Genomic DNA, 56,245 nt, shown 5'->3' with positions numbered 1-56,245 from the left:
GCCTGCGGTGCGGCGGCGTGCGGGCCGGCGTACGGCGTGGCCTGCGGTGCGGCGGTGTGCGGCGCGGGCTGGGGCCAGGCCGGCTGCGGGTACGCGGGCTGGCCGTACCCGGACCCGGTCGCGCCGGGCCACTGCGGCGCGGGCGGGGCCATCACCGTGGGCGGCACCGGCGGGTGCACCGGGCCTGCCGAGGAGGGTGCCGGAACGGCAGCCGGGGCCGGACCGGCAGCCGGGGCCGGACCGGGTGTGGGTGTCGGGAACTGGCCGGGTGCCGACGCGGGTGCCGGGGCCGGGACGGGGGCCGGCGCGGCGGCCGGAGTACCGGCGGTGGTGGCTGCCTGCGTGGTGGCTGCCTGCGTGGTTGCGGGTGGCGGCGGGCTCGTCGGTGCGGCCGAGGGGGACGGGACCTGGGCGGCTTCGGGTGGCGCGGTGGTCGCCTGCGAGGTGCGGACGGCCCGCAGCTCCTCCCCCACCGCTTCCAGCCGGCGGCCGAGGATGCCGAGCTCGTCGGCCAGCTTCGTCAGGGGGTCCCGTCGGGTCATGCGACCAGGGTGGTCGGGATCGGCCGCGCCCGGATCCGTACCTCTACTCAGAGGCCAGTACCGAACAGGTCACGGCGGCTGAATCGAAACACTTGACAATGCCCCCCGTGTAACCGATTAACTGACCCCTGTAATCGATACCACGTGACCGAGGAGGTGCGCAGCGTGACCACGATCAAGGACGTCGCGCAGCACGCCGGCGTCTCGACCGCGACCGTGTCCCGCGTCCTCAACGGCCACGCCGCGCCCACCGAGGAGACCCGGACCCGCGTCCTCGCCGCCGTGGAGGAGCTGGGCTACCGGCCCAACGCCCTGGCCCGCAGCCTGCGCACCACCTCGACCACCACCCTCGGCCTGGTGATCAGCGACCTGGTGAACCCGTTCTTCGCCGAGATCGCCCGCGCGGTCGAGGAGGAGGCCCGCGCGCACGGCTACTGCGTGATCGTGGCCAACGCCGACGAGTCCGCCGACCAGCAGGCCACCTACGTGCGCACGCTGCTCGACCGCCGGGTGGACGGCCTGCTGGTGTGCCCCGCGACCGACGACCCGTCGTGGATCGCCGAGGTCGAGGCCCGCGACGTGCCGCTGGTCCTGCTCGACCGCACGGTGCCCGGCGCGGGCTGCCCTGTGGTCCGCGCGGACGGCGCGCAAGCGCTCGCGGACCTCGCCGACGCGCTGCGCACCGCCGGCCACCGCCGGGTCGGCGTGATCGCCGGCCCCGCCGACACCAGCACCGGCCGCGAGCGCCTGGAGCAGTTCGCGCGCGGCGGCCTGGAGCTGGTGGTCGTGCACGGCGACTTCCGCCGGGAGAGCGGGTCGCGCGCCGCCGCCGAGCTGGCCGGCCTGCCCGACCGGCCGACCGCCCTGGTCGCCATGGACAACCTGATGGGCCTCGGTGCCCTCGAAGAGCTGCGCCGGCGCGGCCTGAAGGTGCCGGCGGACGTCGGCCTCGCCGTCTACGACGACCAGCCGTGGTTCCCGCTGCTCGACCCGCCGATCACGGTCGTCGCCCAGCCGACGGTGGAGATGGGCCGCGCGGCGGCGCGCAGCCTGCTCGCGCTGATCGCGGGCGAGCAGCCGGCGGACGTCCAGCTCAGCGCGCGCCTGGTGCTGCGCGGCTCCTGCGGGGAGGCGACCGGTGCTGCTTAGCGCGCGCGACATCGGCAAGAGCTTCGCCGGCGTGCGGGCGCTGGACGGCGTGGACTTCGACGTCCGGGCCGGCGAGGTGCACGTCCTGCTGGGCGAGAACGGCGCGGGCAAGTCGACGCTGGTCAAGATCCTCGCCGGCGTCCACACCCCGGACCGGGGAACGGTCCACCGGGCCCCCGGCACGCGGCTCGCGGTGATCCACCAGGAGTTGGCGCTGGTCCCCGGGCTCTCCGTCGCGGAGAACCTGTTCCTGGGCCGCCCGCCCCGCCGGTTCGGCATCGTCGACCGGGCGCGGATGCGGCACGACGCGCTGCGGCTGCTGGAGCGGGTCGGCCTCGCCGTGCACCCCGACACCCCGGTCGGCGACCTCGGCATCGCCCAGCGGCAGATGGTGGAGATCGCCCGCGCCCTCGACCTGGACGCCCAGGTGCTGGTGCTGGACGAGCCCACCGCCGTGCTCACCGACACCGAGACCGACCGGCTGCTGGGCATCATGGCCGGCCTGCGCGAGCAGGGCGTCGGCCTGGTGTTCATCACCCACCACCTGGACGAGATCCGGCGGATTGCCGACCGGGTCACCGTCCTGCGCGACGGACGGGGCGTCGGCACGCTCCCGCGCGGCGCGTCCGTCGACCGGATGATCGAGCTGATGGTGGGCCGGACCATCGCCGAGCAGTACCCGCGCCGCCGCCGGCCGCCCGGCGAGGTGCTGCTGGAGGTCGAGGGCCTGACCCGCGCCGGCGCCTTCCACGACGTGTCGTTCCGGGTCCGCGCGGGCGAGGTGGTCGGCATCGCCGGCCTGGTCGGCGCGGGGCGGACCGAGGTGGTGCGCGCGGCGTTCGGCGTCGACCCCTACGACTCCGGCCGGGTCGAGGTCGCCGGCCGCGCGCTGCCCGCCCACGACGTGCGCGCCGCGCTGCGGGCCGGCCTCGGGCTGGTCCCCGAGGACCGCAAGGGGCAGGGGCTGGTGCTGACCTCGACGGTCGGCGACAACCTCGGCCTGGTCACCCTGCGCACCACCGCGCGCTCCGGCCTGGTCGACCGGGCCGGCCAGCGCCGGCGGGCCCGGGACGTGGCGCAGGCGCTGCGGGTGAGGACCTCCGGGCTGGACCAGCCGGTGCGCGAGCTGTCCGGCGGCAACCAGCAGAAGGTCGTCATCGGCAAGTGGCTGATGGCCGACCCGCAGGTGCTCGGCTCGACGAGCCGACGCGCGGCGTGGACGTCGGCGCGAAGGTCGAGATCTACGAGCTGGTCAACCGGATGACCGACGCCGGCCGCGCCGTGCTGCTGGTCTCCTCCGACCTGCCCGAGGTGATCGGCATGAGCGACCGGGTCGTGGTGATGGCGCACGGCCGCGTCGCGGGCGAGCTGCCCGGTGGGACGACCCAGGACAAGGTGATGGCGTTGGCGGTTCAGGAGTTCCCGGCATGAGTTCCACACTGGACGGTCGCACCGCACCCTCGGTGCGCAGGGCGTTGGCGGACAACGGCGCGCTCGCGGGCCTGCTGGTGCTGGTGGTCGCGTTGTCGATCACCGCGCCGTCGTTCCTGAGCACGCAGAACCTGCTCAACGTCGGCGTGCAGGCGGCGGTGGTCGCGGTGCTGGCGTTCGGCTCGACGTTCGTCATCGTCTCCGGCGGCATCGACCTGTCGGTGGGCAGCGTGGCCGCCCTGTCGGCGATGGTCGGCGCGTGGTCGTCGGCCGAGGCCGGCCTGCCCGGACCGCTCGCGCTGCTGCTCGGCCTGCTCACCGGCGTGGTCGCGGGCCTGGTCAACGGGGCGCTGGTCGCCTACGGGAAGCTGCCCGCGTTCATCGCCACGCTCGTCATGCTCAGCGTCGCCCGGGGCCTGACCCTCGTGGTGTCCCAGGGCAGCCCGACCACCACCCCCGACGTGGTGAGCTTCCTCGGCTCGAACCTCACGCCGCTCCTGCCGGTGCCGCTGCTGGTGATGCTGGTGTTCTTCGGCATCACCGGGTTCGTGCTGGCCCGCACGTACCCCGGCCGCGCGATGTACGCCATCGGCGGCAACGAGGAGGCCGCGCGGCTGTCCGGCATCGACGTGCGCCGGCAGAAGCTCGTCGTCTACGCGCTGTCCGGGCTGTTCGCCGCCGTCGCCGGGATGCTGCTGGCCGGCCGGCTGTCCTCGGCCGGCCCCCAGGCCGCCGCGGGCTACGAGCTGGACGCGATCGCGGCCGTGGTGATCGGCGGCGCGTCGCTGTCCGGCGGCGTCGGCCGGGCCACCGGCACGCTGGTCGGCGCGCTCGTCCTGGCCGTGCTCCGCAACGGCCTCAACCAGTTGCAGGTGTCCCCGTTCTGGCAGCAGGTCGTGATCGGCTCGGTGATCGCGCTGGCCGTGCTGCTGGACACCCTTCGCCGCCGTACCCGGTGAACCCGATGAGAGGAAACCGAAAGATGAAGCTCCGCGGTGTCGCCGCGCTGTCCGCGCTCGCACTCGCGCTGACCGCGTGCGGTTCCGGGACGCAGGCCGGCGGTGGTGGTGGCGACATCACCATCGGGCTGGCCGTGTCGACCCTGGACAACCCGTACTTCGTCGCCCTCAAGCAGGGCGCGGAGAAGGCCGCCGCCGAACTGGGCGTGAAGCTGACCGTGGTGGACGCGCAGAACGACGCCACCAACCAGGTCAACCAGGTGCAGACGTTCACCACCCAGGGCGTGCAGGCGATCATCATCAACCCGGTCGACTCCAAGCAGGCCGGCCCGGCCGCCAAGGCCGCCGAGAACGCCACCATCCCGCTGGTCTCGGTGGACCGGTCGGTGGACGACGGCAAGGTCGTCTCCGAGGTCGCGTCGGACAACGTGCAGGGCGGCACGCTCGCCGCGATCGAGCTCGGCCGCGCGACCACCGGCGAGGTCGTGCACCTCCAGGGCATCCCCGGTGCGTCCGCGTCGCGCGACCGGGGCCGGGGCTTCGAGCAGGGCCTCAACTCCGGCGGCATCAAGGTCGTCGCCAGCCAGCCCGCCGACTTCAACCGCGCCAAGGGCCTGGACGTGATGACCAACCTGGTGCAGGCCAACCCCGGCATCAAGGGCGTCTTCGCGGACAACGACGAGATGGCGCTCGGCGCGATCAAGGCGCTCGGCGACCGCGCCGGCAGGGACGTCCAGGTGGTCGGCTTCGACGGCACGCCGGACGGCCTCCAGGCGATCGCGGACGGCACCCTGGCCGCCACCATCGCGCAGCAGCCCGAGGTGCTCGGCCGCAAGGCCGTCGAGCAGGCGGTGAAGGCGGCGAAGAAGGAAGCCGTCCAGGAGGTGGTGGACGTCGAGGTCAAGGTCGTGACCAAGCAGAACCTGGCCGAGTTCAAGAAGTAGCCGCTCCCGGGACCGGCGGCGCCCACCCGGCCGGTGTGGTGGGGTGGGCGGCGGGTCCGGCAGTGGTGGTGTCCGAGACGGCTGCGGTGCGTGCGCCGTAGCTGCTCGGCGGTGGTTCGGGACGACTGCGGCGCTCGTGCGGTGTCGCGGTCCGGGAGTGGCGGAGGTCGGGAAGTGGCGGTTCTGGTGCTGGGCTCGGCCAACGCGGACCTCGTCGTCCCGGTGCCCCGCCGCCCCGGTGGCGGCGAGACGGTGCTCGGCGGCGACACCGCCGTGCTGCCCGGCGGCAAGGGGGCCAACACGGCCGCCGCCGCCGGGCGGCTGGGGTGCGACGTCGCGCTGGTCGGCGCGGTGGGGCCGGACCAGTACGGGGACCTGCTCCGGCGGTCCCTGGCCGACGCGGGCGTGCGGACCGACCTGGTGCGCACCTCGGACCGGCCGACCGGGCTGGCCTACATCACCGTGACGCCGGACGGCGAGAACTCGATCGTCGTCGCGCCCGGCGCGAACTCGGACGTGTCGGAGTCCGACGTGGACGCCCTGTCGTGGGACGGCGTGGCGGTGCTGGTGTGCTCGCTGGAAGTCCCGCTGGCGACCGTGGTGCGCGGGATCTCGGCAGCGGCCTCTCGTGGGGCGAGGCCGGTGCTGAACCTGTCCCCGGTCACCGAGGTCCCGGCGGCCACCCTCGCGCTGCTCGACCCGCTGATCGTCAACGAGCACGAGGCGCTGGAGCTGGCCGACTCGTTCGAGGGCCTGCTCGACCTCGGCCCGCGCTCGGTCGTGGTCACCCTGGGCGCGCGCGGCGCAGCCGTGGTGACCGCGTCCGGCGTGGTCGAGGTGCCCGCGCCGGCCGTGACGCCGGTCGACACCACGGGCGCGGGCGACGCGTTCGCGGGCGCGCTGGCGGCCGGCCTGGCGGCGGGTGACGACCTGGTCGACGCCGCCCGGTACGCGGCGCGGGTGGCGGCAACGTCGGTGACCGGGCACGGTGCCCAGCCGTCCTACCCGCGCCCGCACGAGGTGCTGGCGTGAAGCGGGCAGGCATCCTGCACGCCGGGTTGAACGCCGAGCTGGCCCGGCTCGGCCACACCGACGAGGTGGTGGTGGCGGACTGCGGCCTGCCGATCCTGCCCGGCCCGACCGTGGTGGACCTGGCGTTCACCTTCGGCGTGCCGACGTTCCTCCAGGTGCTCGACGGCGTGCTGGACGAGCTGGTCGTGGAGCGCGCGCTGGTCGCGGACGAGCTGGACGAGCGCAACCCGGCGTGCGCGGCGGCCCTGGCCGACCGGCTGCCGCTGATCGACCACGTCGACCACGACGGGTTCAAGGAGCGGGTGGCCGGCGCGCGGCTGGTGATCCGGACGGGCGAGGCCACGCCGTACGCGAACGTCCTGCTGAGGTGCGGCGTCCCGTTCTGACCCCGCCTCCGCGCCCGACCCGTCCCGGTTCGCACTCCGGCGGCCCGCTCGGGCCGCCGTTCCCGGGCTCCGCGTCGCCGGCGCCGGTCGTGGAACTCTGCCGCTTTCCTGCCGGTCGGATCACGGGTGGGTTTCCTGCGGTCGCGGAGTGGCCGGAAGTGGCGTTGGCTGTTCACGTCCCGTCGACCCGGAGGGTATGGTCTAGACCATGTCGAGCGCGCGGCTGAGCGGTGTCGGTGTCAGTTCCGGACGGGCTTCCGGGCCCGTGGTGCTCGTGGCCGAACCGCTGGGCGAACCCCCGTCCACACCCGCGCCCGACGACGTGGCGGCCGAGGCCGCCCGCATCCGGCCGGCCGCCGACCTGGTCGCCGAGCGGCTCTACGCCCGCGCCGGTCAGGTGACCGGCGACGCGAAGGCCGTGCTGGAGACCACCGCCGCGATGGCCGCCGACCCGGCGCTGCTGTCGCAGGCCGAGAAGCTCGTGACCGACGAGTCGCTGCCCGCCGCGCGCGCCGTGCACCAGGCCGCCGCCGGCTTCATCACCGCCCTGGAGGCCGCCGGCGGCTATATGGCCGAACGCGCCCGCGACGTGCAGGACGTGCGCGACCGGCTGGTCGCCGAACTGCTCGGCGTGCCCGCGCCCGGCGTGCCCGAGCTGTCCGCCCCGAGCGTCCTGGTGGCCCGCGACCTCGCGCCCGCCGACACCGCCGGCCTCGACCCGGCCAAGGTGCTGGCCCTGGTCACCGAGGAGGGCGGTCCCACCTCGCACACCGCGATCCTGGCCCGCTCGCTGGGCATCCCCGCCGTGGTCGCCTGTCGCGGCGTGCTCGCGCTCGACGCCGCCGGGCTGTCGGTGGACGGCGACACGGGCGTCGTCCAGGAGTCCGACGGCACGGTCGTCGCGGCGCAGGGCGGCGAGAAGGCCGAGTGGAACGGCGTCGGCGCGCTGCGCGACGGGTACCGGGTCAAGGTGCTCGGCAACGTCGGCTCGCCGGGCGACGCCGAGTCGGCCGCCGCCGCCGGAGCGGAGGGCGTCGGCCTGTTCCGCACCGAGTTCTGCTTCCTGTCCTCGACCGCCGAACCGACCGTGCAGGAGCAGCGCAAGGCGTACGCGGCGGTGCTCGCGCCGTTCGCCGGCAAGCCGGTCGTGGTGCGGACCCTCGACGCGGGCGCGGACAAGCCGCTGGCCTTCCTGGAGCCCGACCCCGAGCCGAACCCGGCGCTGGGCGTGCGCGGCCTGCGGGTCGCCTTCGACCGGCCCGAGGTGCTGGACCGGCAGTTGGAGGCCATCGCGCTGGCCGCCGGGGACAGCGGCGCGGACGTGTCCGTGATGGCCCCGATGGTCGCCACCGCCGCCGAGGCCGCCTGGTTCGTGGAGCGCGCCCGCGAGGCGGGCATCCAGCGGGCCGGCGTGATGATCGAGATCCCGGCCGCCGCGCTGGCCGCGCGGGAGATCCTGGCCGTGGTCGACTTCGTGTCGCTGGGCACCAACGACCTCGCCCAGTACGTGTTCGCCGCCGACCGCCAGGTGGGCGCGGTCGCCGCGCTCAACGACCCGTGGCAGCCCGCGCTGCTCCGGCTGGTCAAGCTGGTCGGCGAGGCGGGCACCGAGCTGGGCAAGCCGGTGGGCGTGTGCGGCGAGGCGGCGGCCGACCCGCTGCTGGCGTGCGTGCTGATCGGGCTGGGCGTGACCAGCCTGTCGATGAACCACACCGCCCTGGCGGGCGTCGGCGCGAAGCTGGCCACCACCAGCTTCGACCTGTGCCAGCTCGCCGCCCGGGGCGCGCTGTCGGCGGCGGACCCGGCCTCGGCGAAGCTCGCCGCCCGCGCACCGCACTGACCCCGCGCAGCGCGAACCGACCCGCGCCGCGCCGGTGAGCGCGGGCGGGTGGTGCCGTTCGGTCAGGTGGTGCCGTTCGGTCAGGCGGGCTGGGCGGTGCTCGCCAGCGTCTCGCAGACCAGGCGGACCAGCGGGTGGTCCTCCGCACCCTTCCGGACCGCCGCGAACACCCGGCGCAGCGGGGCCGTGCCGCGCACCGGGACACCGCGCAGCGCGTGCCGGGGCACCAGGGCGACCCCCGCGCCGGCGGCCACCAGCGCGCCGATCGCGCTGAAGTCGCTGGACGTCTGGGTGATCCGGGGCGCGAAGCCGGCCTCGCCGCAGGCCAGCTCCACCACGTCGCGCACCGGGTTGCCGGGCGGCGTGGCCACCCAGTCGGCCTCGGCCAGCCGCCGCAGGTCCACCGGCTCGCCGCCGGCCAGCGGGTGGCCGGGCGGCAGCACCACGTCGAACGGCTCGGTGTAGAGCGGGAACCGGGTCAGCCTGCCGTCGTCGCGCCGGGGCCGGTACTCCTCGGTGATCGCCAGGTCGATCTCCCCGTCGAGCAGCAGGGGCACCGACGCGTCGCCCTCGACGTCGCGGACCCGCACCACCACGTCCGGCGCGCAGTCCCGCAGCACGGCCAGCGCGGGCGCGACCACCAGCGTGATCGCCGAGGCGAAGCTGCCCACCTCGACCTGGCCGGCGGTGCCCCCGGCGAGCCCCGCCAGGGTCGCCTGCGCGCGTTCCAGCTCGGCGGCCACCGCGTTCGCGTGCCGCACCAGCAGCTCGCCCGCCGAGGTCAGCGACACCCGCCGGCCACGGCGGCGCAGCAGCTCCTGCCCCACCTCCCCCTCCAGCGCCGCCAACTGCTGCGACACCGCCGACGGGGTGAGGTGCAGGGCCCGCGCGGCGGCGGTCACCGTGCCGTGGTCGGCCAGCGCCCGGAGCACGCGCAGCCGTCGAGGATCGATCACCCGCCTATTGTCTGGTCAGCGACAGGACCTGCTCGCCCTGGCCCGGGTCGACGGTCAGGTCGATCCGGGTGCCGAGCACCTTCGCGCCCATCGCGCCGCACGGCCCGGCGGTCGTGCTGAACACCAGGCGGTCGCCCTGCGGGGTGACTTCGCCCCGGCAGGCGAGCGCCATCGACGGCACCTCCAGGCCCTCGGCGGCCCCGAGGTTCCACACGACGGTGATGTCGAGCGCGAACGTGCCGTCAGCGGCCACGTCGAGCGTGGACGGCATGTCGCCGACGCTGCCCGACGCGGCCCGGACCCAGTGCCCCACGGCGTCGGAGATCTGCGGCGCGGCGGCCGGGGAAGGCCCGGAGCCCGCGACGACGGTGTGGTAGACCGTCACGCCGCCGACTCCGAGCGTCCCGGCGGCCAGCACCGCCAGGCCGAGGCCGCGCAGGCTGAAGTGCCGGTTCCGGTCGCCGTTGTGCACCCGGACGTCGCGTCCCGACTGGTACGTGCTGTTGTGCTCGCCGTCGATCCGCGACGACTGCTCGGGCTGGTACATGCCCACCTCCCCGTTCACCGAGGAGGTAGGCGTGCGGAGGGTCGGTGTTACCCGATTCGCTCCAACGGGTTACGCCTTTCCGCGCATCTCCGCGCGCGCGGAGACGAACGCCTCCACGGCCCGGTGCACGTCGTCGGTCGAGTGGGCCGCCGACATCTGGGTGCGGATCCGCGCCTTCCCGTGCGGCACCACCGGGTAGGAGAAGCCGATGACGTAGATCCCCCGCTCCAGCAGCAGGTCGGCCATCCGGGACGCCTCGGCCGCGTCGCCGATCATCACCGGGATGATCGGGTGCTCGCCGGGCAGCAGGTCGAAGCCCTCGGCGGTCATCCGCTCGCGGAACAGCGCCGTGTTCTCCCGCAGCCGGGTGAGCAGCTCGCTGGACGAGCCGAGCAGGTCCAGGGTGGCGATCGCGGCGGCCGTGATGGACGGCGCGAGCGAGTTGGAGAACAGGTAGGGCCGCGACCGCTGCCGCAGCATCTCCACGATCTCCGCGCGCCCCGACGTGTACCCGCCGCTGGCACCGCCGAGCGCCTTGCCGAGCGTGCCGGTGACGACGTCCACCCGGTCCTGCACGCCGAACAGCTCGGGCGTGCCGCGCCCGGTCGGCCCGGTGAAGCCGACCGCGTGCGAGTCGTCCACGACGACCAGCGCGTCGTAGCGGTCGGCCAGGTCGCAGATGTCGTCCAGCGGGGCCAGGTAGCCGTCCATGGAGAACACGCCGTCGGTGGCGATCAGCCGGTAGCGGGCGTCGGCGGCCTCCTTGAGCTGCCGCTCCAGGTCGTCCAGGTCGCGGTTCTTGTAGCGGAACCGGCGGGCCTTGGACAACCGCACGCCGTCGATGATCGACGCGTGGTTCAGCTCGTCGGAGATGATCGCGTCCTGCGCGCCGGTCAGCGTCTCGAACAGGCCGCCGTTGGCGTCGAAGCACGAGCTGTAGAGGATGGTGTCCTCGGTGCCGAGGAACTCCGACAGCCGCCGCTCCAGCTCCTTGTGCGGTTCCTGCGTGCCGCAGATGAACCGCACGGACGCCATGCCGAAGCCCCACCGGTCGAGCGCGTCCTTGGCCGCCTCCACCAGCTTCGGGTGGTCGGCCAGGCCCAGGTAGTTGTTGGCGCAGAAGTTCAGCACCTCGTCGCCCGCGCCGACCCGGACGGCCGCGCTCTGCGGGGTGCCGATCACCCGCTCCGCCTTGTACAGACCCGCCGCGCGGATCTCGTCCAAGCCGGCCCGCAGGTCCTCGCGCATCGCGCCGTACATTCAGTGAGCTCCCGTCCAGTCGAGGATGACCTTGCCGCACTTGCCCCCGCGCGCGGTGGCGAACGCCTCCTCGTGCGCGGTGTAGTCGAACCGGTGGGTGATGACCGGCGCGAGGTCGAGGTTCCGCTGGAGCAGCACGGACATCGAGTACCAGGTCTCGAACATCTCCCGGCCGTAGATCCCCTTGATGTGCAGCATCTTCAGCACGACGCTGCTCCAGTCGACGGGGAACTGCTCGGCGGGCAGGCCGAGGATCGCGATCCGGCCGCCGTGCGCCATGTTGCCGATCATGTCCTGCAGCGCCACGGGCTTGCCGGACATCTCCATGCCGACGTCGAAGCCCTCGGACATCCCCAGCTCGCGCTGCGCGTCGGCGACGGTGTGCCGGGCGACGTTGAGCGCGAGGTCGACGCCGACCTTGCGGGCGATGTCCAGCCGGTGGTCGCTGACGTCGGTGATCACCACGTTGCGCGCGCCCGCGTGCTTGGCGACGGCGGCGGCCATGATGCCGATCGGGCCGGCGCCGGTGATCAGCACGTCCTCGCCGATGACCGGGAACGACAGCGCGGTGTGCACGGCGTTGCCGAACGGGTCGAAGATCGCGGCCACGTCCAGGTCGACGGGTGCGCGGTGCACCCACGCGTTCTGCTCGGGCAGCACGACGTACTGGGCGAACGCGCCGTCGCTGTGCACGCCGAGGCCCCGGGTGTGCGCGCAGAGGTGGCGGCGGCCGGCCTTGCAGTTGCGGCACGTGCCGCAGACGAGGTGCCCCTCACCGCTGACCAGGTCGCCGACCCTGACACCCTCCACGGAGGACCCGGTCTCGACCACCTCGCCGACGAACTCGTGCCCCAGGACCAGGGGTGCGGTGATGTTGTGCGCCGCCCAGTCGTCCCACGAGTCGATGTGCAGGTCGGTGCCGCAGATGCCGGTGCGCAGCACGCGGACGACCACGTCGGTGGGGCCGGGAACGGGGTCGGGGACGTCCATCAGGGACAGTCCCGGCCCGGCGGTCGCCTTGACCAGAGCCTTCATGCCGGCAGTGTGCTCCCGTCGCGCTTGTGCAGTCCATCAGGACTTTCTGTACTCGCTTGTAAGCTCCGCTTCACTGGTGATGTTGCGGACCATGCCGCCGAACACCAGCCCGTGGAACGGCCAGACCGTCCACCAGTAGAGGTGCCCGGCCAGCCCGTGCGGCACGAACACCGCGCGCTGCCGGTAGGTGGCCCCGCCCCGCCCGTCGTCCACCACCTGGAGTTCCAGCCACGCCAGCCCCGGCACCCGCATCTCCGCCCGCAGCCGCAGCAGCCGGCCGCGCTCGATCTCCTCGACCCGCCACCAGTCCAGCGCCTCGCCCACGTGCAGGTGGCGCGGGTCCCGCCGCCCGCGCCGCAGCCCGACCCCGCCCGCCAGCCGGTCCAGCCACCCGCGCACCGCCCACGCCAGCGGGAACGAGTACCAGCCGTTCTCGCCGCCGATGGCCTCCACCACGTCCCACAGCCGCTCCGGCGACGCCTTCGTCGGCTGCTCCCGGACGTCGGCGTAGGACGAGCCGCCCGTCCAGTCCGGGTCGGTCGGCAGCGGGTCGGACGGAGCGCCGGGGACGGACGCCCCGGACCAGCGGGTCTCCACGTCGGCGTCCATGATCTTGACCAGCGCGAGTTCCACCGCGCGGTCGTAGCCGGTGACCGGGCCCGGCAGCAGGCGCAGGACGTCGTCCTCGCGGCACACCACCTCGTGCACCAGCGACTCGATCAGCGGTGCCGCGATGGACCTCGGGACCGGTGTGATCAAGTTCACCCAATGTGATGAGAGCCGGGGGGTCAGGAAGGGCACGCCCACGACCTTGCGCGGCAGCAGGCGGGCGACCCGCGCGTACCGGAGCATCATGTCCTCGTAGGTCAGGACGTCCGGGCCGCCGACGTCGAAGGTCCGGTTGATGCCGTCCGGCAGGTTCACCGCCTCCACCAGGTACCGCAGCACGTCCCGGACCGCGATCGGCTGGATGCGGTTGTGCACCCAGCGCGGCGTGACCATGACCGGCAGGCGCTCGGTGAGGTAGCGCAGCATCTCGAAGCTCGCCGACCCGGAGCCGATGATCACGGCCGCCTGGAACACCACGGCGGGGACCCCGGAGGCGAGGAAGACGTCCCCGACCTCCTTGCGCGAGGCCAGGTGCGGCGAGAGGTCCGCGCCGGGCGGGTGCAGCCCGCCCAGGTAGACGATCCGCTTGACCCGGGCCTCCTCGGCGGCCCGCGCGGTGTTCTCGGCACCCCGCCGGTCGGCGTCGGCGAAGTCGGCGTCGTTCAAGGAGTGGACCAGGTAGTGCACGACGTCCACGCCGTCCATCGCGGTGGCCAGCGTCTCCGGGTCGAGCACGTCACCCCGGACGACCTCCACGTCGGAGGCCCACGGCACGTCCCGCAGCTTCCCGGGGCTGCGCACCAGGCACCGCACTTCGTGGCCCTCGGCCAGCAGTCGCGGCACCAGCCGCCCGCCGAGGTACCCGGTCGCTCCCGTCACAAGGCAACGCATACCCCCGATCCTCGAGGTGCCGGCCCGATCGCGCAGAACAGCGCGGCCTGCGGTGGGCGGGGCTCCCGCCCCGCCCACGTGACCTCAGAGCCGGTCGGCCTTGAGGCCGGTGAGCAGCCCGGTGAAGCTGGCCGGTGGGAACGTGAGGGTGGGGCCGGTCGGGTTCTTGGAGTCCCGGCAGGCGACTGTGTGGGGGGTGTGTGCGATTTCGACGCAGTTGTCGTTGCCCTCGGTGTAGCTGGCCCTGCGCCAGCGTGCGGTAAGGAAGTTCGGGGTCGGCACGGGAACGCACCACCGTTCGCTAGAGGCTTCGCTGATCCGACGATCCACCATCTTCGCCGGGTCGGCTCGAGCTGACCTGAGCGGCGGTGCAGGGTTGGGGGTTGCTCCGGAGCGCCGGGTCAGCGGATGAGGTCGTCCGGCACGCGGAGGTCGTCGTGCTCGTACAACGCCCTCACGGCCGGCAAGTCGTCGGACGCGCACACGTCGGCCAGCTCGTCCAGCAGCACGTCGTAATCCTCGCCCGTCCTCCCCTCGTACGCCTCCGCCATCCGGCCCCACTCGTCCCACGGCAGCACTTCGACCTTGTTCAGCGCCGCCAGGTCGCGCACCGCGTTGCCCCGGATCTCCGACGGACCCCAGTTCTCCGTGCCGTGCACGCCGAACAGGTTCCCGTCGACCTCGCCCCGGCGGTACGCGTGCCACGCCTCGCCGCCGGTCAGGAAGTCGTCGGGGCGCAGGTCGTGCGCGTGCGGCAGGACGGTCCCCCCGAGGACCTCCGGGTCGACGCGGACCCAGCGCGCGCCGTCCCGGTACTCCACGACCCAGTGGTCGACGCCCCGGCCGGGCTGGAAGTAGGTGGCGAAGCCGCAGCGGACGCGGGCGGGGACGCCCCGGTGGCGCAGCAGCGCGCAGCCCAGCACGGCGAAGTGCCGGCAGGTGCCCACCACGCGCCGGTCCGGTGGGCGGGCCGTGGTCAGCGGTGCCGGGTCCAGGGCGAGCAGCCGGCGGACCAGCTCGTCGGCCGGGCGGACCTGGTTGTCCTCGAAGCGCTCGGCGGGCAGGCCCAGCGCCTGCGCGTCCCGGGGCTGCACCACCAGCGCCCGGACCGGCCGGCAGAGGTCGACCGGGTCGGACGTCGGGGCGACCACGTGCGCGGGCAGGCCGGTGAGCGGTCCGGGTGCGGCGTAGTGCTCCGCGTGGCTCACGCGCTGCCGAACCACCTGGTCTTCGTCTTGATCTCCAGCGAACCGCCGGTCACGGTGCCCCGCACCACGAAGTGCGGCCGGCCGCCGAGCCCGCCGACCTTGTCCTTCAGGGAGCCCGCCGAGAGCTGGACGGCGTCCGCGTCCACCGTCGCGCCCTCCGGCAGCACCAGCTTCACCGAGCCGGCCAGCACGTCCAGCTCGATGTCCACCACGGGGTGCTGGATGGTCGCCTCGCGGAAGTCGAGGTCCGTCGCACCCATCCGGTTGCGGACCACCATCGTCCTCGGCACCAGCCACGCACCCTTGCGGCGCACCGTCGAGAACGTCGACTTCAGCTGCACCTGCTCGCCCGTCCCGAAACCCGCCGCCGCGCCCGACGCCAGGTGCTGCACCGCCGCGAACTGCTGCTGCTCGGTGTTCACCAGGCCGGTCAGGTCGAGCAGGACCACGTTCAGGTCCTCCCGGGTCTTGGCCGCGAGCGCCTGGCCGGACCGCTCGGTGAACTCGTCGAGCGTGATCAGTCCGCGCCCCACGGCCTTCTGCAACAGCTGCACCACGTGCTCGCGCTCGGCGTCGGACACCCGCCACTGCCTCGGATCCGTCATGTCCCCTCCGGTTCGACGTCGAGCCCGTGCTCGATGGCGTAGCGCGCCAGCTCGACGCGGTTGTGCAGTTGCAGCTTGCGCAGCGTCGACTGCACGTGGTTCTCCACGGTGCGGTGCGAGATCACCAGCCGGGTGGCGATCTGGCGGGCGGTCAGGCCCTTCGCCACCAGCCGCAGCACCTCGGTCTCCCGCTCGGTGAGCTGCGGCTTGTCCTCGTCCGGCGTCGCCGCCATCCGCCGGTACTCGCCCAGCACCAGGCCGGCCAGCCCGGCCGTGAACACGGCGTCGCCGGCGGCCGTGCGGTTGACCGCCTCGACCAGCTCGTCGGCCGACGCCGACTTCACCAGGTACCCGGACGCGCCGGCCTTCACCGCCTCCAGCACGTCGTCGTGCTCGCCGCTCGCGGACAGCACCAGCACCCTGGTCCCGGTCAGCGACCCGGTGATCATCGTGGTCGCCTCGACCCCGGACTGCTCGCCCAGGTTGAGGTCCATCAGCACCACGTCGGGCCGCACGGCACGGGCGATGCGCACCGCCGACGCCGCGTCGCCCGCCGTCGCCACGACCTCGAACCCGCGCTCGGCCAGGTCCCGCGCGACACCGTCACGCCACAGCGGGTGGTCGTCGACCACCATCACGGACACGTTCATCGGTAGACCCGCACCTCCCACTCCGTGCCCTCCCCCGGGCCGGTCTGGAGCTCCAGCGTGCCACGCAGCGCCTCGACCCGGCCCCGGATGGACTGGGCGACGCCCATCCGCCCCTCCGCCTCGGCCGACGCCAACCGCCCGTCGGGGATGCCGGGCCCGTCGTCGCGCACGCTGAGCACGACCTCCTCGCCCAGGTCCTCCAGCAGCACCCACGCCTTCGCGCCGGCGGCGTGCTTGTCCACGTTGGACAGCGCCTCGCGCACCACGGCGGTCAGCTCGAACGCGGTCGCGGCGGGCAGCATGACCTGGGTGGCCGGCGTGGACACCTGGATCCTGGGCGTGGCCAGCAGTTGCAGCGCCGGCCGCAGGTCCGCGTCACCGCCCACCGTCGACTCGGTGGGCGCGGCGGCCACCAGCGACCGCAGCGCGACCTCCTGCTCACCGGCCAGCTCCGCCAGCTCGGCGGCCTCGCCGCCCAGTTCCAGGCCGCGCTTGCGGACCCGGGCCAGCACCTGGAGCACGCCGTCGTGGATGGAGCGGGCGAGGCGCTCGCGCTCGGCGGTCGCCGCTTCGGTCCGCAACGCGTGCGACAACCGCACCGACGCCCGCCGGGCGGTGCTCGACGCCATGCCGACCACGAGCCCCGCGCCCGCCAGCAGCACCACGTCCCGCACCAGGTCGACGGTGAGGGCACCCCGGTTCAGGAAGGTGCTCAGGCCGACCACGAGGCCCGCCAGCGCGCCCGCGACCTGCCCGCCCAGCGCGCCCGCCGCCACCGCCGGGACGCACGCCCAGATGGTCGTGATCAGCGGGACGTTGGCCAGGAACTGGGTGTCGGTCATGATCAGCAGGGACAGCGACATCAGCCCGCACGCGACCACCAGGTCCGCGACCACCACCCACGGCCGCCGGCCGCCCTCCCGGCTGTAGGCCAGGATGGTGAACACCGACCAGGCCGCCATCGCACCCATGACCGCCCAGGCCAGCCACGGTCGCGCGTACTGGTTGTGGTGCACGATCGCGTTGCCCAGCGCGAACAGGAACGTCACGATCCGTAGCGCTACGGTTCCCCGCCAGAGGTGCTCGACGGGGTCCTCGGTCACCGATGGAGCCGCCGGGGCGGTGTTTGTGTGCACGGTGTGCTCCCTTCACCCCTGATTTTGCCGTGCCGGAGTGGCGTGGCTAACCCCCAGGTGGCCGTCTGTTCCGGGTGGGTCGGCTGTGGGAGGCTGGCCAGCACTGCTGGGTGTGACTTCTCGGGGGACTGCGCCATTCGACTCCTGTGACGCCGGGGGGTGGGCTGAGCGTGCGAGCGTGGCCACTGTGGACGCTGAAGCGCTCCGCCCTGGCCTACTGGCTGCTCGTCGACGCCCTCGCCCTCGCGGTGGTCGTGCACGTGATCGCGTCCTCCCCGACTCCGGGGTCGGCCGAGGTGGTCCGGTTCGGCGCGGTCGCGGCCACCGCCGGGGCGGTGATCATCGGCAGTTCGATCTACAACCACCGGATGGGCGAGTCGGAGCGCAACCCGTGGGCCGCGCACCTCTGCTACCTCACCGCCGGCGTGATCGCGCTGCCGCCGAACCTGCTGGTGCTGCTGCTGTTCGGGCCTGCCCTGCACGGCGTGCTGACGCAGCGCCCCGAGTCGCACCGCTGGCTGTTCACGCTGTCCGCGACCGCCCTCGCCGTGTTCGGCACCCGGTACCTGGTCGGCTGGGCCGAACCGGCCCGCGCCCTGCCGGTGATGGTGCTCGGCGCGACCGCGCTGCTGGTGGTGCGCGCGGCGCTGGTCTCGCTCGGCCTGAAGCTGCGCAGCCCGCACGCCACCGCCGAAGAGGTCGTCGGCGAGCCGATCGACGCCGTGTTGGGGATCGTCGCGGTGAGCATCGGCGGCCTGATGGGCCTGGTTGCCACCACCACCCCCGTGCACGCCCTGCTGGCCGCCGCGCCGATGGCCCTGCTGGAGCGCGCGGCCCAGCTGCCGCAGTGGCGCAGGTCCGCCCAGCGCGACGCGAAGACCGGCCTGGCCAACGCCGTGCACTGGGACGGCCGCGCCCGCTACGAGCTGTCCAAGGCCCGGTCCCGCAACCGGCCGATGGCCGTCATGCTGCTCGACCTGGACCACTTCAAGCGGGTCAACGACCGGATCGGGCACCTGGCCGGCGACGCGGCGCTCAGCGCGGTCGCCGTGCTGCTGTCCGGCACGGTCCGCCGGGGCGACCTGGTCGGCCGGTTCGGCGGTGAGGAGTTCGTGGTCCTGCTGCCCGACGCCGAACCCGCGATCGCCCGCTCCGTGGCGCAGCGCGTCCGGCACGCGGTCGCCGACCTGGCCGTGACCACGGTCGGCACGGACGGCCGCGAGCACCTGCTCACCGGCCTGACCGTGAGCATCGGCGTGGCGACCACCCAGCGCTTCGGCTACGAGCTGCCCAACCTCCTGGTGGCCGCCGACGCCGCCCTCCTGGCCGCGAAGGGCTACGGCCGCAACCTGGTGGAGATGGCCTAGCCGGCGTCGGCCGCCGCGCGCGCCACCTGCTGCCGCCCGTCGCGCAAACCCGCCACGACGGTCCCCCACAGCACCACCGCGCCGCCGAACCCGGGCACCAGTCGCCACGCCCACTCCAGGTCGGTCGCCCCGAGCAGCACGGCGAGCGCGGCCGTCCCGCAGAGCAGGGCGGCCAGCAGCACGTACCGGGTGGAGCCGAAGAGCTTGGCGAACAGCGCGAAGTGCGCGCCGACGACGAACAGCACCCACGCGGGGGTCGCCTCGGTGAGGTCGAACGACGCCAGCACCCGCGAGCCCGCGAAGATCCCGACCAGCATGACCAGCACCGCGATGCCGTACCCCGTGCCGAACGGGCTGTCCGACCGACCACCGCCCGGGGGCAGCCCGCCGCCGGAGCGGCCGAAGCGGAACACCCACCCGGTGAGCCCCAGGGTGATCACGACGCCCGCCACCGCCCACGCGGTCGAGCCGCCGCTCACCGAGGCCACGCCGGAGAACCACCACCCGGCACCGAACCCGACACCGATCAACGACGTGATCACCAACGTGATCACGTGACTCCTGGTGAACCGCTCGTCGTTCATGAGCCCCCCTCGGCTTCGACTGCCCCGGCAAGTGCTCACACGTCCGGGAACAGCCGGTCGCCGGCTGGGCCGGGGGCTCCCGCCCCGTCGACGCGCGATCGGTCGGGACCACCGCCGAGGACTGCCCGGTCCGGCCCTCCGACAGGACCCCGCGCAGCCGCACGGCAACCCGTCACCCGATCACCGACGACCACCGGCCGGCTGGCGCGTTGCCCGCCCCTAGTCGTCGCCCAGTTCGTCCACCCGCTTGCCGCCGGTGTCCGGCGGGCCGCTCTCCTGGGGTTCCAGCACGTCCACGCTCTTGGGCGCGACCGCCTTGTCCGAGTCCGACAGCAGCGACCGGATGCCCGAGTTCAGCACGGCCAGCAGCGGCACGGACAGCAGGGCCCCGGCGATACCGCCGACCACCAGGCCGGCCGTGATCGCCAGCACCACGGCCAGCGGGTGCAGCTTCACCGCGCGGCCCAGCAGCAGCGGCTGGAGCACGTGGCTCTCCAGCTGCATCACGCCGATCAGGATGGCCAGCACGACCAGCGCCGCCACCGGGCCCACCGCGACCAGCGCCACCAGCACCGACACCGCGCCGGTGATCACCGCGCCGATGATCGGGATGAACGCGCCCAGGAACACCAGCGCGGACAGCGGCACGACCAGCGGCACGCCCACGATCCACAGGCCGATGCCGACGCCCACCGCGTCGACCACCGCCACCAGCGCGGTCGCCCGCACGTAGGACACCAGCGACGCGAACCCGCGCCGGCCCGCCACGTCCGCCCGGTCGCGCACGTCCGTCGGCACCGCGCGGATCAGGAACCGCCAGATGCCGTCGCCGTCGTGCAGGAAGAAGATCAGCGTGAACAGCGCGAGGATCAGCCCGGTGAGCAGCTCGCCGACGGTCGCCGCCGTGGTCAGGGCGCTGGAGGTGATCTGGGCCTGGTTGTCCTTGAGCGTCTGGAGCGCCTTGTCCAGGTACTGCTGGAGCTGGAGGTCGCTCAGGTGCAGGTCGTCGTGCAGCCAGCCCCGGATGGTGTCCAGGCTCGCGTTGACCTGCTTCTGCAACTCCGGCAGGCCGTTGGAGAACTCGGTGATGACGAAGGTCAGCACCCCGCCCACCACGGCGATGCCCCCGATCAGCACCAGCCCGGTGGCCAGGCCCCTGGGCACGCCGACCCGCACGAGCTGCGCCACGGCGGGTGAGAGCAGCGCCGCGAGCAGCAGCGCGATCCCCGCCGGGATGACGATCGTGGTCAGGTACCCGACCACCATGCCGACCACGTACAGCGCAATGGCGACCGCGACGAACCGCCAGCTCAAGGCGGCGCTGATCCTCAGCAGCCTGGGCACCCGCGCACTGATCTCCGACTCGCTCCCCGTCACAAGGGCCACCGTAACCCGCTCGCAGCCCGCGGGAGGCCGAACAACCGGCCAACAGCGCTGTGACTTGCCCGGAACGCTGGTCACGGACGTCCCCGGGATGATCGGATCGGCCCGTGACCGACGCCGAGGAGATGGTCCGCGCCGCCTTCGCCACCGGGCGGCGGCTCCGGTTCGACGCCAAGGCGCCCCGGCGCGACCGGGTGGTGCGCGGCGAGGTGCTGTCGGCGCTGCTGGTGCAGGAGATCCCCGGCGCGGCGCTGCGGCTGGTCGGGGCGCACGTGGTCGGCCTGTTCGCGCTCGAAGGGGCCCGGGTCGAGCACGTCGTGGACTTCCTGGACTGCACCTTCGAGCAGCCGCCGGACCTGCGGGTGGCCCGCCTGGTCGGGCTGCGGATGCGCGGCTGCAAGGTGCCCGGCCTGTGGGGGCGCAACCTCCGCATCGGCAGCGACCTGGTGCTGGAGGCCGGTTTCACCAGCGACGGCGTGGTGGACCTCACCGACGCGACGGTCGACGGCACCCTCCGGCTGGCCGGCGCGGTGCTGCGGGGCAAGGGCGACCACGCGCTGCTGGCCGCGCGCATCCGGCTGTCCGGCTCGTTGCAGGCCATCGCGCTGCGCGCGGACGGCGAGGTGCGGCTGCGCGGCGCGAACATCGGCGGCTCGGTGCACCTGGGCGGCGCGCGGCTGGTCGACCCCGGGCAGAACGCGCTCGACGGCTCCGGCGTCACCATCGCGGGCAACCTGTTCTGCGACGCCGAGGGCGGCCGGTTCACCGCCGAGGGCCGGGTCCTGCTCGACGGCGCGCGGGTCGGCGGCAACGTGGTGTTCTCCGGCGCGCGGCTGCGCGCGAGCGTGGTCGACCGGCCCGTCCTGGTGATCCCGCGCGGCACCGCCGACGAGTCCGCCGCGCTGGTCGCCGACCGCGTCCGGGTGGAGGGCAACGTCGAGCTGGACGACGGGTTCACCGCCGGCGGCACGGTCCGGCTGCCCAACGCCGAGATCGGCGGCTACCTGCGGCTGTCCGGGGCGGCCATCGGCCGGCAGGAAGTGGTGGACGAGCTGGAGGCCCGCGAGGTCGTGGACCGCATCCCGGTGGCGCTGCACGCGGACGGCATCCAGGTGCGCGGCGACCTCGAAGCCCGGGGCGCGGTCAACGGGGGGTTCATCGGCGACGGTGCGCGCGAGTCGGCGTTGCGCGCCTATGGGCAGGTGCGGCTCGTCGACGCGCACGTAGGGGGCAGCGCCAGCCTGTCGGGCGTCCAACTGCACGGGCCGGGCATAGACGTCCTGTTCGCCGACCGGCTGCGCGTGGGCGGCACCTTGTTCTTGCGCGACCTGCGGGCGAAGGGGTCGCTGCGGCTCCAGAACGCGGAGATCGGCTCCACCCTCGACTGCTCGGGCGCGATGCTGCTGGCCCCGCGCCTGCGCCCGGACGGGACGGTGAAGCCGTCGCTGGACGCGCGGGTCGCCACGATCGGCAAGGACCTGTTGTGCAGCCACGGGTTCGCCGCCGCCGGCGGGGTGCGGATCAGGTTGGCCGAGGTCGGCAAGATGGCGACGTTCACCGGGGCGCGGTTGGGCGGTCCCGGTTCCGACATCGCGCTGAACGCGTACGGGCTGGCCGTCCAGCAGTTCGTGCTGCGCTTGTCGGAGGACACCATCCCGGTCGGCCGGGTGGTGCTGCGGCGGGTGAGCGCGACGGCGGTGCACGACGGGCCGGGACTGTGGGCGGCGACCGGTGGTGTGGACGTGGAGGACTTCACGTTCGGCTCGATCTCGTCCTCGCCGCCCGTGGACGTGCGGACGCGGTTGCGGTGGCTGCGTGAGGTGCAGCCGGATTTCGCACCGGGGCCTTATGAGCAGTTGGCGAACGTCTACAGCGACGGTGGCGAGGAGGAACTCGCGCAGCACGTCCAGTTGGAGAAGCAGCACCGGCGCTACTCCGAACTCGGGCGGGCGGGGCGGGTGTGGGGCTTCCTCCAGCGCTGGACGGTGGGCTACGGCTACCGGCCGTGGCTGGCGATCGCGTGGCTGGCGGCGTTCTGGGTGGTGGGGACGCTGTGGTTCCTCGGCCACGAGATGCCGAAGCTGAACGACGACGAGTCGCCCACCTGGAACCCGTGGCTGCTGTCGATGGACCTGCTGATCCCGATCGTGGACCTGGGCCAGGACGGCAAGTGGAAGTTCACCGGCGCCTCGCAGTGGCTGGCGAGTTCGTTGATCGCGGTCGGCTGGATCCTCGCTTCGACGGCGGCGGCGGGCGCGGCGCGGGTGCTGAAGAGGCTCTGACCGACGGCGGAACGGGTGCCGGCGAGGGTCTGGTCGACTGCCGGGCGGGCGCGGTGCCGGTGGCACGGGGACCCTGACCAGGTCTGGATACGCAGAGTGATGCCCGACAACACGCTGTGTCGATCACACGATCCGGGGAACCCTGGGGCGAGGGGGTGCGAGCCGCCCTCGCCTGCTGGCACGCTCGTCGGCGTCGGCTTGATCAGCTCGATCACCCGTGCCGACGAACCCAAGGCGTTCCAGCGGAGGTAGCCAGTGTCGTCGTCGGCCGGTCGAACGGGGTCGGGGGTGGGTCGCGTCAAGCGCCTGCTCTCCCGTGCCCTGCTCGTCGCCGGCGGCACGCTGGCCGGCACGGCCGCCGCCTGGGCGCTGTCCACCGCACCGGCCTCCGCACAGGTGGCCGATCCCGACGACGTGGTCGCCGCCGTCACGCAGGTCGTGCCGGACCGACCCGTGCCCGAGGTCCTCGCACCGGTCGGCGAGATCGCGCGGGACCTCGACGCCTCGCTGCTCGCCCGGCGGGCGGGCGAGGCGGCACCACCCGACCTGGTCCAGGTCGCGGACGGCCTCCGCGACACGTTCGACCAGGTGGGCGTCCGGCTTGAGCCGCACCTGACCGCGCCGGCCGAGCCGGTCCGCACCGGGGCCCTCGCGGGCCGCCCGGTGGAGACCGAGGGCCGGCGCGTCGAGTCCACCCCCGCCGCCACCGCCGTGCCGACCTCCGTCGGCACCCCGGTGGTGCGGGGGGCGTTCGACAGGTTCAGCGAGACCTGGGCGTCCGCACCGGCACAGCCGCTCGGCGAGCTGTCCGGCGCAGCGCAGCAGTACTCCCTGCCGGGAGACCCGGCCGGGCTGCCGCTCGTCCCGTTCGCGCCGCCACTCGGGGTGCCGGCGCACTGCTCGTGCGGCGGCGACGGCTCCGGTTCCGCAGGCGGCAACAGCGGCCCCTTCACGGCCGAGTCCGCCGACACCATCGATTCCGCCGTGGCGCGGGCACTGCTGCCCGCCACCGAGCGGAACACCGTGATGCCCGGCAAGTCGCCCGGCATCACCCCTGACTGATCTCCGCGCGCGGTCCGCGACGGCCCTCCGGTCGTCCCGGTAGTCGACCGTCGCGCGGGTAGTTCGCGCACGCCTGGAACAACGGTCGACCAGCCGCGCCACCACCCCCCAGATCCGGGTGGTCGCCTGCTGACGCGGCGAAACGCGTCCGACCACCCTTCACCTCCCGCAAGGGACATCGGCAGAAGGAGAATCCATGCAAACCTGGGCCAAGCGCGGTATCCAATCCGCACTTGTCACGGGTGGTTTGCTGATGCTCGGTACGGGCATCGCTTCAGCCCAGGAGAACGTCAACCCGGACGCTCCGCCGTCGCCGCTGGACGCGCTGCTGGAGCTGCCGCTGAAGGTCGACGACAACAACCTGGGCACGCCGGCGGGCACCCCCGCGCCGGAGGTCGACCGGACCGCCGGTGCCCGGGGCATCGAGCAGGCCCCGACCAACCCGCTGGTGCGCAACGCCCAGCACCGGGCAGGCTCGCTGGACGCCGCGCCGCTCACCCGGGGCCACCGGGCCGGCGTCGACGTCGCCCCGCCCGCCCGGCTCTGCGGCGGCGCGTTCACCCCGGCCGGCGACGCCGCGTCGGTCGGCACGTGCGAGCCCAGCGGCAAGAAGGTCCCCGCGATGCAGCTGGCCGGCGCGATCGCGGGCCGCGACTTCACCACGCCCGACACGGGCCAGCTCGACACCCCCTCGACCGGCGTGGCCGTGCCCGGCGAGACCGTCCAGGAGACCGTGGCCCGGCTGCGCGCCCAGGCCGCCGACTTCACGCTCCCCCAGCACGGCGAGGTGGCGGCCCAGGCACTCCAGCGCCCGCTGCCCCGCCAGTCCGACGCCGTCCCGGCGTCCGGCCGCGCGCTGGCGGGCAGCGGTCGCACGCCGGACTCGGTTGCCGGCCACGTCCTCCCGCTGACCAGGGCCTCCGCCCTGGCGCCCGACGCCCTCGGCACGCCGGACGACCCGCCCTCCGGCGAGGGCGACGAGCAGGCACCGACCGACGCGGGCGGCACCACCCCGACGACCGACGCGGGCACGCCCGCCGCCGGCGAGGCGCAGGCCGCCTCCGCCGGCGCGACCTCGCCCGGCCGCCCGGCCACCCTCCCGGTGACCCTGCCGGTGTCCGGTGGCGGCGCGGCGAACCCCGCTGCACCGACGAGCCGATCCCTCGACCCGCAGTCACCGGCCCCGCGAGCACTGGACCCGCGAGCACTCGACACCCACTCGCTCGACCCGCAAGCGCTCGACCCGCAGGCGCTAGACGCCCAGGCGCTAGACGCCCCGACCTTGGACGGCGCGACCTTGGACGCTCTCCCGCCGGAAGCCCCGGCCTTCGACACACCGGCCTTCGACGTCGCCTCCCCCGAGGCGCTGGTCGACAAGGCCCCGGCCACGCTGACCGGTCACGACCTGCACCTGCCCCCGGCGGGCACGGTGGAGGTGTGCGGTGAGGACGTCGCCGACGGCGACCTCTCCGCGACCGACTGCGAGAACTACGTTGATTCCCTCACCGGCGGTCGCATCGGTGCCACCGGCCACGACGGCGCGGTCCCCGGCGACGTCGAGCAGCTCGCGGCGGGCACGCCCGTCGAGCAGCTCGCCAAGGGCCTCGGTGCCACGGGTGGCGCGTCCGGACACAACTCCGGAGACAAGGTGATCGATTCCGGCGGTCCCGCCACGCGGAACACCCACCCGGCACCCGGCAACGCGGTCGCCGCGCCGGCGACGTTCAACCGCCAGGACCACCCGGCACTCGACCCCCGCAACAACCCGGCCTTCAAGCACCGGCAGACCTCCGGCCCCGGTCACCAGCGGCCCAGGCCGCGTGCCCGCCAGGCACCGGGCACCCCGCTCGGCGCGATCGGCAACCCCCTGGGTGCGACCGGCAACCCCCTCGGCGGTCCGCTCGGCGCGACCGGCAACCCGCTGGCGCAGGCCGGGCCGCTCGGCCCAGTGGTGGGCAACATCTTCGAGACCGTGACGACGACCCCGGGCGCGGTGTCCGGCGAGACCGCCGCGCTGCTCGGCAGGGGCGCCTCGGACCTGGCCGGCGAGTTCGCCCCGTACGGCCCCGCCAGGCAGGCAGCCGGCACCCAGGCACTCGGCACGCAGGCACCCGGCCCTCAGGGACTCGGTACTCAGGCAGCCGGCACCCCGCTGGACGGCGGCCGGGTGCACGGCGGCCAGGCGGCCGGCGCTCCGGCGAACGGCTCCCGGGTGGGCCACGGCGGCGGTCAGGCGAGGGCCGCGCGCGACCTGCTCGCGCTGTCCGACGCCCCCGACCACGCCGAGGCGGGTCCGGCGGCCGGCACCGGCTTCGCGGAGAACCAGTCCCGGTCGTCCGCCGGCGGCACGGTCGTCACGACGGACGGGCACAGCACGGCGGGCGGGCGCAGCCTGCCCACCGGTGACTCCCTCGTGCCCCGGCAGGTCGGGTCCGAGCAGGTCGCCCAGCAGGTCGAGGCGGAGCAGGTCGAGGCCCAGCAGGTGCCGCAGCAGGTGGTGCCGCAGGTGTCCCGGCAGGTCGTGCCGCTCCAGCCGGCGGCGGACGAGGCGACCGGCCGGTCCGCCCCGGTGCCCGACGCGGCGGTCCCGACCGCCGTCGCCGGGGAGGCCCTGGCGGGCACCCCGCTCGCCTCGGTGGTCCCGGACGGGCCCGTGCCGACGATCCACGACGTGCCGCTGGACGTGGTGGACGCCGCGACGGCCGCCGCGATCGAGCGCCTGGCGCAGCTGACCGGCGAGGACACCGCCGAGGAGGCCGCCCGCGCCGCCGAGCTGCAGGGCATCGACCTGCCCAAGAGCATCGACAGCCTGATGGCGTCGACCGACGTGCCGACGTTGGGCAGCCTGGACCGCCTGCGCTCGTTCGGCAGCCTGGACCGGCTGTCCGACCTGGGCGTCGCCCGCGACCTGGTGGACCCGGCCCGGCTGGTGGACCCGGCCCTGCTGGGCGACCCGGCGGCCCTGGTCGGCCAGGCCGGCCTGACCGACACGGTCGTGCTGCCCCGGCTGGACGACCTGCGCGGCGTCGAGCAGGGCGTCGACGTCCGGGGGCTGCCGGTGGGCCAACTGCCCGACCCGGGCGAGCTGGCCGGGCTGCCGGTGCCGGTCCTGCCGGGGGCGCGCAGCGCGGTGCCGCCGCTGCCCGGCCTGGGCGACGTCGCGGGTCTGCCGGACGTGGCCTCGGTGACCGAGACCGTCCAGCTCCCGAAGCTGCCGGCCGACCTCCCGCTGGACCGGTTGCCGCTGGACCAGCTCCCGCTCGGCCGGCTGCCGCTGGACCGGCTGCCCGACCCGGCCGGGTTCGACGCGCCGCCCTCGCCGCAGTTCGCCACGCCCGAGGCCATGACCACCGAGTTCGCGGTGCCGGAGTTCGCGCTGCCCGCGCTGCCCGTCGTCCCGGACCTGGCCGGTCAGCCCCGCCTCGGCGAGGTGCCGGACGTCTCCTCGCTGGTCGACGTGCGCGGCCTGCGCCGGGTGACCACCACCGTCAACCGGAACCTGGAGGCGCTCCAGGGCCCGGAGGGGCTGGGCCGCGTGCAGGCCGGTGTCGACCACCTGCGCGGCAAGGACGGCCTGGGCCGCGTGGACGCCACGCCGCACCTCGACGCCGTGCAGGGCCCCGAGGGCCTGGGCCGCGTCCAGGGCCGTGACGGCCTGGGCCGGCTGGACCGCGCGCACGGCCTGGAGCGCGTGGACGAGGGCCTGGCCCGCCTCCAGGGCCGCGACGGCATCAAGCGCCTGGACCGGCTGGAGCGCGCGGGTGCCCGCGAGTTCGCGAACGCCGCGGTCGACCAGCTCTTCCACCTGGCCGCGACCACCGAGATGCCGCAGCTCAAGCGTGGTGTGCCGGTGCCGTCGCTGGTCGAGGAGCGCTCGTTCTCCGGCACGCTGCCGCTGGTCGGCGACCAGGCGGGTGCCACCGCCGGGCTGCCGACCCTGCCCCGGCTCGGTGCCCGGGGACCGCGCCGGCTGCCCGCGCCGCTGCCGGCCCTGCCCGCCGGCCTGCCGATCGTGCTGCCGCTGCCCGGCGTCGCCCAGCCGCGCCAGATCACGCCGGACCTGCCCCCGCTGTCGGTGACGAAGCCGCAGGTCAACCGGGTGAACGGGGTCGGCGTGCCGAACCCGCTGGCCCCGGAGCGCGCCTACTCGCCGGCCCTGGCCGGGCTGGACGCGCAGGCCGTGTTCGACATGCTGGAGGACACCGCGATCCTGCCCAGGATCTGATCGACACCCACCTTCCCGCGACCGAGCCCCTGGCACCCACCGGTGCCGGGGGCTCGGCCCTGTCCGGGGCGGTCGGCACCGGCCCCGGACGGAGCGGGTCGGCGACGGTCCGGCCGGGCCCGGTCAGCGCCGGAGGCGTTCCTCGACGTGGGTGACCACGGCGTGGGTGGGCGCGTCGCCGTCGCTGGTCGCCCAGCACACCCGCACGCCGGGGCGCACCCGGCGGCCGGCGATCCGCACCGCCCGCCCGGCCAGCTCGCGCACCCTGGCCGCGACCGCCTCGCCGCTGCCGTTCGGGTGCTCCGCGACCACGGCGAACTCGTCGCCGCCGTAGCGCGCCACGGTGTAGTCCTCGCGCAGGCCCTCGCGCAGCCGGCCCGCGATCACCGACAGCAGCTCGTCACCGCGCTGGAACCCGTGCTCCCGGTTCACCGCCGCGAGCTGGTGCACGTCCACCAGGACCAGCGACGCCAGCGTGCCGTGGGTCCGGGCCCTGGTCAGCGCCTGGTCCAGCCGGTCGAGCAGCAGCGCCCGGCCGGGCAGCCCGGTCAGCGCGTCGAGCAGCCGCGCCGAGTGCGGCACGTCCGCCTGCACCGGCCGCAGCACCAGCAGGACCTGGCCGCGCAGCCCGAGCGGCTGGTACTCGGCCCACACCCGGGCGTGCGGCAGCACGACCGGGATGACCAGCGGGGCCCCGGTGCGCAGCACCTGCGAGGCCAGCTCGGCGCACGACGGCAGCGGGGCTCCCGAGACGTCCCACGCCTCGGCCCTGCGGAAACCGGGCAGCGCGGCGCACGGCACGCCCAGCATCGTGCCCGCCACCCGGTTGCCCGCGAGCACCGCGCCGGACCCGTCCAGCAGCAGCACCCCGAACGGGAGCCCGGAGACGAGCTCGTCCCACACGGCACGGGGAGAAGTGGTCTGCACGGTGCTCATAGGACTCGTGCCTTCCGCCGGGTGGAGGCTGTTCGTCAAGAGCCTCCCCGCAGGTCGCGGCGTTTTCAATAGCCCCGACGCCACCCGGTCCGGTGATCTTTGGTCACGCGTGTAACGACCCGACCATCGACCGGAAGGCACCTTCGGACACGATCGGCACCCGGTACGCCCGCGCGCGACGGGCCTTGCCGGACAGCGTGAACGGGTCGGCCGCCACCAGCAGCCGGGTGGCGCGGGTGACGTACCCCCGGCTGACCAGGCCGGCGGCGTGCGCGCGGGAGATCCACACGTCGCGCGGCTCGACCATCTGGCCGGTGAACACCACGTGGTCGCCGGGGTGCAGCGGGACGTGGACGGGGGCCGGGGCGACGGTCGCGTGCCCCCGGCGCACCTCGGCCACGTCGTCGCCGGGCAGCCGGGGCCACGGCACGGTCGGCGCGTCCAGGGCACCGCCGCGCAGGTAGTGCGCGAACAGCCGGCCGGTGGCGCGGGCGTCGTGCAGGGCGGAGTGCGCGTCGTCCAGGACGACGCCCGCCGCGTCGCAGCAGGACTGCAAGGAGCGAGCCGAACCGGGCAGGAACAGCGGCGCGAGCCGCATCGTGCACAGCCCGTCCACGGCGAGGTCGACGCCCAGCCGGCCGAACTCGGCGGCCAGGAACCGGGCGTCGAACGCGAGGTTGTGCGCCACCAGCACGCGGCCCGCCAGCCGCCGCGCCAGCGTCCCGGCGACCTGGGCGAACGTCGGCGCGTCCCACACGTCGGCGGCGCTGATCCGGTGCACGTGCTGCGGGCCGAGGTCCCGGCCCGGGTTGAGCAGCGTGCACCACTCGCCGGTCGGGCGGCCGACGTCGTCCAGCGACACCACCGCGATCTCCACGACCCGGTCCGAGCGCCCGGCGGCGAACCCGGTCGTCTCCACGTCGACCACGGCGTACCCCATGATCGACGGAGCTTATCGATCACGGTCAGCCGCGCAGCGCCCGGAGCGTCAGGTCGACGACCGTGTCGGAGAACGTCCCGGTCAGCGGCCCGGTCCGCAGCAGCCACCGCTGGTACACCGGCCCCAGCAGCAGTTCGACGGCGGCCGGCACGTCCACGTCGCCCCGGATCTGCCCGGCCCGCTGCGCGGCGGCGAGCCGCTGCTCCATCACCACGCGGCGGGGCGTGAGCAGGAGCGTGACGAGGTCGGTCCGGGCCTCGTGCACGAGCACCCGGCACACCTGGTCGAACCTCGGCTCGACCAGTTCGTCGATGGCGTCGCGCAGCTCGGCCTTCAGGTCGTCGCCCAGCTCGCCGAACGGCCGCAGCGCCCGGCCGGTGCCGTTGAGCTCCACGAGCGCGTCGAACAGCAGCGGCCCCTTGGACGGCCACCACCGGTAGATGGTCTGCTTGCCGACGCCGGCGCGGGCCGCGACGGCCTCGATGGTCAGCTTCGCGTACCCCAGCGTCGCGACCAGGTCCAGGGCGGCGGCGAGGATGGCCCGCCTCGAACGGTCGCTGCGCCGCGCCGCGTCGGGTGCCATCCCTTGATCGTATGCGCCGATTTGCGGCTGTTCACATCTCTCGGACCGAGGCATTCGGGGTGCGCTCGTGGTTCCGCACCTGCTCGGAGCACGTGCGGGTGAACAGCGCACGATCGGAGAAGCACCCCGGTGGAGCAACGCGGAGCGGCGGGTGCCCCGGACGGACGAGCGGGGTGGGCGAGGTGGCGCAGCGCACGGGACGGCCGGTGATCCGGGGGATCGCGCCTCCCGGGCACCCCGCCCAGGGCAGAATCGGCGAGGTGCAGATCGGGGTGCTCGGGCCGTTCGAGGTCCAGACGGGTGACGGCGTCGAGGCGGGTGTGCCGGGTGCCCGGCTGCGCGCGCTGCTGGTCGCCCTCGCCCTGGAGCCCGGCCGGGTGGTCCAGAAGGCGACGTTGATCGACTGGATCTGGGGCGAGCACCCGCCGTCGGACGCGGCGAACGCCCTGCAACGGCTGGCCTCCCGGCTGCGCCGGGTGCTGCCGGACGGCGTGGTGGACGGCCAGGCGGGCGGCTACCGGCTGGTGGTGGCGCCCGACGCCGTGGACGCCGTGCGGTTCGAGCGGCTGGTGGACCGGGCCCGCAGCGGGGACGAGCCGGAGCGGGCGCACCTGCTGCGCGAGGCCCTGGGCCTGTGGCGCGGGGCGGCCCTGCAGGACGTCGGCCTGACCGACAGCGAGGCGTTCGACGCGGCGGTCGCCCGGCTGGAGGGGCTGCGCCTGGCCGCGCTGGAGGACCGGTTCGAGGTGGAGGTCCGGCTGGGGCGCGGCGCGGAGCTGGTCGCGGAGCTGACCGCGCTGGTGGCCGCGCACCCGGTGCGGGAGCGGCTGGTCGCCTCGCTGATGCGCGCGCTCGGGGCGGCCGGGCGCGGCACCGAGGCCTTGGTCGTCTACCAGCAGGCGCGGGAGGCCCTCGCCGACGCGCTGGGCGTCGACCCGTCGCCGGAGCTGTCCGCGCTGCACGTCGCGCTGCTGCGGGGCGAGGTCGGCCGGCGGGAGGAGGACCGCAAAACCAACCTGCGCGCCGAGTTGACCAGCTACGTCGGCAAGGACGCCGACGTCGCCTCGGTCCGCGAGCTGGTCACCGGGCACCGGCTGACCACCCTGGTCGGGCCGGGCGGGTCGGGCAAGACCCGGCTGGCCTCGGAGACCGCGCGCACCCTGCTGGACGACCTGCCGGACGGGGCGTGGCTGGTCGAGCTGGCGCCCCTCGGCGCGGGCGGCGACGTGGCGCAGGCGACGCTCGCCGTCCTCGGCCTGCGGGACGCGCTGCTCGGCGGGGCGGCGGACGCGGAGCCGGCCGACCGGGTCGTCGCCGCGCTGCGCGAGCGGGACGCGCTGCTGGTGCTGGACAACTGCGAGCACGTGATCGGGTCGGCGGCGGAGTTCGCCCACCGGCTGCTGGGCGAGTGCCGGCGGCTGCGCGTCCTGGCGACGAGCCGGGAACCGCTCGGGATCACCGGCGAGGCGCTGTGGCTGGTCGAGCCGCTGGCGCTGCCCGGCGCGGACGCCGACCCGGCCGAGGTCGAGTCGTCGCCGGCCGTCCGGCTGCTGCGGGACCGGGCCGGCGCGGTGCGCCGGGACCTGGTGGTCGACGCCGCCGTGCTCGCCACCATGGCGCGGGTGTGCCGGGCGCTGGACGGGATGCCGCTGGCCATCGAGCTGGCTGCCGCCCGGCTGCGCACCATGTCCCTGGACCAGCTCGCGCACCGGCTGGACGACCGGTTCCGGCTGCTGACCGGCGGCAGCCGGATCGCGCTGCCCCGGCACCGGACGCTGCGCGCGGTGATCGACTGGAGCTGGGAGCTGCTCGACGACGCCGAGCGCGCGGTCCTGCGCCGGCTCTCGGTGTTCTCCGGCGGCGCGAGCCTGGAGGCGGCCGAGCAGGTCTGCGCGGGTGCCGGCGTGCCGTCGTGGCAGGTGCTCGAACTGCTCACCGCGCTCACCGAGAAATCGCTGGTGGTGACCCCGGGCGAGGGGGACCAGCGCTACCGGATGCTGGGCACGGTCCGGGAGTACGCCGGGGACCGGCTGGCCGAGGCAGGCGAGGCGGACGCGGCCCGGCACGCGCACCTGGCGTACTTCACCGGGTTCGCCGAGGCCGCCGAACCGCACCTGCGCAGCGCCGACCAGCTCACGTGGCTCGCCCGCCTCCAAGCCGAGCACGACAACATCAGCGCGGCCATGCGCGGCGCGATCGCGGCGGGCGAGGCGCAGGCCGCGATGCGGCTCGCGGCGGCGGCCTGCTGGTACTGGTGGCTGGGCGGGCGCAAGGTCGAGGGCGGTGAGCTGGTCCTGGCGGCCACCGAGGTGCCCGGCGAGGTCACCGACGACGTGCGGGCCATGGTGTACACGTTCGTCACCACGTTCCTGACCTCCGGGCGCGGCAACGGCGAGCGGCAGGCGCAGGAGTGGATCCGCAAGGTCCACGAGATCAGCCTCCGGGTCGAGGGGCTGCACCCGGCGGTGGGCCTGGTCGTCCCGCTGGAACGCCTGCTGCGCGAGCCGGGCGCGTACCTGGCCGCGTTCGAGCCGCTGCTCGCCGCCGAGGACCCGTGGGTGCGCGCCGTCGCCCTGGTCCAGCTCGGCAAGCTGCGGATCATGCACGGCGACGGCGGGCCGGACGCCGACGACCACCTGCGGCGGGCGCTCGCCGAGTTCCGCGCGGTCGGCGAGCGGTGGGGCACCTCGTTCGCCCTGACCGAGCTGGCCGACCGGATCGCCATGCGCGGCGACTTCGCCGCCGCGAGCGAGTGCTACGAGCAGGCGGTCTCGGTGGTCACCGAGGTCGGGGCGACCGAGGACGTGCTGCGGATGAGGGCCCGGCAGGCCCAGCTGCACTGGCTGGCGGGCGACGAGGCCGCGAGCGCGGCGGCGCTGGCGCACGCCCAGCGGTGCGCGGAGCGGGTCGCCTGGCCGGAGGCGCTGGCCGACCTCGCCCTGTCCCGGGCCGAGCTGGCCCGCTGGCGCGGCGACACCGCGCAGGCCCGCCGGCAGCTCGACGTGGCCCTGGCGACGATGGGCGGCGACGCCGGGCAGCCCTACATCCGGGCGATGACCCACGACTTCCTCGGCTACCTCGCCGAGGGGCTGGAGGAGGCCCGCGAGCACCGGGCCGAGGCCGTCCGGGCCGTGGCCGAGGCGGGGCTCGCGCCGATGACCGCGCAGGTGCTGGTCGGGGTCGCCGACCTGGCGCTGCGCCGGGACCGGCCCGACCAGGCCGCGCGGCTGCTCGCGGCGGGCGCCGGCGTGCTCGGCCTGGTCGACCGCTCCCGGCCGGACGCCGACCGGGTCGAGCGGGCCGCGCGGAGCCGCCTCGGCGACGCGCTGTTCACCGAGGCGGCCCGGGAGGGCGCGGCGGCCGACTGGCGGGAGCTGGCCGAGGTCACGCTCGCCGGCTGAACCTCGCGCGCGCCCACAGGTAGCCGACCGCCGCGATGCCGGCGCACCAGGCGACGGCGGCGACCGTGGCACCGGTCGCCGGCGTGCCGGCGACGAACCCGCGCAGGCTCTCGATGATCGGCGTGAACGGCTGGTGCTGCGCGAACTGCCGGACGCCGGGCCCCATCTTCTCGGCGGGGACGATCGCGCTGCTGAAGAACGGCAGCATGATCAGCGGGACGGTGGCGAACCCGGCCGACTCCACGGTCTTCGCGGCCAGCCCCAGGGCGATGGTCAGCCACGTGGTGGCGAAGATCGTCAGCAGCACCACGCCGGCGGCGGCGAGCCACTGCGGGAAGGTCGCGGCCGGGCTGAACCCCATCAGGAACGCCACCCCGACGACGGCGGCCACGGCGACCGAGGTGCGCGCCACCGTGGCCACCACGTGACCGGTCAGCACGGCGCCGCGCGAGACGTCCATGACCCGGAACCGGTTGATCACCCCCTTCGTCATGTCCGAGTTCACGGCGGTGGACGTGGCGCTCAGCCCGTAGGTGACGGCCATCAGGACCAGGCCCGGCGTGGCGTAGTCGATGTAGTCGACGCCGACGCTGAAGGCGTCGCCGAAGACGTAGACGAACATCAGCATCAGCACGATCGGGAGCAGGATCGCGTTGAACACCGTGACCGGGTTGCGGACGGTGTGCTTGAAGTTGCGGCGGGTCATGATCACCGCGTCGGTCCAGGGTGCGGTGGTGCTCATCGCGCGATCTCCTCGGTGCTCGGGTGCCCCGTCAGGGCCAGGAAGACGTCGTCGAGGTCCGGCGTGTGCACGGAGAACTCCTCGACCTCGACCGAGTGCTCGTCCAGCCGGCCCAGCAGGGCCCGCACCGACCGCACGCCGCCGTCGCCGGGGACGCGCAGCGTCAGCGCGTCGTCGTCCCGGGTGGAACCGCCGAACAGCCGGGCCGCCGCGCCCAGGTCCGCGACGTCGGCGAACCGCAGCCGGACGTGGCTGCCGGGCACCTGCCGCTTGAGGTCGGCGGCGGTGCCCTCGGCCACCAGGCGGCCCTGGTCGAGCACCGCGATCCGGTCGGCGAGCTGGTCCGCCTCCTCCAGGTACTGGGTGGTGAGGAAGATGGTGGTGCCGTCGGCCACCAGCGAGCGGACGGTGTCCCACACCGCGCGGCGGCTGCGCGGGTCCAGGCCCGTCGTCGGCTCGTCCAGGAAGATGATCCGGGGCCTGCCGACCAGCGTCATGGCGAGGTCCAGCTTGCGGCGCATCCCGCCGGAGTAGGTGGCGGCGGGCTTGCGCGCCGCGTCCACCAGGTCGAACCGCTCCAGCAGCTCCGCGACGACCCGCCCGCCCGCGCCCCGGCCCAGGTGGTGCAGGTCCGTCATCAGGCGCAGGTTCTCCTCGCCGGTGAGCAGGTCGTCCACCGACGCGAACTGCCCGGTCACCCCGATCGCCGCGCGCACCGCTCTGGTGTCGGTCACGACGTCGTGCCCGGCGACGCGGACCACCCCGCCGTCGGGCCTGGCCAGCGTCGTCAGCACGGCCACGGTGGTGGTCTTGCCCGCGCCGTTCGGGCCGAGCAGGGCGAACACCGTCCCCTCGCGGACGTCCAGGTCGATGCCCGCCAGCACGGTCTTGTCGCCGTAGGACTTGCGCAGGCCCGAGGTCTCGATCGCTGAACTCGTCATGGGGCCACCGTTCCCGGCCGACCTGTCACCGCCCTGTTCCCCGCCTGACACGGCCGCTGACACCGACCCGCCGTCCCGGCTGATTCCGCTGTGGTCGACGGCCGTTGACGGCGGCGGGGCGCACCCCCACTGTCGAAGACCTCTGCGATGGTCCGGAGCAGAGTCGAACCGGGGGGCAGGACATGGGTCGGGTCAAGAACGCGGTGGTGGGCGGAACGGTCGTGCTCATCGTCCTCAGCGGTGCTCTCGCACTCTCCCCCGCCGTCGCCGGCGAGGTCGCGGGGCAGCACTACTCGTGCGGCTCCAGCGGGCCGCCCGACGCGGACCGCCGGCCCCTCGTGCGGGCGACGGCCGAACTGCGGCTGCTCAGCGGTCCGTCGCCGTCGTGCCGGCCCGGTTCCATCGTCCGGGTCGGCGACCTGATGAACTACCACTGCTACACCGTCGGGGGCGACGGCCGGTCCTGGACCTACCTGTCGGTCCCCGACCGGAACATCAGGGGATGGGCGCGCGACGACCTCCTGCCCGACAACGGGAGTTTCGTGAACTGCTGAGGGGACGCGGGCCGACCGCGTGCGGTGCCGGCTACCGCAGGGCCGTGGCGAGGACCGTGGTCACGACCTTCCGCACGGCCGCGAACTCCGGCGGGCCGCCCTCCTGCTCGGTGAACAGCAGGTGCGCGGCACCGATCACCGTGGGCGCGAGCGCGTCGACGTCGGCGTCGGGTGCGAGGCGGCCGAGGTCGCGCTCGGCCGTCAGGTACCCGGCGACCATGGCCGCGCTCTCCCCGACGAGCGGGAGCCGGGCGGTGCCCGCCGCGCGCAACCGGGTGCGCAGCTCGTCGCGGGCGATGACGAGCACCACGAGCGCGAGCACGACCGGCTCGAAGCCGGTGATCAGGGCGTCGGTCAGGGTGTCGGCGACGTCGCCGGTCCCCGCCGCGTCCCGCAGGGAGGCGGCCTGGGCCTCGACCCGGGCGATGCGGTCGAGCACCAGTTCGGTGAGGAAGGCGTCGAAGTCGGCGAAGTGCCGGTGCAGGACGCCCTTGGCGACACCCGCCTCGGCGGTGACCGCCCGGCTGTTCAGGCCGGTGACCCCGTCCCGGACGAGGACCCGCTCGGCGGCGTCGAAGAGCTGCTGTCGCGGGTCCCGCAGCGCCACACCTGTTGGCACCGCGCACCCCTCTCCCTAGGCGGACGCCCTTAGTGGGCGCTTGCCCACTAGAATGGGCGCATGACCACTTTACCGTCGCCCACCCCGCCGGAACCGCACCGGCACCGCCGCATCGCCGAGTCGTTCGGGAGCGACCCCGAGCGCTACGACCGGACCCGGGCCGCGTACCCCGACGCCGTGGTCGACCGGATCGTGGCCGCCGGTCCCGGTCCCGACTTCCTCGACGTCGGGTGCGGGACGGGCATCGAGGCCCGGCAGTTCCGCGCCGCCGGCCGCGCGGTGCTCGGCGTCGAGCCCGATCCGCGAATGGCCGACTTCGCGCGGCGCACCGGCCTCGTGGTCGAGGTGGCGACGTTCGAGGAGTGGGAGCCGGCCGGGCGCACCTTCGACGCCGTCGTCTCCGGCACGGCCTGGCACTGGGTCGACCCGGTCGCGGGCGCGGCCAAGGCCGCGCAGGTCCTGCGGCCGGGTGGCGTGCTGGCCCCGTTCGGCCACGTCTACCAGCTCCCGCCCTCCGTGGCGCAGGCCCAGGCCGAGGCGTACCGGCGGGTCGTGCCGGACTCGCCGCTGAGCTTCGACGGCGGGTCGGGGACGTCGATCCTGGACGCCTACCAGGCGCTGTACGCCAGGGCGGCGGACGGCATCCGCGAGACGGGCGAGTTCGACGAGCCCGTGCTGTGGCGCTACGACTGGGAGCGCACCTACAGCCGCGACGAGCTGCTGGACCTGGTGCCGACGTCCGGCGGTCTCACCGGCCTGCCGCCGGACCACCTGGCGGAGGTGCTGGCCGCCCTGGGTGCGGCGGTCGACCGGTTGGGCGGCGTCGTCACGCTCCCGTACGCCACCTGGGGCCTCACCGCGACCCGCGTCGGGGCGACGTGCACCGTTTGAGGAACGATCGTTCTTGACTGATCGTTCCTCAAAGGTTACCGTCGTGGCATGGGCAGGCGGAGGTTGTTCGACGAGGACGAAGTGGTGCGCGCCGCCGTGGGGCTGTTCGGTGGCCGCGCGTACGACGGGGTGTCCATAGACGACCTCGTCACCCACCTCGGCGTGCACCGCAACAGCCTCTACAAGACGTTCGGCAGCAAGCGCGGCCTCTACCTGGCCGCCCTGCGCCGCCACCTCGCCGACGACGTCCGCCCCCTGGCCGGAGCGCTCGCCTCGGCACCGGACGCGGAGACCGCGCTGCGGCTCGTCACGTCCGCCGACCTCGGTCTGCTGCTGCTCGCGGCGGTCGACCGGGCACCGGCCGACGAGGAGGTGGCCGCCGAGGTGGCTGCGGCGCTGGCCGCCGTCGACCAGGCGGTCGCCGACGCGCTCGGCACCACCACCGCCCTGGCCGCCGCACTCACCGCCGCCGCGCTGGGCCTGCGCCTGCGCGGCGACCCCGACGGGGCCCGCACCGCGCTGTCCCGACGCCTCGACCCCCTCGACTGACAAGGACACGAACATGGCACTGGTCACCATCGACGGCGACGACCTCGTCGTCGTGATCGAGGGTCTCGACAAGCTCTGGGCCCTGAAGAGCAGCCTCACCATCCCGCTGGCCAACGTGCGCGGCGCGACGGCGGACCCCGGCATCACCGCCGAGCGCAAGGGGATCCGCGCCCCGGGCACCCACCTGCCCGGCGTGATCACGGCGGGCACGTTCCACCTCGACGGCGAGAAGGTCTTCTGGGACGTCAAGGACCCGTCGAAGGCCGTCGTGCTCGAACTCGCCGACGAGCGCTACAGCCGCCTGGTCCTCCAGGTCGAGGACCCGCGCGCGACCGTCGAACTGGTCGAGAACGCCCTGCGCTGACGGCACCTCGGCGGCACCGCCCACTCGGGAGCCCGACCGTCAGGACTGGGCGAGGTCGGCGAAGCGGCTGTAGTGCAGCTGGTGGGCGACGGTGATCGTGGCGGTGGGGCCGGCGCGGTGCTTGGCGATGATCAGGTCGGCCTCGCCCGCGCGGGGGTCGTCGCGCTCCCAGGCGTCCGGGCGGTTGATCAGGATGACCATGTCGGCGTCCTGCTCCAGCGAGCCGGACTCGCGCAGGTCGGAGAGCTGCGGGCGCTTGTCGGTGCGCTGCTCGGGGCCGCGGTTGAGCTGGCTGATGGCGATCACCGGCACCTCCAGCTCCTTGGCGATCAGCTTCAGGTTCCGGGAGAACTCCGAGACCTCCTGCTGGCGCGACTCGCTGCGCTTGCCCGACGACATGAGCTGGAGGTAGTCGACCACGACCAGGCGCAGGTCGTGCCGCTGCTTCAGCCGCCTGGCCTTGGCCCGGATCTCCATCATGGTCAGGTTCGGCGAGTCGTCCACGAACAGCGGTGCCTCGCTGATCTCGCTCATCCGGCGGGCGAGCCTGGTCCAGTCGTCGTCGCTCATCCGGCCACCGCGCATGTCGCCGAGGCGGATCTTCGCCTCGGCGGACAGCATCCGCATCACGATCTCCGTGCGGCTCATCTCCAGCGAGAAGATGGCGCTGGTCAGGCCGTGCTTCACCGAGCACGACCGGGCGAAGTCCAGGCCCAGGGTCGACTTGCCGACACCGGGACGGGCCGCGACGATGATCATCTGGCCGGGGTGCAGGCCGTTGGTCAGCTCGTCCAGGTCGGCGAAGCCGGTCGGGATGCCCAGCGACGAGCCGCCGCGCGAGGCGATGGCGTCGATCTCGTCCATGGTGGGCTGGAGCAACTCCTCCAGCACCACGTAGTCCTCGGTGGTGCGGCGCTCGGTCACCTCGTAGATGGCGGCCTGCGCGCGGTCCACGACCTCGTCGACGTCCGCGCCCTCGGCGCCGTTGTACCCGAGCTGGACGATCCGGGTGCCGGCCTCCACGAGCCGCCGCAGCACCGCCTTCTCGGCCACGATCTCCGCGTAGTACGACGCGTTGGCGGCCGTCGGCACGGTGGCGATCAGGGTGTGCAGGTACGGTGCGCCGCCGACCCGCAGCAGCTCGCCCCGGCGCTCCAGCTCCGCCGACACGGTGATCGGGTCGGCCGGTTCGCCGCGCCCGTACAGGTCCAGCACGCAGTCGTACACGGCCTGGTGCGCGGGCCGGTAGAAGTCGTTCGGGGCGAGCACCTCGACCACGTCGGCGATGGCGTCCTTGCTCAGCAGCATCCCGCCGAGCACGGACTGCTCGGCGGCGAGGTCCTGGGGCGGCTGCCGTTCGAAACCGGGCTCGGCCATGCCCCGGTCGTCCACCAGCGCCACCGCGAACACCCCAATCTGTTGTGACCCCAAGTTCTACCTCGCGGGTACGACAATCCCGGCGAGGCACGCTCGGCGACCTCGCGGACGCTAGAGCCCCCCGGATGGACCAGGCAAACGCGCCTGTGGACAAGCCCGTGGACAGCTTGGGGATGGTGTCGCCGGGTTGGCCACATCGCTGCGGAAAGCTGTGGACAACCTGGGTACAACTTGACGCGTGACAGAAGTTTCTCCAGGTCAATCCCTGTGGATAAGTGTGTGGAAAACTGCTTGGTCACACCCTCGGCGTGTCGTGTGTGACCGCCTGCACGGCGAGTCGCGCCCGATGTGTCACACCCGGTTGTCCACAGCCGGACGTGCGAAAGGGCCGCCCGACCGGAGCATCCGGCAGAACGGCCCTTTCGGCGGTGGAACGGGTGCGGGATCAGCCCGCGGCAGCGACCTCGACGGCCAGCGCCACCGTGACCTCCGGGTGCAGGCGCACCGACACGGTGTGCTTGCCCAGGGTCTTGATGTGGCCGGCGATGTCGATCGACCGCTTGTCCAGCGCCGGACCGCCCGCCGTGCGGACGGCCGACACGATGTCGGACGAGGTGACCGAGCCGAACAGCTTCTTCGAGCCGACGGCGGCCTTCGCCTTGAGCGTCACGGAGCCCAGGCCCTCCAGGGAGGTCTTGATCTCCTTGGCGTGGTCCAGGTCGCGGACCCGGCGGGTCTCCTGCGCGCGGCGGATGACCTCCACCTGCTTGGCCGCGCCCTTGGTGGCGACGATCGCCAGGCCGCGGGGCAGCAGGTAGTTGCGGCCGTAGCCGTCCTTGACCTCGACGATGTCGCCGGGGCCACCGAGGCCGCTGACGTCAGCGGTGAGGATGAGCTTCACGGTGTCTCCCCTTTCTCAGCGAGCGGTCGAGGTGTAGGGCAGCAGCGCCATCTCGCGGGCGTTCTTGACCGCGACCGCGACGTCGCGCTGGTGCTGCGAGCAGTTGCCGGTCACCCGGCGGGCGCGGATCTTGCCCCGGTCCGAGATGTACTTCCGGAGCAGGGTGGTGTCCTTGTAGTCGATCGCGTGCGCGTTGCGGTCCTTGCAGAACGCGCAGACCTTCTTCTTGGGCTTGCGCACAGGCGGCTTGGCCATGTGGTTACTCCTGGTATGACGCGGTGAGGTATGGGGTGCGGTCTAGAAGGGGGGCTCGTCGGAGAAGCCGCCACCGGAACCCGCCGGGGGCGCGGAGCCCCACGGGTCGTCGGCCGGGGCACCGCCGCCGCCACCGCCGCGAGACTGGCCGCCGCCGCCGAAGCCGCCGCCACCGCCGTCTCCACGGCTCACCTTGTTGACCTTCGCGGTCGCGTACCGCAGCGAGGGGCCGATCTCGTCGACCTCCAGCTCGATGACGGTGCGCTTCTCGCCTTCCTTCGTCTCGAAGGACCGCTGGCGCAGGCGCCCGGTCACGAGCACGCGCGAACCCCGCGTGAGGGACTCGGCCACGTTCTCCGCGACCTGCCGCCACACGTTGCACCGCAGGAACAGGGCCTCCCCGTCCTTCCACTCCCCCGACGCCTTGTCGAAGGTGCGCGGGGTGGAGGCGACCGTGAAGCTCGCCACCGCCGCACCGGACTGGGTGAAGCGCAGTTCGGGATCGGCGGTCAGGTTCCCGACCACCGTGATCGTCGTCTCGCCAGCCATGTCGGGAGGGCCCTAGACCTTGGCGACCGCGGGCTTGCGGGGCTTCTGCCTCGGGGCCTTGGCGGGCTCGCGGCGCAGGACCTTGGTCCGCAGCACCGTCTCCTGCAGGCCGAGCTGGCGGTCCAGCTCCTTCACCGCGTCCGGGGACGAGATCAGGTCGAGGACGGCGTAGATGCCCTCGGTGTTCTTGTTGATCTCGAAGCTCAACCGGCGCTTGCCCCACACCTCGACCTTCTCGACGTTCCCGCCCGTGGTGCGGATGACGTTGAGGAACGTGTCAAGGGACGGCGCGATCGTGCGCTCGTCGAGACTGGGGTCGAGGATGACCATCACTTCGTAATGACGCATGAAGACCACTCACCTCCTGTGGACTCGGCGGCCACGGACTTTCCGTGGCAGGAGGGTCGTCGCGTCAGCAACCCGGAAAGGGTACCAACCGCCCGCCGGTGCCCGTCACCAGGCCGCCGGGCGCGGCGGGGTGGCCGTCGGACCGGGCGCGGCGGGGTGGCTGTCAGGCCGGGCGCGGCGGGGTGGCTGTCAGGCCGGGCGCGGTTGGGCGGGTCTGGCAGCCGGCCGGGCGCGGTGGGCTGCCGAGCCGGTCAGGCGACCGCGCGGCGGAGCACCCAGGTGCGCACCAGAGCGCCCGTCACGCAGGACAGCAGGAGCACGGCCAGCAGCACGGGTGCCGCCACGCCGCCGCCCACCTTCCCCGTGCCGGGCAGGGCCTGCGCGCGGCCGGCGGTCTGCACGCCGTCGGCGTCCGCGCCCGGCAGGCCGTAGCCGGGCTGGTAGCCGGGGACGTTGCCGCCGTAGCGCACACCCGGCGACGGGGTGAACCGGCCGGGCAGGGCGAACGGCAGCGACCCGTAGCCGAACAGCGGCACCCGGCCGAAGTTCCCGCCGAACGGGTTCGACCCGTACAGCGGCAGGTCCAGCCCGCCGACGCCGCCGACCGGCGTGAACCCGCCGGGCGAGCCGGTGCCGGGTCGGGTGCCGCCCGGTTGGCCGGTCGGGGGCGGGGTGCCGGGCTGCCCGGTGCCGGGCGGGGTGCCGGGGTTCGGCGTGGGCTTCGTGCCGGGCACGCCCGGCAGTTGGCCGACCGCCTCCTGCGAGGCGTCCGCGAGGCCCTTCGACCCCTCCTGCACGGGCGCGACGGCGGCGTTCACGCCGGTCACCGTCACGCCGCAGAGCTGCGTCAGCGTGCTCTGCACGCCGGTGGTCAAGGTGGCGAGGACGGGCCCGAGCAGCGGGATCTTGCCCAGCTCGGCCACGACCCTGGTGGCGATCTCGCCACCGGTGATCACGCCGGTCCCGGTGGGGATCGCGCCGATCGGGATGGGCGGCAGCGCGGTGAACGCCGACCGGAACGGCTCGGCGAGCGGTGGTCCGAGCAGCGGGATGGCCCTGACCAGGTCGAACACCGGTTGCACCACCGCGCTCGGGCTGAGCGACACGGGTGTGCCCGGGGTGCCCTGGACGGTGGTGGCGCAGTTGCCGACGACCACCGGGTCGGCCGCCCGCGCGGTGCCCGCACCCAGTGCGCCGGCCGTGAGCACCAGAGCCGCCGCCACCGACAACCGGGTGAGTCGGGTCCGCATCTCCAGCCTCCCTGGCGAGCCACCACACCGTTTCCTACTTACAAGTAACGAGCGTAGGCCCTCGTGGTGACGCGAGTCATGTCCCGATCTCACAAAATCCGTATCGGCGGCCCCGACTGACTCGTTGCAGCGCCCGACTACTCTGCACAGTCATGCGCATCGGGGCTCACGTCCGCGACGACGACCCAGTGGGCGCCGCGGCTGCCCGCGACGCCGAGGTCGTCCAGTTCTTCCTGGCCGACCCGCAGGGGTGGAAGGCGCCGAAGCCGCACCCCCAGACCGACGCGCTGCTGGCCTCCGACCTGGACGTCTTCGTCCACGCGCCGTACCTGGCCAACGTCGCGTCGCTGAACAACCGCATCCGCATCCCGTCCCGCAAGATGGTCCTCCAGCACGCCGAGGGCGCGGCCAAGGTCGGCGCGAAGGGCCTCATCGTGCACGGCGGCCACGTCGCCAAGGGCGAGGACCCGGCCGACGGCATCGCGAACTGGCGCAAGATGTTCGAGCGCCAGGCGGCGGACGGCGGCTTCGCGGTCCCGATCCTGATCGAGAACACCGCCGGCGGCGACAACGCGATGGCCCGGACGTTCGACATGCTGGCCCGCCTGTGGGACGCGGTCGGCGAGTTCGGCGCCGGGTTCTGCCTGGACACCTGCCACGCGTTCGCCTCCGGGGAGGACCTGGTCGGCATCGTCGACCGGGTGAAGGCCATCACCGGCCGCATCGACCTGGTGCACCTCAACAGCTCGCGCGACGAGTTCGGTTCGGCCCGCGATCGGCACGCCAACATCGCGTCGGGCACGATCGACCCGGAGCAGTTGGTCGCGGTCGTCGCCGCCGCCGACGCGCCCGCCCTGGTCGAGACACCGGACGAGGGCCAGGCCGAGGACATCGCGTTCCTCCGCGAGCACCTGGCCCGATGAGCGTGACACGGGAGGTGGCCGCGGTGCCCGAACGGGCGTCCGGGCGGCGGTCGCACCGGTTCGGCCGGGCCGCCCTGGCCGCGCTGGTCCTCCTGTGCGGGCTGACGCTGCTCGCCGGCTTCGCCAACAAGGACCGCTGCACGGGCCCCTCGTTCGACCCCTGGGGCCGCACCGCGCCGAACTACGAGAAGCGCAACAAGCAGGACGTCTGCTACTCCGACATCCAGCACCTGTGGATCGGCCGGGACGTCGACCGGCACGTCTTCCCGTACGTGAGCGGCAGCATCGACCCCAACGGCGTGCTGGTCGGCGGCACGGTCGAGTACCCGGTGCTGACCGGCCTGCTGATCTGGGCCGGGGCGATCTTCGCGCACGACGACGCGGGCTTCCTGCTGTTCTCCGCGCTGCTGATGGCCCCCTTTGGCCTGGCCACGGCGTGGCTGCTGGGCAAGCTGAGCCGCTGGCGGGCGCTGCTGTGGGCGATAGGCCCGCCGATGGTGCTCTACGCGTTCCACAACTGGGACCTGCCGGTCGTGTTCTGCGCGGTGGCGGCGGTGTTCGTGGTGCACCGGGGGTGGGGGCGGACACCGCGCCCGCTGGTGGACCGCGCCGTGGTCGCCTCGGTGCTGCTCGGGCTCGGGTTCGCGTTCAAGATCTACCCGGCGGCGTTCGTGCTGCCGCTGTGCCTCTACGTGCTGACCGGCGGGCGGGAGGGCCTCGCCGAGGACCGCAAGCTCGACTGGCCGGGCGCGGTGAAGGTGGCGCTCGCGTCCGTGGTCACGGTCGTGCTGGTGAACCTGCCGTTCGCGGTGGCCGGGTTCGCGGGCTGGCAGGCGTCGTTCACGTTCCAGCAGCTCCGCCGGGTCGACATCACCACGAACTCGATCTGGTTCTGGGCGATGCGGCCGTTCATGCCGGACGAGACGATGCAGGCGGTCGTGAGCGTGCTCTCGCCGGTCGGCATCCTGGCCTCGTTCGGGCTGGCCTGCTGGATCGGCTGGCGGCGGTTCCGGCGCGAGGGCGTCTACCCGTGGGTGCCGGTGTCGGCCGCGATGCTGTGCGGGTTCCTGCTGCTGCACAAGGTCCACTCGCCGCAGTACACGCTGTGGCTGGTGCCGATGTTCGTGCTGCTGCGCATCCCGCTCGGGTGGGCGTTCGCGTACTTCGCGGCCGACCTGGCGATGGGCATCGGCATCTTCCGCTGGTACTACGCGATCGAGTTCGGCCAGCCGTCGGGCATCTACGACGGGTTCGCCGCGCAGGCCGTGGTGATCGGCGTGTGGGGCCGGGCCGCGCTGCTCGTCGCGCTGTTCTGCGTGTTCCTCCGGTCGCAGGTGTCCTTCCGGGACAGGCCGCTGGACCGGTTCCTGGCGGTGTCGAAGGCTAGGGCGAAGCCGTGACGGACTTCCTGGAAGTGACCCGGGCCGCGTACGACGTGGTCGCGGTGTCCTACGAGGAACTGCTGCGCGACGACCTGGCGGCCAACACCGCCGACCGGGCAGTGCTGGGCATGTTCGCGGAGCACACCACCGGCCGGGTGGCCGACGTCGGCTGCGGGCCGGGCCGGATCACCGCGCACCTGGCTTCGCTCGGGGTGGACGCGTTCGGCGTCGACCTGTCGCCGGGGATGGTCGAGGTGGCCCGCGAGCGGCACCGGGGCCTGCGGTTCGAGGTCGGCTCGATGACCGCGCTGGACCTGCCGGACGGGTCGCTGGGCGGCGTGGTGGCCTGGTACTCGCTGATCCACGTGCCGCCGGAGCTGCACCCGGAGGTGTTCGCCGGGTTCTTCCGCGCGCTGGAGCCGGGCGGCCACCTGCTGCTGGCGTTCCAGGCGGGCGACGAGCCCCGCCGGATCACCGAGGGCTACGGCCACCGGATCGACCTGACGGCCTACCGCCTGCCGCCGGAGCGGACCTCGGCGCTGCTGGTCGACGCCGGGTTCGAGGTGCGCACGACGGTCGTCCGCGCGCCAGAGCCGCCGAACGAGAAGACGGCCCAGGCGTACCTGATCGCCCGCAAGCCGGCCTGACCGCGCAGTCGGCACCCACCCGCGCCGACCAACCCCAGCGCGCCGACACGAGGGCCGACCGCCGCGCACGGGGCGGCCGGCCCGACCTCTCAGGCCGCGTGCGCGGGCTGCGCGCGCCGGCCGACCCGCAGCACCCGCCGGTCCGGTGCGCCGTCCAGGAAACCGCCGCACGGGTCGTCGTCGCCCGCCCGGCGCACGAGGTCCCGCGCCGGCCGGTAGACCTCCCGCAGCACGAGCACGCACAGCGCGACCACCGCCACGTCCCGCACCACGACCGCGCCCAGGAACCAGTCGATCGGCAAGCCCTTGTTGTCGGTGCCCAGGTAGAAGTACATCCGGGGGGCCCACACGAGCGCGTCGACGGCCATCCACGCGAGCAGCAGCTTCCAGCGCGGCAGCGCCAGCACGGCCAGCGGCACCAGCCACAGCGAGTACTGCGGGCTCCACACCTTGTTCGTCAGCAGGAACGCCGCCACCACCAGGAACCCGAGCTGCGCCAGCCTCGGCCGGGTCGGCGCGGACAGCGCCACGAACCCGATCGCCACGCAGCACAGCAGGAACAGCACCGCGCTGACCGTGTTGAGCACCTCGGGCGCCTGGCCGTGCAGCAGGCCGGGGTCGAAGCCCTGCCAGTCCGTCCACTGGGCGACCACGTTGTAGAGCGAGTCCGGGTCCACGCCGCGCTCGGTGTTGAGCCGGAAGAACTCCCGCCAGCCGTCCGGGTAGAGCAGCGCGATCGGCGCGTTCACCGCCGCCCAGGTGGCCAGCGTCGCCGTCAGCGTGGACAGGCCGGCCTTCATCTTGCCGGTGCGCCAGCACAGCAGCAGCAGCGGTCCGAGCAGGAACAGCGGGTACAGCTTCGCCGCGCCGCCCAGGCCGAGCAGCACGCCGGCCAGCACCGGCCGCTTGCGCGCCCACGCCAGCAGGCCGGCGGTGGCGAACGCCGTGGCGAGCGTGTCGAAGTTGGTGAAGGCGTGCACCACGACCAGCGGCGACACCGCGACGATCGCCGCGTCCCACACCCGCCGCCTGGCCAGTCGCGCCACCGCCCACGCGGTCACCAGCCACGCCAGCGCCAGCCACAGCGCGGTGATGTTGAAGTACACGATCACCGTCATCGGGTTCGGCAGCCAGCCGGTCTGCGCGATCGCCGTCCACCCCTGCGCCATCTTCGCGTTCACCCACTGGAACACGCCGGTCAGCACCGGGTACTCCATGTACCGGACGTGCGCGGTGGGCTTGCCCTCGTCGTCCACCCAGGACGTCTTGTAGGGGAACATCCCCGGCTGGTCGAGCCGTTCGGCCGTGTAGAGCGGCACGGTGTCCGAGTAGCACATGGCGGTGAACTGCCTGCTGCCCCGCCAGTCGAGCTGCGCGACGCCGTTCTGGTCCGTGTACTGCTGCACGCACGGCGACTTGGCGATCCACGCGAACGACAGCGTCACCACGGCCAGCAGCAGCACGACCCGCAGCGGTGTCCAGAACCACTGCCGACCCACCGAGGCGTGCCGGCCGACCGGTCCGCCGAACGGTCTGGACGCCGCCTTCGCCAGCGGCTCGGTCCACGTGGGGTACACCCGCTCGTCCGGGCCGAGCGAGTCGGTGTCGTCGGCGCTCGCCGGTGTGTGCTGTGTAGGGCTGGCCACGTGCCGGATGCTACGGGCAGGCACCCACGGTTGTGGTGAAGAGAGCCGCTCCGGGGGGAATCGGCCGGGCCGCCGGTGGGACGACGACGGCGGGGCACGCGGATCGCGTGCCCCGCCGTCGGAGCGGTCGAGCGGCCGAGCGGCCGGCTACCTGGTCGTCCTGATCGCCGGTGGGCGCTCCGGGATCCCCGCGCCACCACCGTTGCCGCCGCCCCCGATCGGGTCGGGCTTGTTCGGGTTCTCCGGCTCCGTCGTCGTCTGGGTCGGGCACAGGCGCGGCGGGCACGGCTTGGTGGTGGTCGTGGTGGTGGTCTCGGTGGTCTGCTTCGGCGGGGTCGTGGTGGTGACCGGCTGCTGCTCCTCAGGTTCCTTCGGCGTCGTGGTGGTGGTCGTCGTGGTGATCTTCGGCGCTTCGAGCTGGCCGATCGGCTTGGGCTTGGGGAACTTCTCCACCGGCTGGCCGTTCATCGCCTGGTTCATGAACTGCTGCCAGATCAGGCCCGGGACGCCGGAGCCGTAGATGTCCTTGCCCTTGTTGTTGACCAGCGCCTTGTTGCCCATGTCCGTGCCCAGCCAGACGCCGGCCGCCAGCGTCGGGGTGTAGCCCACCATCCACGCCTTGGCGTTCTGCGAGGTGTCGGCGAGCTCGTGCGTACCGGTCTTGCCCGCGCAGTCGCGCTTGTCGGCGCACCCGATGTTGGACTTGGTCGGGATCTCCTTGAGCACGTCGGTGACGTTGTCCGCGATGTCCTGGCTCTTGGTCGCGTCCTGGTCGAACGCGGGGTTGGTCACGTCGACGTGCTGGTGCAGGATGTCGCCGGCCGCGTTGGTGATCTTCGAGACGAAGAACGGCCGGTGGTAGACCCCGCGCGCGGCGAAGGTCGCGTACGCCGAGGTCATGTCGAACGGCCGGACCAGCGTCTGGCCACCGCCGATGGAGATGTTGCCGTCGGGGACGCCGCCGTCCTCGCCGACCAGCAGCTTGCGCATGCTGCCGTCGTACTTGATCTCCCTCGGGATGCCCGCCTGGTGCGCGGCCTCCGCGACCTTGCCCGTGCCGAGCTGCATGGCCATGTCGAAGAACACGGTGTTGACCGACTTGACCATCGCCTCGCGGACGCTGCACTGCGTGGGCACCACGCACGCCACGCCGGGCGAGTTGCGGACCGGGCGGTTCTCACCGCGACCGGGGAAGGTCCGGGGCGAGCTGCCGTCGTAGAGCTTGCCCGCGCCCTCGCCCTTCTGGAGCGCGGCGACGAAGTCGAACGGCTTGAACGACGACCCGGGCTCCTGGAGGGTGCCCTTCTGGTAATCGATGCCGGTGCCGTCGCCGCCCATGTAGGCCAGCACCGCGCCGGTGGCCGGGTCGATGGCGGACATCGACGCGCGCAGCTCCGGGTCCTGGCCCTCCAGTTGCTCCTTGACCGCCTGCTCGGCCGCCGCCTGGAGCGCCGGGTTGATGGTGGTGTGCACGGTCACGCCGGACCGCTGCGCCCGGTTGAGGTCCCACCCATCCTCGGCCATCTCGGCCTCGACCTGCATCCGGATGAACAGCCGCGTGCCGTCCAGCCCGCCCGACTGCACCTCGGCCAGCGGCCGGAGCGGCGGCTGCTGCTGCGCGTCGCGGTACTCCTGGGTGATCCAGCCGCCCTTGACGAGCTGGTTCATCACGTACTTCCAGCGCTCCTCGACGTAGAGGGGCTCCTCGGAGCGGCCGGGGCTCTGGATCATGCCGGCCAGCAGCGCGGCCTCGGGCTGGGTCAGCTCGCTGAGCTCGTTGCGGTTGAAGTAGACCTTCGCGGCCTCCTTCACGCCGTACGCGGAGCGGCCGAGGTAGATCGTGTTCAGGTAGGCGGTGAGGATGTCCTTCTTGTCCTGCTGCTCGGACATCTTGTACGCCTTGACGACCTCGGTGAACTTCCGGCTCAGCGTGCCCTGGTCCTCGTCGGTCGCCTGCTTCACGTACTGCTGGGTCAGGCCCGAGCCACCGCTGTCCCGGCCGGTGGCCTGGTACCAGACGGCCCGGCCGATGGCGGTGAAGTCGAAGCCGGGGTTGGTCTCGAAGGTCGGGTCCTCGGCCGCGAACACCGCTTCCTTGAGCTGCGGCGGCAGGTCCTCGTACTTGACCAGGGTGCGGTTCGCGCCGGAGGGCGCGATCTTGGTCATCTCGGTGCCGTCGGCGTACAGGATGGTGATGGCCTTGGCCTGCTCGGACGCGACCTGCTCGGGGTTGGGCACGTTGACGAGCTGGTAGGCGATGGCGAACGCGACGATCGGGCCGAGGATCATCAGGAACAGGCCGACGTAGCTCACGCGACGCACCCGGCGCCAGATCTTCTTGCGCCGCAACGCCTTCGCCTCCTCCGGGGTCGGCTCGTCGTCGTAGTCGTCCTCGTAGAACGGCTGCAGCTCGACCTCGTCCTCGCGGTGCGTGAGCAGCTCGGGCTCGCGGGCCACCGTCTGGTGCACGGGGGGCAGCAGGTCGGTGGGCTCCTCGCCCGGCCGGCGCGGCGGACCGCCGGGACCGCCCGCCGGGGGGCGTCCGGGCGGCACGGGGCCGTGCGGACCGGGCCGGCGGGTGCCGCCGGGGGGCGTGGGGGGCCGCGCCGGGCCGCGCGGGACCTGGCGCGTCGCGTTGGGGTCGGCGTTGGCCGGACCCGGCACACCGGGCCGGGCCGGGGGCCCGCCGTTCGGGCCGCCGGGGCCGCCTCGGGGGCCGGGCTCGGGCGCGCGGCGCCGACCGCCCTGCGGAACTCCGCCGGGGGGCGTGCCGGGACCCTGCGGGAAGCCGCCCGGTGGCGTGCCCGGGGCACCGCCGTTCCGGGGTGCCCCGCTTTGGGGTGCCCTGCCCTGGGGAACACCGCCCTGGGGCGACGCACCGCCCTGGGGGATGCCGCCGGGGGGCGTGCCCGTGGGTGGCCGGCCCGGGGGCGGGCCACCGGCCGGCGGGCGCGCGAAACCGCCCGGCGGGGTGCCCTGGCGGGGACCGCCCGGCGGGGTGTTCGGACGTGCCGGCTGATCCCCTGCGCCGTGGCGTGGAGGCTGCGCGCCGCCGTCCGGGTCCTCCCCGGTCGGCCATTGCGGCTCTCCGCCACGGTGCCTGTCGTCATGCTGGTCGTTCACGAAAAGCCTCCCAGACCGGCGTGCCGTCGCACGCGGATCGGTGGTCGTACGCCGTCACCCGGGTGAGCGACGCCCGTGGTCGGAGGTGGTTCACTCCGCCGCGGTCCTCCTCCGCGGCTTCCCGGACTCCGAGCCACGTGTTCCCAGGACGTATGACTGCACCAGGTGGTTCCAACTACATGTGCGGCAGACCTCCACCACGTACACGGTGAACTCCTCGAAGGAGTTCGCCATGCGGGTGAGCTCCTCGACGGTGCGCGCGGACCCGGCCGCGTGCTTGAGCTCGTCGCCGTAGACCCAGGACACGAGGGTCAGGGGTTCTTTGCGGCAGACCGGGCAGGTGACGTCGCTCGGCCGGCCGTGGAACTTCGCGGCCCGCAGCAGGTACGGGCTCGCGTCGCAGACCTCCATCGTGCCCGTCCGGCCCGCGTAGACCTCCGCCAGCAGCGCACGGCGCTGTAGCGCGTAGTCCACGACCTGACGTTGGGTCAGCACGGGGACCAGAGTACGTGGCGGCCCAACCCCTTCGTTGAGCCGTTCAGGGCAGTGGCCGTGATCACGGTGTGACCTGGTGCGCCACGCCACTTCTCAAGTCGTGGGCAGATGTATCGCGCCGATATACTGGGCGCACCCATCGGCAGTGAGTGCGAGGAGGTGTCGCGTGCTGGAGTTCGCCATCCTCGGACTGCTGCACGAGGCACCGATGCACGGCTACGAGCTGCGCAAGCGCTTGCACGAGCTGCTGGGCGCGTTCCGCGCGTTCTCCTACGGGACTCTCTACCCCACGCTGCGCAGGTTGCAGCGCCAGGGGTGGATCGTCGAGGAGTCGCCGGAGGAGGTCCGGTCCTGGGGGCGCCGCGCGCGCAAGGTCTACAAGCTCACGGCGGAGGGCAAGGAGCGGTTCGCCGACCTGCTCGCCAACGCGGGCCCGCAGACGTGGGACGACGACTCGTTCGGCGTCCACCTGGCGTTCTTCTCCCGCACCCCCGCGGAGATCAGGATGCGCATCCTCGAAGGCCGGAGGCGGCGGGTCGAGGAGCGGCGGGAGGGCCTGCGCACGGCGTTGGCGGGTGCGGGCGAGCGGATCGACCGCTACACCCGCGAGCTGCACCGCATGGGGCTGGACAGCACCGAGCGCGAAGTGCGCTGGCTCAACGAGCTGATCGCGCACGAGCAGGCCGAACAGCGCGAACAGGACGAAAAGCCCAATGGGCATTGACGGAGAACAAGAAGGAGGACTCGGCATGGGCGACAACCGCCGCAGCGTTCGAGTGGCCATCGTCGGGGTCGGCAACTGCGCGGCGTCGCTGGTGCAGGGTGTCCACTACTACCGCGATGCCGACCCGAGCACCCGGGTGCCCGGTCTGATGCACGTCGAGTTCGGTCCCTACCACGTCCGGGACGTGGAGTTCGTGGCCGCGTTCGACGTGGACGCCAAGAAGGTCGGGGTCGACCTGTCCGAGGCGATCGTGGCCAGCGAGAACAACACGGTCAAGATCGCGGACGTGCCGCCGCTGGGCGTCACCGTGCAGCGCGGGCACACCCTCGACGGGCTGGGCCGGTTCTACCGGGAGACCATCGAGGAGTCCGACGAGAAGCCGGTGGACGTGGCGCAGGCGCTGCGCGACGCCGAGGTCGACGTGCTGGTGTCCTACCTGCCGGTCGGCTCCGAGGAGGCGGACCGCCACTACGCGCAGGCGGCGATCGACGCGCGGGTGGCGTTCGTGAACGCGCTGCCGGTGTTCATCGCCTCGGACCCCGAGTGGGCGCGCAAGTTCGAGGAGGCCGGCGTCCCGATCGTCGGCGACGACATCAAGTCCCAGGTGGGCGCGACCATCACGCACCGCGTGCTGGCCAAGCTGTTCGAGGACCGGGGCGTCCAGCTCGACCGCACCATGCAGCTGAACGTGGGCGGCAACATGGACTTCCTGAACATGAAGGAGCTGGAGCGCCTGGAGTCCAAGAAGGTCTCCAAGACGCAGGCCGTCACCTCGCAGGTGGACCGCGAGCTGGGCAAGCGGAACGTGCACATCGGGCCGTCGGACTACGTGGCCTGGCTGGACGACCGCAAGTGGGCATACGTGCGGCTGGAGGGCCGGGCGTTCGGCGACGTGCCGCTGAACCTGGAGTACAAGCTGGAGGTCTGGGACTCGCCGAACTCGGCGGGCATCATCATCGACGCGGTGCGCGCGGCGAAGATCGCCCTGGACCGGGGCGTCGGCGGGCCGATCCTCTCGGCGTCGTCGTACTTCATGAAGTCCCCGCCGGTCCAGTACTCGGACCCGGAGGCGCACGAGGCGGTCGAGGCGTTCATCCGGGGCGACGTCGAGCGCTGACCCGGGCCTCGTCCCGGCGTTGTTCGAACACCCGTTCGGGTGATTACCCCCTTGGTCCACGGGCCCTGGCCTGCGGATCAAGGGGGTTTTGCCATGACTCTGCTCGTTGCCGCCTCGATGGTGGCTGCGCTGGTCGGCCCGGTGGGGCCGACGTGCGACGCCGGCCTGTGCGCCGAGATCGGCCCGGTCTTCGCCGGCGACCCGCCGCGCCAGGAGTGCGACGACTGACCGGCCGCTCGGGCCGGTGCCGGACCGCCGCGACCCGGCGGTCCGGCCTCACCCCAGGGCGGCCGGCAGGTCGGTGATCGAGCGCAGCACGGTGGTCCGGGCCAGCACCGCCGGGTCCGGCGGGAAGTGCGGGTTGGGCACGGCGTAGACGGTCATCGCGGCGGCCAGGGCGGCGCGCAGGCCGTTGGTGGAGTCCTCGACGGCCGCGCAGCGGGCCGCCTCGACGCCCAGCCGCGCGGTCGCGAGCAGGTACACGTCGGGTGCCGGTTTGCCCGCGCCCGCCTGCTCGCTGGAGACGGCCACCGGCACGACGTCGGTCAGGCCGGTCGCGGTGAGGAACGTCGTGATGAGCGCGGGCGGGGAGGAGCTGGCGATGGCGACCGGCCACCGGGCGGCGACCGCGCGGACGGCGTCGACGGCACCGGGCAGCACGGGCGGGCCCGCGTCGTAGCGGCGGGCCATCCCGTCGATCACGCCGGCGGCGGCCTCCTCGGCGGTCAGCCGCACGCCGACGGTCGTGACCAGGTAGTCGGCCCACTCCGGGGTGCTCATGCCCTGCATCGCCACGGTCGAGCCGGGCAGCCAGGTGCCGCCGTGCCGGCGGGCGAAGTCCTGCCGCACCTCGTCCCACACGTTCTCGGAGTCGATCAGCACGCCGTCGAGGTCGAACACCACCGCATCCACACCCCGACCGTAGTGTGAGGCCACTTACTTAGCTACCCTAAGCAAATAATGTTAGGGTAGCTAAGTGAATTTCCTCGACCAACCCCGTCAGGTGTGGGTCACGGCGTTCGCCGCGGTGATCGCGTTCATGGGTATCGGTCTCGTCGACCCGATCCTGCTGTCCATCGCGGAGGGACTGCACGCCACCCCGTCGCAAGTCACCCTGCTGTTCTCCTCCTACCTCGGCGTGCAGGTCCTCGCCATGCTGTTCACCGGGGCGGCCAGCGCCCGCTTCGGCGCGAAGCGCACGCTGGTCGGCGGCCTCGCCCTGATCGTGCTGGCGACCGTGCTGTGCTCGCTCGCCTCGACCATCACCCAACTGGTGGGCCTGCGGGCCGTCTGGGGCCTCGGCAACGCCTTCTTCATCGCCACCGCGCTCAGCGTCATCGTCGGCGCGGCCTCCGGCGGCCAGGGCAAGGCGGTCCTGCTCTACGAGGCCGCGCTGGGCCTCGGCCTGTCGGTCGGCCCCCTGCTGGGCGCGCTGCTGGGCAGCTTCTCCTGGCGCGGCCCGTTCATCGGCACGGCCGTGCTGATGGCCGTCGCGCTCGTGCTCTGCTCGGTGTTTTTGGCCAACGACAAGCCGCAGCACCGGATCGGACTGCTCGACCCGTTGAAGGCGCTGCGCCACCCCGGCCTGCTGCGCACCGCGCTCGGCTCCGCCCTCTACACGGCCGCGTTCTTCGCGGTGCTGGCGTGGTCGCCGTTCGTGCTCCAGTGGGGCGCGGTCGAGATCGGGCTGATCTTCTTCGGGTGGGGCGTGTGCGTGGCCGTCGCCGGCGTCTGGCTCGCGCCGAGGCTGGCCGGGCGGTTCGGCGAGCGCCGTGCCACGATCGCGGCCGTCCTGGCGTTCGCCCTGCTCATGCTGATCATGGCGATCCCGAGCAAGCCGCTGCTGGTGGTCGCGGTGATCGTCAGCGGCGTGGTGAGCGGGCTGCTGAACACGCTGTTCACCGGCACCGCGATGAGCGTCAGCCCGGCACCCCGGCCGGTCGCCAGCGCCGGCTACAACTTCCTGCGGTGGCTCGGCGGCGCGCTCGCGGCCACGTTCGTCAGCCACCTCGCCCAGCCGTTCGTGGTCGCGGCGGTGTGCTGCGCGCTCGCGGCGGGCCTGCTCGCCGTCGGCCGCACGCGGGAGCAGCCGATCACCGCCGCCGACGTGCTGGTCGGCGAAGAGGTCGTCGGCTAGCGCGCAGCGGTTAACAAAGAGTGAACGCCGGCCTACGGTCAGTTGATCCCGACTGACCGTAGGAGGCGCAGCAGTGCGACACCTTCCCCTGGCGGCCAATCACGCACCCGGCCGGGCCGGCATCACCTGCCAGTACCGCTGCGGCGACGCGTGCTTCCACGACGCGCCCAACACCTCGGCCAACCCCTACTTCGGCGACCTGCTCCCCCGCCGCGCCGCGCTCAAGGCGGGCGTGGTCGTCGCCGCGCTCGGGGCCACCGCCACACCCCCGGCCACCGCCGATCCGGCCTCCGGCCGACCCGCTCCCGGGCTGGGCTTCACGCCCGTGCGGCCGAACACCCTCGACGCCGTCGTCGTCCCGGACGGCTACCGCCAAGCGGTCGTCATCCGCTGGGGCGACCCGCTGTTCCCGGACGCCCCGGCGTTCGACTTCGACCACCAGACCGCCGCCGCGCAGGCCCGCCAGTTCGGCTTCAACTGCGACTTCGCCGCGCTGCTCCCGCAGGACGCCCTGGGGTGCACCAACCTCCTGGTCACCAACCACGAGTACACCAGCGAGCCGTTCATGTTCCGGGGCTACGACCCGGCCGCCCCGACCCGCGAGCAGGTCGAGGTCGCCTGGGCCGCGCACGGCCTGTCCGTCGTGCAGGTCGAGCACGGCCGCGACGGCCTCGAGCCCCGGTTCTCCCGCTACAACCGCCGCATCACGCTGACCACCGAGTTCGAGGTGCGCGGCCCGGTCGCCGGCTCCGCGCTGCTGCGCACGTC

At 73.6% G+C, this 56,245-nt stretch carries 54 protein-coding genes (2 of these 54 only partly in view); 25 read left to right on the top strand and 29 right to left on the bottom strand.

All coding sequences use genetic code 11. From position 1 onward, the window contains the following. Positions 1-542 carry the 5' portion of a DUF2339 domain-containing protein gene (locus AB0I60_RS10545; RefSeq protein ID WP_360727538.1) on the bottom strand. 1,594 nt of this gene lie to the left of the window's left edge, so only the first 542 of its 2,136 coding nucleotides appear in the window; it begins with the start codon at positions 540-542; its stop codon lies off the left edge, out of view. Positions 543-686: 144 nt separating this feature from the next. On the opposite strand from AB0I60_RS10545, the gene AB0I60_RS10540 reads away from it, so the two are divergent. From AB0I60_RS10540 to ptsP, 8 genes are all read left to right on the top strand, one after another. Then, positions 687-1,691 (top strand): LacI family DNA-binding transcriptional regulator, encoded by a 1,005-nt coding sequence (locus AB0I60_RS10540; RefSeq protein WP_360727536.1) that lies wholly within the window; start codon positions 687-689, stop codon positions 1,689-1,691. Beyond that, positions 1,681-2,955: a sugar ABC transporter ATP-binding protein gene (locus tag AB0I60_RS10535; protein WP_360727533.1), complete on the top strand. Its 1,275-nt coding sequence runs from the start codon at positions 1,681-1,683 to the stop codon at positions 2,953-2,955. The genes AB0I60_RS10540 and AB0I60_RS10535 overlap by 11 nt, the downstream gene beginning before the upstream one ends. After that, positions 2,907-3,122 (top strand): hypothetical protein, encoded by a 216-nt coding sequence (locus AB0I60_RS10530; RefSeq protein WP_360727531.1) that lies wholly within the window; start codon positions 2,907-2,909, stop codon positions 3,120-3,122. The genes AB0I60_RS10535 and AB0I60_RS10530 overlap by 49 nt, the downstream gene beginning before the upstream one ends. After that, complete coding sequence (locus AB0I60_RS10525; protein ID WP_360727529.1) at positions 3,119-4,081, top strand: ABC transporter permease; 963 nt, start codon at positions 3,119-3,121, stop codon at positions 4,079-4,081. Before AB0I60_RS10530 ends, AB0I60_RS10525 begins: the two co-directional genes overlap by 4 nt. Positions 4,082-4,104: 23 nt before the next feature. Then, positions 4,105-5,025: a substrate-binding domain-containing protein gene (locus AB0I60_RS10520; protein ID WP_360727528.1), complete on the top strand. Its 921-nt coding sequence runs from the start codon at positions 4,105-4,107 to the stop codon at positions 5,023-5,025. Between the two features lie 174 nt (positions 5,026-5,199). Next, positions 5,200-6,057: a ribokinase gene (locus tag AB0I60_RS10515; RefSeq protein ID WP_360727527.1), complete on the top strand. Its 858-nt coding sequence runs from the start codon at positions 5,200-5,202 to the stop codon at positions 6,055-6,057. Beyond that, positions 6,054-6,443 (top strand): D-ribose pyranase, encoded by a 390-nt coding sequence (rbsD, locus tag AB0I60_RS10510; RefSeq protein ID WP_360727525.1) that lies wholly within the window; start codon positions 6,054-6,056, stop codon positions 6,441-6,443. The genes AB0I60_RS10515 and rbsD overlap by 4 nt, the downstream gene beginning before the upstream one ends. Before the next feature lie 208 nt (positions 6,444-6,651). Beyond that, positions 6,652-8,283: a phosphoenolpyruvate--protein phosphotransferase gene (gene ptsP, locus AB0I60_RS10505; RefSeq protein WP_360727524.1), complete on the top strand. Its 1,632-nt coding sequence runs from the start codon at positions 6,652-6,654 to the stop codon at positions 8,281-8,283. A gap of 80 nt (positions 8,284-8,363) precedes the next feature. Here the strand turns inward: ptsP and AB0I60_RS10500 are convergent, their stop codons facing one another. The 10 genes from AB0I60_RS10500 to AB0I60_RS10455 form a co-directional block, all read right to left on the bottom strand. Beyond that, positions 8,364-9,239, bottom strand: coding sequence for a LysR family transcriptional regulator (locus tag AB0I60_RS10500; protein ID WP_360727522.1), 876 nt, complete (start codon positions 9,237-9,239; stop codon positions 8,364-8,366). A 4-nt stretch (positions 9,240-9,243) separates the two neighbouring features. Further along, positions 9,244-9,786, bottom strand: coding sequence for a hypothetical protein (locus AB0I60_RS10495; RefSeq protein WP_360727520.1), 543 nt, complete (start codon positions 9,784-9,786; stop codon positions 9,244-9,246). A 69-nt stretch (positions 9,787-9,855) separates the two neighbouring features. Next, a complete protein-coding gene (locus tag AB0I60_RS10490) occupies positions 9,856-11,046 on the bottom strand; it encodes a glycine C-acetyltransferase (protein WP_360727518.1) in 1,191 nt (396 codons plus the stop codon). Then, the gene (tdh, locus tag AB0I60_RS10485) at positions 11,047-12,081 is read right to left on the bottom strand and encodes an L-threonine 3-dehydrogenase (RefSeq protein WP_360727516.1); all 1,035 of its coding nucleotides are present in this window, start codon (positions 12,079-12,081) and stop codon (positions 11,047-11,049) included. It lies immediately after the preceding gene. Positions 12,082-12,117: 36 nt separating this feature from the next. Next, complete coding sequence (locus AB0I60_RS10480; protein ID WP_360727515.1) at positions 12,118-13,581, bottom strand: SDR family oxidoreductase; 1,464 nt, start codon at positions 13,579-13,581, stop codon at positions 12,118-12,120. A gap of 84 nt (positions 13,582-13,665) precedes the next feature. After that, positions 13,666-13,863 (bottom strand): DUF397 domain-containing protein, encoded by a 198-nt coding sequence (locus tag AB0I60_RS10475; RefSeq protein WP_360727514.1) that lies wholly within the window; start codon positions 13,861-13,863, stop codon positions 13,666-13,668. A 119-nt stretch (positions 13,864-13,982) separates the two neighbouring features. Further along, positions 13,983-14,789: a transglutaminase-like domain-containing protein gene (locus AB0I60_RS10470; protein WP_360727512.1), complete on the bottom strand. Its 807-nt coding sequence runs from the start codon at positions 14,787-14,789 to the stop codon at positions 13,983-13,985. Beyond that, on the bottom strand, positions 14,786-15,394 hold the full coding sequence (locus tag AB0I60_RS10465) for a DUF1707 domain-containing protein (protein ID WP_360727511.1): 609 nt from the start codon (positions 15,392-15,394) through the stop codon (positions 14,786-14,788). Before AB0I60_RS10465 ends, AB0I60_RS10470 begins: the two co-directional genes overlap by 4 nt. Beyond that, positions 15,391-16,044: a response regulator transcription factor gene (locus AB0I60_RS10460; RefSeq protein WP_360727510.1), complete on the bottom strand. Its 654-nt coding sequence runs from the start codon at positions 16,042-16,044 to the stop codon at positions 15,391-15,393. The genes AB0I60_RS10465 and AB0I60_RS10460 overlap by 4 nt, the downstream gene beginning before the upstream one ends. Next, on the bottom strand, positions 16,041-17,180 hold the full coding sequence (locus AB0I60_RS10455) for a DUF5931 domain-containing protein (RefSeq protein WP_360727509.1): 1,140 nt from the start codon (positions 17,178-17,180) through the stop codon (positions 16,041-16,043). Before AB0I60_RS10455 ends, AB0I60_RS10460 begins: the two co-directional genes overlap by 4 nt. Positions 17,181-17,350: 170 nt before the next feature. Between AB0I60_RS10455 and AB0I60_RS10450 the strand changes: the two genes are divergently transcribed. Further along, positions 17,351-18,547, top strand: coding sequence for a GGDEF domain-containing protein (locus tag AB0I60_RS10450; protein ID WP_360727508.1), 1,197 nt, complete (start codon positions 17,351-17,353; stop codon positions 18,545-18,547). Here AB0I60_RS10450 and AB0I60_RS10445 read toward each other — a convergent pair. Together AB0I60_RS10445 and AB0I60_RS10440 are read right to left on the bottom strand one after the other, a co-directional pair. Further along, positions 18,544-19,131, bottom strand: a complete 588-nt coding sequence (locus AB0I60_RS10445; RefSeq protein WP_360727506.1) for a hypothetical protein — start codon at positions 19,129-19,131, stop codon at positions 18,544-18,546. The two genes, AB0I60_RS10450 and AB0I60_RS10445, sit on opposite strands and share 4 nt — an antisense overlap. A 219-nt stretch (positions 19,132-19,350) precedes the next feature. Then, positions 19,351-20,508 carry an AI-2E family transporter gene (locus AB0I60_RS10440; RefSeq protein WP_360727505.1) on the bottom strand — a complete coding sequence of 386 codons (1,158 nt, stop codon included), beginning with the start codon at positions 20,506-20,508 and terminating at the stop codon, positions 19,351-19,353. 113 nt (positions 20,509-20,621) lie between these two features. On the opposite strand from AB0I60_RS10440, the gene AB0I60_RS10435 reads away from it, so the two are divergent. The 3 genes from AB0I60_RS10435 (at position 20,622) to AB0I60_RS10425 (ending at position 28,083) form a co-directional block, all read left to right on the top strand. Then, positions 20,622-22,796: a hypothetical protein gene (locus tag AB0I60_RS10435; protein ID WP_360727503.1), complete on the top strand. Its 2,175-nt coding sequence runs from the start codon at positions 20,622-20,624 to the stop codon at positions 22,794-22,796. Positions 22,797-23,084: 288 nt separating this feature from the next. Then, on the top strand, positions 23,085-23,858 hold the full coding sequence (locus AB0I60_RS10430; RefSeq protein ID WP_360727501.1) for a hypothetical protein: 774 nt from the start codon (positions 23,085-23,087) through the stop codon (positions 23,856-23,858). Between the two features lie 253 nt (positions 23,859-24,111). Then, complete coding sequence (locus AB0I60_RS10425) at positions 24,112-28,083, top strand: hypothetical protein (RefSeq protein ID WP_360727499.1); 3,972 nt, start codon at positions 24,112-24,114, stop codon at positions 28,081-28,083. Positions 28,084-28,206: 123 nt separating this feature from the next. Here AB0I60_RS10425 and AB0I60_RS10420 read toward each other — a convergent pair whose 3' ends face one another. The 3 genes from AB0I60_RS10420 to AB0I60_RS10410 all read right to left on the bottom strand — a co-directional run bounded on the left by AB0I60_RS10420 (position 28,207) and on the right by AB0I60_RS10410 (position 30,542). Then, a complete protein-coding gene (locus AB0I60_RS10420; RefSeq protein WP_360727497.1) occupies positions 28,207-29,019 on the bottom strand; it encodes a GGDEF domain-containing protein in 813 nt (270 codons plus the stop codon). 103 nt (positions 29,020-29,122) lie between these two features. Further along, positions 29,123-29,959: an exonuclease domain-containing protein gene (locus tag AB0I60_RS10415; RefSeq protein ID WP_360727496.1), complete on the bottom strand. Its 837-nt coding sequence runs from the start codon at positions 29,957-29,959 to the stop codon at positions 29,123-29,125. A gap of 25 nt (positions 29,960-29,984) precedes the next feature. Continuing rightward, on the bottom strand, positions 29,985-30,542 hold the full coding sequence (locus tag AB0I60_RS10410; protein ID WP_360727494.1) for a TetR/AcrR family transcriptional regulator: 558 nt from the start codon (positions 30,540-30,542) through the stop codon (positions 29,985-29,987). Between the two features lie 260 nt (positions 30,543-30,802). Here AB0I60_RS10410 and AB0I60_RS10405 point away from each other — a divergent pair, with 260 nt between their 5' ends. After that, positions 30,803-33,943, top strand: a complete 3,141-nt coding sequence (locus AB0I60_RS10405; RefSeq protein WP_360728530.1) for a BTAD domain-containing putative transcriptional regulator — start codon at positions 30,803-30,805, stop codon at positions 33,941-33,943. On the opposite strand, the gene AB0I60_RS10400 is transcribed toward AB0I60_RS10405, so the two are convergent. Together AB0I60_RS10400 and AB0I60_RS10395 are read right to left on the bottom strand one after the other, a co-directional pair. Further along, on the bottom strand, positions 33,927-34,685 hold the full coding sequence (locus AB0I60_RS10400; RefSeq protein WP_360727492.1) for an ABC transporter permease: 759 nt from the start codon (positions 34,683-34,685) through the stop codon (positions 33,927-33,929). The genes AB0I60_RS10405 and AB0I60_RS10400 overlap by 17 nt on opposite strands. Further along, on the bottom strand, positions 34,682-35,626 hold the full coding sequence (locus tag AB0I60_RS10395) for an ATP-binding cassette domain-containing protein (protein WP_360727491.1): 945 nt from the start codon (positions 35,624-35,626) through the stop codon (positions 34,682-34,684). Before AB0I60_RS10395 ends, AB0I60_RS10400 begins: the two co-directional genes overlap by 4 nt. Positions 35,627-35,808: 182 nt before the next feature. On the opposite strand from AB0I60_RS10395, the gene AB0I60_RS10390 reads away from it, so the two are divergent. Beyond that, positions 35,809-36,180, top strand: a complete 372-nt coding sequence (locus AB0I60_RS10390; protein WP_360727489.1) for a hypothetical protein — start codon at positions 35,809-35,811, stop codon at positions 36,178-36,180. Between the two features lie 31 nt (positions 36,181-36,211). On the opposite strand, the gene AB0I60_RS10385 is transcribed toward AB0I60_RS10390, so the two are convergent. Beyond that, on the bottom strand, positions 36,212-36,799 hold the full coding sequence (locus tag AB0I60_RS10385; protein WP_360727487.1) for a TetR family transcriptional regulator: 588 nt from the start codon (positions 36,797-36,799) through the stop codon (positions 36,212-36,214). Between the two features lie 60 nt (positions 36,800-36,859). Here AB0I60_RS10385 and AB0I60_RS10380 point away from each other — a divergent pair, with 60 nt between their 5' ends. Genes AB0I60_RS10380 through AB0I60_RS10370 form a run of 3 tightly spaced genes read left to right on the top strand, consistent with a single transcriptional unit; the run spans position 36,860 to position 38,603 of the window. Further along, complete coding sequence (locus AB0I60_RS10380) at positions 36,860-37,690, top strand: class I SAM-dependent methyltransferase (protein ID WP_360727485.1); 831 nt, start codon at positions 36,860-36,862, stop codon at positions 37,688-37,690. A gap of 48 nt (positions 37,691-37,738) precedes the next feature. Further along, on the top strand, positions 37,739-38,239 hold the full coding sequence (locus AB0I60_RS10375) for a helix-turn-helix domain-containing protein (RefSeq protein WP_360727484.1): 501 nt from the start codon (positions 37,739-37,741) through the stop codon (positions 38,237-38,239). A 13-nt stretch (positions 38,240-38,252) separates the two neighbouring features. After that, on the top strand, positions 38,253-38,603 hold the full coding sequence (locus AB0I60_RS10370; protein WP_360727483.1) for a hypothetical protein: 351 nt from the start codon (positions 38,253-38,255) through the stop codon (positions 38,601-38,603). A 39-nt stretch (positions 38,604-38,642) separates the two neighbouring features. Here the strand turns inward: AB0I60_RS10370 and dnaB are convergent, their stop codons facing one another. From dnaB to AB0I60_RS10340, 6 genes are all read right to left on the bottom strand, one after another. Continuing rightward, entirely contained in the window at positions 38,643-39,980 is a 1,338-nt protein-coding gene (gene dnaB / locus AB0I60_RS10365) for a replicative DNA helicase (RefSeq protein ID WP_360728527.1), read from the bottom strand. 445 nt (positions 39,981-40,425) lie between these two features. Then, positions 40,426-40,881: a 50S ribosomal protein L9 gene (gene rplI, locus AB0I60_RS10360; protein WP_360727481.1), complete on the bottom strand. Its 456-nt coding sequence runs from the start codon at positions 40,879-40,881 to the stop codon at positions 40,426-40,428. Between the two features lie 15 nt (positions 40,882-40,896). Then, entirely contained in the window at positions 40,897-41,136 is a 240-nt protein-coding gene (gene rpsR / locus AB0I60_RS10355; protein WP_015105786.1) for a 30S ribosomal protein S18, read from the bottom strand. A gap of 42 nt (positions 41,137-41,178) precedes the next feature. Then, positions 41,179-41,685: a single-stranded DNA-binding protein gene (locus tag AB0I60_RS10350; RefSeq protein WP_360727479.1), complete on the bottom strand. Its 507-nt coding sequence runs from the start codon at positions 41,683-41,685 to the stop codon at positions 41,179-41,181. A gap of 12 nt (positions 41,686-41,697) precedes the next feature. Continuing rightward, positions 41,698-42,033: a 30S ribosomal protein S6 gene (gene rpsF / locus AB0I60_RS10345; protein WP_360727477.1), complete on the bottom strand. Its 336-nt coding sequence runs from the start codon at positions 42,031-42,033 to the stop codon at positions 41,698-41,700. A 251-nt stretch (positions 42,034-42,284) separates the two neighbouring features. Continuing rightward, entirely contained in the window at positions 42,285-43,283 is a 999-nt protein-coding gene (locus tag AB0I60_RS10340; RefSeq protein WP_360727475.1) for a hypothetical protein, read from the bottom strand. A gap of 152 nt (positions 43,284-43,435) precedes the next feature. Here AB0I60_RS10340 and AB0I60_RS10335 point away from each other — a divergent pair, with 152 nt between their 5' ends. Genes AB0I60_RS10335 through AB0I60_RS10325 form a run of 3 tightly spaced genes read left to right on the top strand, consistent with a single transcriptional unit; the run spans position 43,436 to position 46,235 of the window. Continuing rightward, complete coding sequence (locus AB0I60_RS10335; protein WP_360727474.1) at positions 43,436-44,206, top strand: deoxyribonuclease IV; 771 nt, start codon at positions 43,436-43,438, stop codon at positions 44,204-44,206. Then, positions 44,203-45,606, top strand: a complete 1,404-nt coding sequence (locus AB0I60_RS10330; protein WP_360727473.1) for a hypothetical protein — start codon at positions 44,203-44,205, stop codon at positions 45,604-45,606. Before AB0I60_RS10335 ends, AB0I60_RS10330 begins: the two co-directional genes overlap by 4 nt. Next, a complete protein-coding gene (locus tag AB0I60_RS10325; RefSeq protein ID WP_360727471.1) occupies positions 45,603-46,235 on the top strand; it encodes a methyltransferase domain-containing protein in 633 nt (210 codons plus the stop codon). Before AB0I60_RS10330 ends, AB0I60_RS10325 begins: the two co-directional genes overlap by 4 nt. Positions 46,236-46,324: 89 nt before the next feature. Here the strand turns inward: AB0I60_RS10325 and AB0I60_RS10320 are convergent, their stop codons facing one another. From AB0I60_RS10320 to AB0I60_RS10310, 3 genes are all read right to left on the bottom strand, one after another. Beyond that, positions 46,325-47,881: a glycosyltransferase 87 family protein gene (locus AB0I60_RS10320; RefSeq protein WP_360727470.1), complete on the bottom strand. Its 1,557-nt coding sequence runs from the start codon at positions 47,879-47,881 to the stop codon at positions 46,325-46,327. A gap of 147 nt (positions 47,882-48,028) precedes the next feature. Then, positions 48,029-50,434, bottom strand: a complete 2,406-nt coding sequence (locus tag AB0I60_RS10315) for a transglycosylase domain-containing protein (protein ID WP_360727469.1) — start codon at positions 50,432-50,434, stop codon at positions 48,029-48,031. 660 nt (positions 50,435-51,094) lie between these two features. Further along, entirely contained in the window at positions 51,095-51,499 is a 405-nt protein-coding gene (locus AB0I60_RS10310; protein WP_360727467.1) for a DUF5318 domain-containing protein, read from the bottom strand. A 166-nt stretch (positions 51,500-51,665) separates the two neighbouring features. On the opposite strand from AB0I60_RS10310, the gene AB0I60_RS10305 reads away from it, so the two are divergent. The 3 genes from AB0I60_RS10305 to AB0I60_RS10295 all read left to right on the top strand — a co-directional run bounded on the left by AB0I60_RS10305 (position 51,666) and on the right by AB0I60_RS10295 (position 53,568). Next, positions 51,666-52,223 (top strand): PadR family transcriptional regulator, encoded by a 558-nt coding sequence (locus tag AB0I60_RS10305; RefSeq protein ID WP_360727465.1) that lies wholly within the window; start codon positions 51,666-51,668, stop codon positions 52,221-52,223. Positions 52,224-52,248: 25 nt separating this feature from the next. Continuing rightward, entirely contained in the window at positions 52,249-53,340 is a 1,092-nt protein-coding gene (locus AB0I60_RS10300; RefSeq protein WP_360727463.1) for an inositol-3-phosphate synthase, read from the top strand. A gap of 93 nt (positions 53,341-53,433) precedes the next feature. Further along, positions 53,434-53,568, top strand: a complete 135-nt coding sequence (locus AB0I60_RS10295; RefSeq protein ID WP_360727461.1) for a hypothetical protein — start codon at positions 53,434-53,436, stop codon at positions 53,566-53,568. Between the two features lie 48 nt (positions 53,569-53,616). On the opposite strand, the gene AB0I60_RS10290 is transcribed toward AB0I60_RS10295, so the two are convergent. After that, on the bottom strand, positions 53,617-54,252 hold the full coding sequence (locus tag AB0I60_RS10290; RefSeq protein ID WP_360727459.1) for an HAD family phosphatase: 636 nt from the start codon (positions 54,250-54,252) through the stop codon (positions 53,617-53,619). 64 nt (positions 54,253-54,316) lie between these two features. Here AB0I60_RS10290 and AB0I60_RS10285 point away from each other — a divergent pair, with 64 nt between their 5' ends. Beyond that, on the top strand, positions 54,317-55,477 hold the full coding sequence (locus AB0I60_RS10285) for an MFS transporter (protein WP_360727458.1): 1,161 nt from the start codon (positions 54,317-54,319) through the stop codon (positions 55,475-55,477). A gap of 73 nt (positions 55,478-55,550) precedes the next feature. Next, positions 55,551-56,245: the 5' portion of a PhoX family phosphatase gene (locus tag AB0I60_RS10280; RefSeq protein WP_360727456.1), read on the top strand. Its footprint extends 1,291 nt past the window's final position; only the first 695 of its 1,986 coding nucleotides appear in the window; it begins with the start codon at positions 55,551-55,553; its stop codon lies beyond the right edge, outside the window.

This window comes from Actinosynnema sp. NPDC050436 (genome assembly GCF_040655415.1).
In the GTDB taxonomy this organism is placed as follows: domain Bacteria; phylum Actinomycetota; class Actinomycetes; order Mycobacteriales; family Pseudonocardiaceae; genus Actinosynnema.
The sequence above is the reverse complement of the archived record's forward strand: the minus strand, read 5'-3'. Positions and strand labels throughout refer to the sequence as shown.

Excerpts from the sequence above, each read along its gene's own strand:
- AB0I60_RS10525 (WP_360727529.1), top strand. The coding sequence starts at position 3,119 with ATGAGTTCCACACTGGACGGTCGCACCGCACCCTCGGTGCGCAGGGCG.
- AB0I60_RS10520 (WP_360727528.1), top strand. The coding sequence starts at position 4,105 with ATGAAGCTCCGCGGTGTCGCCGCGCTGTCCGCGCTCGCACTCGCGCTG.
- ptsP (WP_360727524.1), top strand. The coding sequence starts at position 6,652 with ATGTCGAGCGCGCGGCTGAGCGGTGTCGGTGTCAGTTCCGGACGGGCT.
- AB0I60_RS10495 (WP_360727520.1), bottom strand. The coding sequence starts at position 9,786 with ATGTACCAGCCCGAGCAGTCGTCGCGGATCGACGGCGAGCACAACAGC.
- AB0I60_RS10490 (WP_360727518.1), bottom strand. The coding sequence starts at position 11,046 with ATGTACGGCGCGATGCGCGAGGACCTGCGGGCCGGCTTGGACGAGATC.
- tdh (WP_360727516.1), bottom strand. The coding sequence starts at position 12,081 with ATGAAGGCTCTGGTCAAGGCGACCGCCGGGCCGGGACTGTCCCTGATG.
- AB0I60_RS10480 (WP_360727515.1), bottom strand. The coding sequence starts at position 13,581 with ATGCGTTGCCTTGTGACGGGAGCGACCGGGTACCTCGGCGGGCGGCTG.
- AB0I60_RS10465 (WP_360727511.1), bottom strand. The coding sequence starts at position 15,394 with ATGACGGATCCGAGGCAGTGGCGGGTGTCCGACGCCGAGCGCGAGCAC.
- AB0I60_RS10460 (WP_360727510.1), bottom strand. The coding sequence starts at position 16,044 with ATGAACGTGTCCGTGATGGTGGTCGACGACCACCCGCTGTGGCGTGAC.
- AB0I60_RS10445 (WP_360727506.1), bottom strand. The coding sequence starts at position 19,131 with ATGAACGACGAGCGGTTCACCAGGAGTCACGTGATCACGTTGGTGATC.
- AB0I60_RS10425 (WP_360727499.1), top strand. The coding sequence starts at position 24,112 with ATGCTCGGTACGGGCATCGCTTCAGCCCAGGAGAACGTCAACCCGGAC.
- AB0I60_RS10420 (WP_360727497.1), bottom strand. The coding sequence starts at position 29,019 with ATGAGCACCGTGCAGACCACTTCTCCCCGTGCCGTGTGGGACGAGCTC.
- AB0I60_RS10415 (WP_360727496.1), bottom strand. The coding sequence starts at position 29,959 with ATGGGGTACGCCGTGGTCGACGTGGAGACGACCGGGTTCGCCGCCGGG.
- AB0I60_RS10410 (WP_360727494.1), bottom strand. The coding sequence starts at position 30,542 with ATGGCACCCGACGCGGCGCGGCGCAGCGACCGTTCGAGGCGGGCCATC.
- AB0I60_RS10400 (WP_360727492.1), bottom strand. The coding sequence starts at position 34,685 with ATGAGCACCACCGCACCCTGGACCGACGCGGTGATCATGACCCGCCGC.
- AB0I60_RS10395 (WP_360727491.1), bottom strand. The coding sequence starts at position 35,626 with ATGACGAGTTCAGCGATCGAGACCTCGGGCCTGCGCAAGTCCTACGGC.
- AB0I60_RS10390 (WP_360727489.1), top strand. The coding sequence starts at position 35,809 with ATGGGTCGGGTCAAGAACGCGGTGGTGGGCGGAACGGTCGTGCTCATC.
- AB0I60_RS10380 (WP_360727485.1), top strand. The coding sequence starts at position 36,860 with ATGACCACTTTACCGTCGCCCACCCCGCCGGAACCGCACCGGCACCGC.
- AB0I60_RS10375 (WP_360727484.1), top strand. The coding sequence starts at position 37,739 with ATGGGCAGGCGGAGGTTGTTCGACGAGGACGAAGTGGTGCGCGCCGCC.
- AB0I60_RS10370 (WP_360727483.1), top strand. The coding sequence starts at position 38,253 with ATGGCACTGGTCACCATCGACGGCGACGACCTCGTCGTCGTGATCGAG.
- dnaB (WP_360728527.1), bottom strand. The coding sequence starts at position 39,980 with ATGGCCGAGCCCGGTTTCGAACGGCAGCCGCCCCAGGACCTCGCCGCC.
- rpsR (WP_015105786.1), bottom strand. The coding sequence starts at position 41,136 with ATGGCCAAGCCGCCTGTGCGCAAGCCCAAGAAGAAGGTCTGCGCGTTC.
- AB0I60_RS10350 (WP_360727479.1), bottom strand. The coding sequence starts at position 41,685 with ATGGCTGGCGAGACGACGATCACGGTGGTCGGGAACCTGACCGCCGAT.
- rpsF (WP_360727477.1), bottom strand. The coding sequence starts at position 42,033 with ATGCGTCATTACGAAGTGATGGTCATCCTCGACCCCAGTCTCGACGAG.
- AB0I60_RS10340 (WP_360727475.1), bottom strand. The coding sequence starts at position 43,283 with ATGCGGACCCGACTCACCCGGTTGTCGGTGGCGGCGGCTCTGGTGCTC.
- AB0I60_RS10335 (WP_360727474.1), top strand. The coding sequence starts at position 43,436 with ATGCGCATCGGGGCTCACGTCCGCGACGACGACCCAGTGGGCGCCGCG.
- AB0I60_RS10330 (WP_360727473.1), top strand. The coding sequence starts at position 44,203 with ATGAGCGTGACACGGGAGGTGGCCGCGGTGCCCGAACGGGCGTCCGGG.
- AB0I60_RS10300 (WP_360727463.1), top strand. The coding sequence starts at position 52,249 with ATGGGCGACAACCGCCGCAGCGTTCGAGTGGCCATCGTCGGGGTCGGC.
- AB0I60_RS10295 (WP_360727461.1), top strand. The coding sequence starts at position 53,434 with ATGACTCTGCTCGTTGCCGCCTCGATGGTGGCTGCGCTGGTCGGCCCG.